This is a genomic window from Streptomyces sp. NPDC094147, assembly GCF_044764265.1.
Classification (GTDB): domain Bacteria; phylum Actinomycetota; class Actinomycetes; order Streptomycetales; family Streptomycetaceae; genus Streptomyces.
The window spans coordinates 1-56,260 of record NZ_JBIWHT010000014.1 but is presented as its reverse complement, the minus strand read 5'-3'; the positions used below and the strand labels follow the sequence as shown (position 1 = coordinate 56,260).

Here is a 56,260-nt window from a genome sequence, read left to right as displayed (position 1 = left end):
GGGCCGCGCGGCGCTCGTGCCGCGCGGCCCGCACGGACCTTCAGCCCGCGGTCGCGAGCGAGAGCGCGAACCGCCCGGCCGCATCCGTCCACCAGCGCGACGGCACGAACCCGGCGGCCGTCAGCTCGGCCCGCACACCTTCCTCGCGGAACTTCGCCGACACCTCGGTGCGCAGCTCTTCGCCCGCCGCGAAGCTGACCACCAGATCCACTTCGGGAATCTTCACGGTCACCGCGCGGCGGGCCCGCAGCCGCATCTCGATCCACTCCTCCTCGCGGTTCCACAGCGCCACATGCGCGAAGTCGTCCGGGTCGAAGTCGGCGCCGAGTTCGCGGTCGATGACGCTGAGCACGTTCTTGTTGAAGGCGGCCGTCACCCCCGACGCGTCGTCGTACGCCCGCACCAGGACCGACTCCTCCTTCACCAGGTCGGTCCCGATCAGCAGCGAGTCACCGGGATCCATCAACTTCCGTACGGAGGTGAGGAATTCGGCTCGCTCGGCGGGCAGCAGATTGCCGATCGTGCCGCCGAGGAACGCCACGAGCCGGGGGCCGGGCACCTCGGGCAGTTCGAGGCCGTGCGTGAAGTCCGCGATCAGCGCGTGCACGGAGAGCCCGGGGTGGTCGGCGAGCAGTCCCTCGGCCGCCCCGGTCAGCGCGCTCTCGCTCACGTCCACCGGGATGTACGTCAGCGGCGCGGGCAGCGCGTCCAGGAGCAGCCGGGTCTTCTCCGAGGAGCCGGAGCCCAGCTCGACCAGGGTGTGCGCGCCGGTCGCGGCGGCTATCTCGGCGGATCGGTCGGTGAGGATCTCGCGCTCGGCCCGGGTCGGGTAGTACTCGGGCAGCCGGGTGATCTCCTCGAACAGTTCACTGCCGCGGGCGTCGTAGAACCACTTGGGCGGCAGCGACTTCACGGCGCCGCTCAGTCCGCGCAGCACATCGGCGCGCAGCGCGGCCCCGGTGGCGTCCTCGGGCAGGGTGCGGGTCAGCTGGAACGGGCGCACTACTGGGGCTCCTTGAGGGGGGTGAGCTGGACTTCGGTGGGGGTGGCGGTGAGCAGGGTGCGGTCGGGCACCTCGCGCCAGTGCGGATCGTCGTCGTACGGTTCGGAGGCGACGACGGCCGAGCGGCCGGGCGTGTGCAGATACCAGAGGCTGTCGCCCCAGGCGGTCGCGGTGATCGTCTCGCCGTCGGTGAGCAGCAGGTTCAGGCGCGAGCCGGGCGCCGCCGCGGCCAGCTCGGTGACCGTGTCGGCCATCGCCTGGCTTGCCGGGTCGCCGCTGGTCAGCCGGTGCAGCACCAGCGCCCAGACGAACGCGGCGTCGCAGCGGGCCACCAGGCGGAGCAGGGCCTCGGCGGGCAGCCCGGCGGCGAGCCGCGCCACGCTGCCCGGCCAGCCCCGCACCGCGCCGTTATGGCTGAACAGCCAGCGCCCGGTGGCGAACGGCGCGGCCGCCGCCTCACCGTCCGCGCTCGCTTCGGTGGCGTCCCTCACTGCGGCGAGCAGCGCGCGGCTGCGCACCACCCGGGCCAGGTCGGCGAGGTTCGGATCGCTCCAGATGGGCCCCGCGCGCCGGTAGCGGGCCGGCACCGGATCGCCGTCCGCGTACCAGCCGACGCCGAAACCGTCGGCGTTGACCGTGCCGTTGCGCTGCCGGCGCGGCTCCCAGGACTGCCGGTACAGAGCGTGCGGCGGCCGAATGACGAGGTCGGACAGCGGCGACACCGGCCCGGTGTAAGCAATATGACGGCACATCAGTCCGCGTCCCGGGCCGTGCGGAAGCCCGCGAAGATCTGCCGCCGGACCGGCAGGTCCCAGTTGCGGAAGGTCCCCCGGCAGGCCACCTCGTCCACGGAGAACGCACCACCGCGCAGCACCTTGTGCGCGGGGCCGAAGAAGACCTCCGAGTATTCGCGGTAGGGGAAGGCGACGAAGCCGGGATGGGGCAGGAAGTCGCTCGACGTCCACTCCCACACGTCACCGATCAACTGCCGTATACCCAGGGGGGATTGACCTTCCGGGTACGCTCCGGCGGGCGCGGGGCGCAGATGCCGCTGGCCGAGGTTGGCGTGGGCCGGGGTGGGGTCGGCGTCGCCCCAGGGGTAGCGGCGTGAGCGGCCCGAGGCCGGGTCGTGGCGCGCCGCCTTCTCCCATTCGGCCTCGGACGGCAGCCGCCGCCCCGCCCAGCGGGCGTACGCGTCGGCCTCGTACCAGCTGACGTGCAGAACGGGCTCGTCGGACGGCACCGGCTCGGTCACCCCGAACCGCCTGCGCAGCCACTGACCGCCCTCGCGGCGCCAGAACAGCGGTGCGGTCAGCCCGTGTTCGCGGACCATGGCCCAGCCCACGGGCTCCCACCAGCGGGTATTTCGGTAGCCGCCGTCCTCGATGAAGCGCAGATACGCCCCGCACGTCACCGGGGTCGTATCGAGGTGGAAGGCGGGCACGATGCGGTGGTGCGCGGGGCGCTCGTTGTCCAGCGCCCACGGCTCGGTGGAGGTGCCCATCGTGAACGGCCCGCCGGGGACGAGGACTTCGGCGGGCAGGCCCTCGGTGCTGCCGGTCGGCGGCTCGGGCGCGGTGAGCGCGGCCGGACCGCTGCGCAGCTGGTGGGTGATCAGCATCGTCTCGTCGTGCTGCTGCTCATGCTGGGCGATCATCCCGAAGGCGAACCCGGCATCGGTGAGCGGCCCACCGCGCAACGGCGTGCGCTCCAGGACGTCCAGCGCCCGGCCCCGCACATCGGCGGCGTACCGGCGGGCCTCGGCGGGGGCGAGCAGCGGCAGGCTGGGGCGTGCCGCGCGCGGGTGTTCGAAGGCGTCGTACAGCGAGTCGATCTCGGGCCGGATCGCGTCCTGCCCGGCGACGGCACGCAGCAGCCACTGCTCTTCCTGGTTGCCGATGTGTGCCAGGTCCCACACGAGCGGCGACATCAACGGCGAGTGCTGTTCGGTCAGTTCGTGGTCGTCGACGCTGGAGGTGAGCACGCCGGTGCGGGCGCGCGCGGCGGTGAGCGCTGCCAGGGCGCGTTCCCTGAGCAGCTCCGGGTCGGTCATATGAGGCTGTCCTTCGATGGTGCGGGCGGGGGTGTGTCGTCGGCCGGACATCGGCCCCGTACGACATAGCGGTCGGTGAAGGCGGCGACCCGGTCCTGGAGCTCCGGGCCGGCGCCGAGCCGGGGGAGCGCGTCGAGCGCCGCCGCGAAGCACACGGCGGCGGCCTCGCGCAGCTCCGGGTCGGCGAGCCCGTCGTGGGCCGCCGCCCGCCAGAGCGGATTGCGTGGCGCGGGCAGCGAACCGGCGCGCTCGGCAAGGGGTTTGACGGTCCGGTAGGCGGTCTCGGCCGCCTCTGGATCGTCGAAGAGCGCGCTGGTCACGGCGAGCGGCACGGTCCACCCGTCGTCGCCGGGCTGGGCGTCGATCATCCGCAGTTCCAGATGGCCGCGCGGCCGCACGGGCGGGAACAGGGTGGTCAGGTGGTAGTCGAGATCGGCGCGGGTGGGCGGCCGCGGTGCCCCGGTGCGCAGCCACTGCCGGAAGGTGAGACCCGGCGGCGCCGACCAGGGTCCGTCGTCGGTCCGTACGCACATGACCGGGGCGTCCAGGACGTGTGCCGCCCAGGCGTCGCGCGGCGGTGCGTCGAGCGGCGGGGCGAGCGCGCACACCGGGTCGAGCTCACTCCAGTTGGCCTGCCGCGTCGAACGCCAGCCGGTCAACGTGTCTTTGCTGACCGGAGAGTTGGCGAACGCCGCGACCAGGACGGCACCCAGCAGGTGTGCCATCAGCCAGCGCCGCCCGTAGCCGAGCGGTCCGGGTTCCTCGTACCCGGCGTCGATGCAGACCTGGACGGAGGCCGTGGAGCACATCATGGCGCGGCCGGCCGGTCCCGTCCGGTCGAGATGGGCTTCCATGGCGTCGTAGCGGGCCTCGTGCAGCATGCGGCGAGGGGGATGCCAGGGGTCCTGGCCGAGGCCGACGAGGGTGAGACCGCGCTGTTTCAGGGCGGCGCGGACGGCCGCCAGATCGGCGGAGACGGTGGAGACGCACTCCGTGAGCGATGCGGCGGGCAGCGAGCTGAGCTCAAGCTGGCCGCCGGGTTCGACGGTGAGTGCCGACCGCAGGGGCAGGGTGAGTAATGCGGCGTAGGCGGCTTCCAGGCGGTCGTGCCGGACGGGGAGCCGGGGGTCGTCGAGATCGTGGACGAGCCATTCCAGCTCCACGCCGACGGCGCGTGGCGGACCCGTCTTGAAACAGATACATCGAAGCAGGTCATCGGCCTCTGCTTCGGTCAACTCACGTGCGGTCATGGACAGATGATCGCCTTCCTGCGGGTCGGTGGCACATGCCGTACCACCTAAGTCGTTCTCGTCGCATCGCACAAGAGCGCCCGCCCGGACGGCGGCCGTCTGCGGCTGCCGCCGCCCGCGGGCTTCCAGGCGGCGTTCTCGCTCCAGCATCGCTCAGCACCGGCCGGACCGCTCGCGCAGGCGGCTCGCCGCCAGGGTGAGGCGGCGGGGCGTCGAGATGTGCGGCCATCCGGACGCCGGAGGACCTGTACGGCGCAACCCACGGAGCGGGCACGCCGAGCGGGCGCCAGGCTCGGGCACATGGCCCGTTCCCCCGGCGCACGACTGCGCCTCTTCGCCCTGTGCGCCACCACCGCCCTGCTCATCGCCCTCGCCCAGCCCCAGGCGTCCGCCGCGGAGCCGCTCCCGCGCACCGTCTCCGGCTGGCTCCCTTACTGGGACCAGGAAGGCGCGTACGCGGACGCGCTGCGGCACGCCTCCCAGCTCCACACCGTCAGCCCGTTCTGGTACCAGGCGATGGCGGCCGACCGGATCGACGGCCACCCGGGAGCGGGCGAGACCCGCATCATCGACGGATTGCACCAGGCCGGGATCAAGGTCGTGCCGACCGTCATGGAGACCATGGAGCCCGGCGAGCTCGCCGAGATCCTGACCGACGCCCGGCGCCGCACCACCCACGTCGAGACGCTGCTCTCCGTCGTGCGCGGCCGGGCCTACGACGGCATCGACATCGACTACGAGTCGATCGCCCCGACCGGCGAGGACGAGTATCTCGGCGTGCGCTCCGCCTACGCGGCCTTCGCCGCGGAACTGTGCGGGCGGCTGCACGCCATCGGCAAGCAGTGCGTGCTCACCGTGTCCCCGCAGACCGCGGACACCGGCCGGATCTGGGACTATCCGGCACTCGGCCGGGTCGCCGACCGGGTCCGCGTCATGGCGTACGACCTCCATTGGTCGGGCGGCACCCCGGGCCCGCTGGCCAGCCCGCAGTGGTACGACGACATCCTGCGCCGGGCCACCGCGCTGATCCCCGCGGACCGGCTGGAAATGGGGCTGCCCGCCTACGGCTGGGACTGGGTGCCCGGCGGCAGGACGCGGCACGTCACCTGGCGGGAGGCCGAGGCCCTGCGCCTGAAGATGGGCATCCCCTATCGGCTCGACCCGGCGTCGCAGACCCCCCACTTCACGTACGAGGAGGACGACAGCGTCCGCGACGTCTGGTACCAGGACTCGCTCGGCGTCGCCGCGGACCTGCCGGTGCTCCGCCGCTACGGCAACCGCAACACAACGATCTGGGCACTCGGCTTTGAGGACCCGGGGCTCTGGCCGGTCCTCGGCCGGGTCTGAACAGGGCTGAAACGCAAGGGTGTTGGGCCTGCTTCCTCCGAGGAGGCGACGACGCGTCGCGCGCCGCCTCGCTCAGTGGGTCAGGGGGCGCGAGTGTCTGCCCGCGACCTCGTCGATCTCGACGTGTGCCTTCTGCAACAGCTGGGACGCGAGACCCATGAGTGCCCGCGCACCGGCGATCTCTTCTCCGACCCTCAGCTGCTCGGGGTCGGAGGGGTGGCGCATGGCGTAGCCGCGCCCTTTGATCTCGGAGCCGTCAGCGAGTCTGATCAAGGCAGCCGCACTGGTGCGGTGCCCCTGCTCGGAGAACTCCAGCTCCACATGCCATCCGACGAGTGTGGACATGGCACACCACCTCCAGGGGGCACCCCCCCTCTGTTCCAGGGTGCCCCCCTTGTGCGTGGGACGCGAATCGTGGCCTGCGGGTCAGTTCGCCGGGACCGTCGCCGTCGGGGTGTTCCAGCCGGAGACGCGCAGCCGGGGTGCCGAGCCGTGCAGATCGGCGGTGCGGTAGGTCGCCGTGAGGGTCGCCGACTCGCCGGGCCACAGGCTCACCTGGTTGTCCGACCACCGCACCGGCAGGACCGGGGCGTCATGGGCGTCCACCACATGGATGTCGGTCAGCAGCGACGGTGCCGTGCCCGAGCCCGTGTTCCGTACCGTGACCGTCGTCGTGGACATGCCGTCCGTGCCCGTCGTGGTCGTTGCGGTCGCGGACACCGTCGCCCTCGGCATCGAGGCGAGGCCCTTGAGGTCGGCGTAGGCCGTGGTCGGGGTGTGGTACCAGTCCGTGTTGGCGTAGTCCAGGACATCGGGCTTGGTGGAGAGCCAGTACACATTGCGGCTCACCTCCTTGCCGGTGCCGTCGCTGAGCACCAGCTTCGCCAGATATGTGGGGGACAGACCGCTCACCGACGCCGGGACGGTCAGCGCGGTGGCGCTCGCTCCGTTCCCGCCGACGTCCACACCACTCACCGTCCGGTCGTACTTCTGGGTGCCGTCCGTATTGAAGAGGCTCACCCGGGCGGTGAGCCCGGAGGCGGCGGCGGGCCGGGAGTTGACGACGGTCACCGCGCGGTTGTCGTAGGAGTACTGGATGTGCAGCGGCTCGTTCGCCTTCTTCGCGCCGAAGTAGGCGCCGCCCTGATCGAGATACCGGTCCGTCAACTGCCAGTGCAGGGACGTCCATCCGCTGTTGAACATCCAGTAGACGACCCCCGTCGACGGCTTCGAGGCGTCCTTGGCGTTGCGGGCGTACGCCTCGTACTGGGCCCGCACGTTCTCGTACTGGGCGAGCTGCGCCTTGCGCACGTAGTCGGCGAGGCCGGTCGGGGCGCCGTAGCGGCCGGCCAGCGCGTCGTCGTACAGCTGGAGCGTGGCGAACGTGGACGAGGGGGAGCGGTGGTACTGCTTCGCCGAGGGGTTCTTCCACAGGGTGTCGAGCTCCGCCGGTGACAGCATGCGGCGCAGGGTGTCCAGGGCCGGGATGTCGGGCCCCGCGCTGGTCTCGGAGTTGAAGCCGGTGGCTCCGCCCTCCTGCTTGTTGTACCAGTACCCCGGCGGCACCCAGTCGTAGGGCCCGGTCATCTTCATGCCCGAACTGCCCGTGATCGGGGACGAGTTGTCGGAGGCGGCGGCGACCACCGGCGTCGGCCAGTCGGCCGCCTTCAGCGCGTCCACATAGTTCTTCTCGATCGTCTGGTCGGGGGCGAAGTCGCTGCCGATCAGGAACGAGATCACGCTGGGGTGGTCGCGCAGCCGGGCCGCCTCGGCGGCCATGGAGGCCTTCGCCACCGGGTAGTCGGCGGGGGTCCATGCGTCGCCCGACTCGCTGCCGTTGACCTGGCCCTCCCACTTGTCGCAGCACTCCCAGCCGGGCAGGGTCAGGATGCCGTGGCGGTCGGCCAGGTCGAAGAACTCGTCCGGCTCGATGTGGCCTTCCAGGCGGATGGTGTTGAGACCGAGGTCGAGTGCGTAGGTGAGCCGGTCCTCGACGTAGGTGCGGTCCCAGCGCAGATACTCGTCGGGGGACCAGCCACCGCCCTTGATCAGCAGCGGGCGCCCGTTGACCGAGTACTGGCGGGCGCCGTCGGCATTGAGCGGGGCCTTCACATCGCGGATGCCGAACGACTCGTGCACGGTGTCGGAGGCGTTGCCGGACACCGACGCGGTGAGATCCAGGTCGTACAGAGGCTGCGCGCCCATCCCGGCCGGCCACCACACGCGCGGTGCGGTCAGGCGGAGTTGGGGGTGGGCGGCCGGGGCGAAGGTGACCGCCTTCGTCTCGTGCGCCGCGAGCGTCACGTCCTGGCTGAACGCGAGCTGTCCGACGGTGCCGGAGACGGTCGCGGTGACCGGGGCCGCCGAATCGTTGCGGGCCTGCGCCTTCACGGTCAGGTCGGCGGACGACAGCGACGGCACCGCGAGGGCCGTCACCACGTGCGCGTCGCGCAGCGCGACCGGGCCGCCGCGTCTGACCGTCACATCGCGGACGATGCCCATGTTCTGGTCGGGAGGCGGCTGGAGCCAGTCGATCCAGCCCATCGTGAGGTTCTTGTTCGGATCGTTGGGCTGGATCCGGAACGCGACGGTGTTGGTTCCGGCCTTCACCAGGCCGGTGACGTCGAGTTCATGACGCGTGTAGGCGCCGGTGACCGCCGTCTTGCCGGCGACCTGCTTGCCGTTCACGTACACGTCGGCGGCCGAGATCACTCCGCTGAAGTCCAGGTAGGTGCGCGAGCCGGTGTCGGCGACGGTGAAGTCCGAGCGGTACCACCAGGGGACCGCGAAGTCCGCCGTCGGGATCTTCTGCTGGTCGGTCGAGTAGAAGGGGTCCGGGTACTTTCCGGCCGCGAGCAGCGCGGCGAGGACCGTGGAACGGGGGCCGGCCGGGTACCAGCCGGCCGCGGGATAGCCGGGGCTCGACACGGCGGCCGCGGAGTCGGAGACCTTGGCCGTCGACTGGATCGCGTATCCGGCGAGGGCGGTCGCGCTGCCCGGCGCCGAGGCGACGGCGGTCACCGTGCCAGAGGCGGGACGGGTGCGGGGCGTGGCCGGCGAGGTGCCGGCGGCGAGGGCCAGGACCAGGCCGAGGACCGCGACGACGGCGGTCCTTCGGCGCACGGAGGAAGGGCGGTGGAACACGGTGGTCTCCCAGGGGGGCTGGTCGGAACATCCGCGCTTCGCTGGGCAACTCGGCCGAGAGGAGCCCAAGTTAAGAAACCTTACTAAGGTTCCAAGGAAGCTAGAGGGGGTGAGTGGTCATGTCAATCGCAGGCCTGGGGAGTGACGGGCCGTCGTCCGTGCGCCGTGCGCCGCTCGAAGGCCACGTCCCGGGCCGTGCCGAGTGCGGTGGCCACCGCGCCGAGCAGCACCGCGTCCTCACCGAGCGAGCTCGGCGCCACCTTCGGGCGCAGCGGGGTGAGCGCCCGAAGCGTCTCCCGTACGGTGCGGAGCAGCAGATCGGCGCTGTGGCCGACGCCGCCGCCCAGGACCACGAGATCGGGATCGAGGACGGCCGCGACCACCGCGACGGTGTGCGCGAGACGCTCGCCCTCCAGCTGAACCGCCTTGACCGCGGGGCGAGTTCCGGCCCGCGCCGCATCGAAGACGTCCTTCGCGGTGAGCGGGCCCGCCATACCGAGCGAGCGGGCGGCCTCGACCACCGCGTCGCCGGAGACCGCGTCCTCCAGGGTGTCCGGCTTCTGGAGGCCGGGCCACGGCAGGAAGCCGATCTCGCCGGCGCCGCCGTGCGCCCCGGTGAAGAGCTGGCCCTCGCTGACCACGCCCATGCCGAGGCCGGTGCCGACCATGACGTACACGAAGAGCCTGCTGCCCGCGCCGACGCCGAAGGTGTACTCGCCGAGCGCGGCGAGGTTCGCGTCGTTGTGCACCGCGAGCGGGATGCCGAGCCGCTCCCGCATCTGGTCAAACAGGCCCGGCCTGCCCCAGCCCGGAAGGTGCTGCGCATAGCGCACGCGCCGCTTCTCGGCGTCGTACACACCGGGGGTGCCGACCACCGCCTGAGCTATCTTGTCCGCGCCCACGCCCGAGCCCTCGACGAGCCGGTGCGCGCTGCTGACCACCAGCTCGGCCATCGTGGCCGAGGTGCGGGCGTGGTTGCGGACCTCGGAGCGGGCCACGACCGTGCCGTCGAGGTCGGCGAGGGCGACCCGCAGCCAGGCCCGGCCGATGTCGACGCCGAGGGCGTAACCCGCGGTCGGGTCGGGGGCGTAGAGCACGGCGGCGCGGCCCCGCTCGGGGGTCACGGTGCCCGCCTCGCGGACCAGACCGGCGAGTTCCAGCGAGGCCAGCGCGCTCGACACGGTCGGTTTGGACAGACCCGTGTCCCGTGCCAGCTGGGCTCGGGACGCGGGACCCCCGGTGCGCAGCCGGTCGAGCAGCAGACGCTCGTTGGAGCTGCGCTGCCGCTGCGGGTTCCAGGGCAGGTCTCCGCCCTCGTCGCTGCTGGTCATCGCGTCATTCTCACGCATCGGTCCGAGCTGTTCACTGACGACCCCTTGACGGTGAAAGTAAGGGTCCTTAACTTAAGCACACCCGCCGCCGAGACGAATCCCCGCACTGGCGAATCGGCAGAAGCTCCCTTTTCTCTCATCAGCCCAGGGAGGACCCCAGTGTCCGGAACCCTTCCGCCGGCCGGCGGCTTCGTCCGCCGGATCGGACTCTTCCAGGCCACCGCCATCAACATGAGCCAGATGTGCGGGATCGGCCCCTTCGTGACCATCCCGCTGATGGTCGCCGCCTTCGGCGGCCCGCAGGCCGTCATCGGCTTCGTCGCGGGCGCGATACTCGCGCTGGCCGACGGGCTGATCTGGGCCGAACTCGGCGCCTCGCTGCCCGGTTCCGGCGGCAGCTACGTCTATCTGCGCCAGGCCTTCCAGTACCGCACCGGCCGGCTGATGCCGTTCCTGTTCGTGTGGACGGCGATGCTCTTCATCCCGCTTGCCATGTCCACCGGCGTCGTCGGGTTCGTGCAGTACCTCGGCTACCTCGCCCCGGACCTCGGCGAGACCGCCGGCGACCTGATCGGGCTCGGCATCATCGCCCTCGTGGTCCTGCTGCTCTGGCGGGGGATCGAGAACATCGCCAGGATCACCGCCGTGATGTGGGTCGTGATGATCGCCTCGGTGGCCCTGGTGATCATCGCCGCCGCCACCGACTTCAGCCCGCACCTCGCCTTCGACTACCCCTCCGGCGCCTTCGAGTTGACGGGCAGTCACTTCTGGATCGGCTTCGCGGCGGGCCTCACCATCGGCATCTACGACTACCTCGGCTACAACACCACCGCCTACATGGGCGCCGAGATCAAGGACCCCGGACGCACCCTGCCGCGCTCCATCATCTACTCCATCTTCGGCATCATGGCGATCTATCTGCTGCTCCAGATCGGCACCCTCGGCGTCATCGACTGGCAGCGGATGCTCGACCCGAACGACATCGCCTCGACGTCCGTCGCCTCCGCGGTCCTGGAGAAGGCCTGGGGCAAGGGCGCCGCCGACGTGGTCACCGTGCTCATCCTGGTGACCGCGTTCGCCTCCGTCTTCACGGGACTGCTCGGCGGCTCCCGGGTCCCGTACGACGCCGCCCGCGACAAGGTGTTCTTCCGCCCCTACGCCAAGCTGCACCCCCGGCACCGCTTCCCGATGCTGGGCCTGGCCACCATGGGCGTCATCACCGCCATCGGCTTCATGATCGGCCGCAGCACCGATCTGACCACCCTCATCCAGCTGCTCACCACGGTGATGGTCATCGTGCAGGCGTTCGCCCAGATCCTCGCCGTCACCGTGCTGCGCAAGCGGCAGCCCGGACTGCGCCGCCCGTACAAGATGTGGCTCTACCCGCTGCCGAGCCTGGTCGCCCTCGCCGGCTGGCTCGTCATCTACGGGTACGCCGACAAGAACTCGCCCGGCCGCCACCCCATCGAATGGTCGCTGGCCTGGCTGGCACTCGGCTGCGCCGCCTTCTTCCTGTGGGCGCGCTTGGAGAAGGTCTGGCCGTTCGGGCCGCGCGAGGTCCGCGAGGAGTACCTCGATGAGTCGGCCGCCCTCCCCGCTTGAGGCGCGGACACGCCGTTGGCCCCGCCCGGCAGCCGGGCGGGGCCAACTCGCGTGCTACAGAGCCTACTTGCTGCCCAGCCCGCCGTCCTCCGTGACCGGGATCGGCTTCGACAGGGGGGAAGGAACGGCCGGGGACTGCCCGTTGGGAGCCTGGCCGTTCTGGTTCATCGAGGCGAGCAGCTGGCGGGCCAGGCCCAGACCCGTACCGCCCATCGTCAGCGCCTTCGCGAACATCTCCGACATGCCCTCGGCGCCGTTGAGCAGCACCATGTGCTCCACATTGCCGAAGGCGGCGGCACCCGCCTCCACGATCTGCGGCCAGTTCTCGGCGAGCTGCTGGGCGACCACGGCCTCCTGGTTCTCGGCGAGCGCCGCGGCACGCGCCTTGATCGCCTCGGCCTCGGCCAGGCCCCGGGCCTTCGCCGACTCGGCCTGGGCGAGCCCCTTGGCCTGCGTCGCCGCCGCCTCGGCCTCACCGGTCGCCCGGGTCGCCGTCGCGGCCGCGAGACCGCGTGCCTCGGTGGCCTGGGCCTCGGCGGCCGCGGCCGTCTTCACCCGGGTCGCCTCGGCCGCCGCCGCGAGCTCGGTCTCCTTCGCCTTGGCCTGGGCGGCCGAGATGCGGGCGTCGCGCTCGGCCTCGGCCAGCGTCCGCTTCTCGTAGGCCTGCGCGTCGGCGGGCTTGCGCACATCCGCCTGGAGCTGCTGCTCGCGGCGCTGTGCCTCCAGTTCGGCGACCCGCGTCTCCTGGACCACGACCTCCTGCCGGGCGGCCGCGTCCGCGAGCGGACCGGCCTGCTTGGAACTGGCGGCGGCCTTGTCCCGCTCGGCCTGGTAACCGGCCTGGAGGATCTCGCTGTCCCGGGTGGCCTCCGACATCCGCGCGAACGCGGCCTGTTCGGCCTCGGTCGCCCGCAGGTTCGCCTCCGCCTGCGCGATGCGGGCATCGCGCTGCACCGCGGCGGCGTGCGGCATGGCGAGGTTCTTGATGTACCCGGTCGGGTCCTCGATCTCGTGGATCTGCAGCGAGTCGACGATCAGACCGAGCTTCTCCATCTCCGTACCGCAGGCGGCCCGGGTCTGCCCGGTGAGCTTCTCCCGGTCGCGGATCATGTCCTCGACCGTCAACCCGCCCACGATGGAACGGAGATGACCGGCGAATACGTTGTGCACCCGCTCCGACATCATCCTCTGCTGGTCCAGGAAGCGCCGCGCGGCATTGGCGATCGACACGAAGTCGTCGCCCACCTTGAAGATCACGACTCCCCGCACCCGCAGCGGGATGCCCTGCTGGGTCACGCAGTCCACCGACAGCTCGGTCTCGTTGAGATCGAGCGACAGCTTCCGTACCGCCTGCACTCCCGGCAGTACCAGGGTTCCCCGTCCGGTGACGATGCGGAACCCCATGCCCTCACCAAGGCCTTCGGTCCGGTGCTTGGAGCCGGAGATGATGAGTGCCTCGTTCGGCTCGGCCACCCGCCACATCAGTTTGAACAGGCCGACCAGAACGATGATGGTGGCGAGAACCAGTCCCGCCACGACGCCGACGACCATCGGCATACGCCCCCTTCATGCGGTGCCGCTCGGCACCGATGAGGGGAGTGTGCGCCCGGCCCCCGGTGGCGTGAAGACGCTGACGGATCCTTGTCGCCATCTTGATACGCACCGATGAAAGGCCTGGTCAACTTGAGCGTGGGCGTGCTCAGTTGTCGTATGCGGCCATGACGTACACGGTGCGCGGAGGCAGGTATTCCACCACCGTCACGACCGTCCCGGACTCCAGTCGTCCCGTCCCCGGCGCCGGGTGGGCGAGGAAGTGCTCGGCCCCGCCGCGGATCCTGACGATGACCTCCCCGACCAGCCCGGGGCCGATTGTCCCGGTCACCCGCCCGACCAGACCCACCATGTCCTCGCTCATCCGGGGAGCGTAACCGACCGGCCCGCCGGGGCGGTCCGGTCGGAACCCGGCCCCGTCCCGCGGGCTCTCGCTCAGATCCAGCCGTCGAGCGAGGCCATGAACCCCTCGAAGTCGTCGCGGTGGATGGTGTGCCCGGCGCCCTCGACCGTACGGACCTCGAAGCCGCGGGCTTCGAGGCGGGCGGCTTCGGCCGCGTCGTACAGGAAGCTCGCGTCGGCGAACTGGACGAGCGAGGGCACGACGGCCCGCTCGGGAACCAGGTCCGTGCCGAACATCGCGGTGAGGCCCAGCGCGGTGTTCTCGTCCCAGACCTTCAGCGTCGCCAGTTCGATGTCGACGTCCTCGGCCTCCCAGCGCGGATTGAGTGCCGCGACCATCTCCCGCGTCGCCGACTTGAACAGCGCGAAGATCTCCGGACTGGCCTGATTCTGCGGGGAGTTGAGGTGCCAGGCGGGGTCCGAGTAGACCGCGCGCTGCGGTCGCAGCCGCTCGGCGGCCAGTGCCAGGGAGAGCCCGCCGAGCGAGTGCCCGATCGCCAACTCGGCGTCGGCCGGGAGGGTTTCGACGAGATCGTCCGCGAAGAGTCCGGCGCTGTACTCGCCGCGCCCGCTCGCGCCGTGGCCGCGCAGGTCGATCGCGATGACACGGTAGCCCCGCTCGGCGAGCGCGGGGCCGACCTTGCGCCAGGTGCGGTGGTCGGACATGATCCCGTGAATCAGGAGCGCGACGCGGTCGCCCGCTCCCCAGGTGCGGGTGGTGAGCTGCACGGTGATGCCTTTCGGGGCTGGTTTTCCACGGGACCCGTACGTCTGTCGGCGCACGCTCACCCGGTAGCTGGGTCGCACGGACCAGGTTACACGTGTCAATTTCTCGTGTAAGCGCTGTGTGGCATCGAATTCAGGCCATCCGCTGGACCCTGGCCGGGACGGGTCTGGAAAGATGCCGATCGCGATGAGCCAGACACCCAAGCAGCCTGCCGACCGCCCCGTACCGACCAGCGCCGATGTGGCCCGCCTGGCCGGGGTCTCCCGGGCGACCGTGAGTTACGTGCTCAACAACACCTCGGCCGTGCGGATCAGCGAACCGACCCGGGTCCGGGTCCGCGCCGCCGCCGAGGAACTGGGCTATGTGCCGCACGCCGCGGCCCGCAGCCTGCGCGCCGGGCGCACCCGGATCGTGCTGCTGCCCACGGCGCACATTCCGGTGGGTCCGCTCTACAGCCGCTTCTTCAACGAGCTCCAGTGGGAGCTGCGCCGGCTCGACTACACCGTCGTCCAGTACGGCAGCCTCGGGCTCGGCGCGGACGAGGCGGCCCGCGCCTGGGCCGAGCTGCGGCCGGTCGCCGTGGTCTCGCTCGGCGAGATCGAACTGACCCCGCAGGGCGTCCAGCTCCTCAAGCGCTCCGGGGCCCGCGCGGTGATAACGCTCGGCCCGCAGCGCGTCGAGGGCGCCCACGCGCTCGTGATGGACCAGCGCGAGATCGGCGAGAGCGCGGTCGCCCACCTGCGCGAGCGGGGCCGCCGGCGCATCGGCGTGCTGATCCCCGCCGAGGACGGGCTCGAACTCTTCTCCACGCCGCGCCTGGCCGGTGCCCGCAGGGCCGTGCACGGCACCGACACCGTGATCGAGCCCGTGACGATGGCGTACGAGGAGGAGTCGGCTGCCGAACTGGCGGGCCGCTGGCGGGAGTTGGGGCTCGACGCGGTGTTCGCCTACAACGACGAGTACGCGATGCTGCTGATGCGCGCCCTCCAGGACGCTGACATCGATGTCCCCGGTGAGGTCGCGGTGATCGGCGCCGACGACCTCCTGCTCGGCAGGCTCCTGCGCCCCCGCCTCAGCACGGTCCACGTGGAGATGGTGACCGGCCGCCACCTCGCCGAACTGGTCGACCGCGTGGTCCGCGACCCGGACGGCGCTGCGGAGCGCCACGATCTGATGGGCGCCCGTGCGGTGCCCCGCGAATCGAGCTGAGCCGGGGTCCGGGCCGGGACGGCGTGCGCGCGCGGCCGGAGGTGTCTAGCGTCGGGAGCATGAGCAATCAACCGCGGCGCGTGAGCCGCCACCCGCAGCGATTCGAGATCCTGCTGGTTCCCGAGCACGTCGAGGACCGGGGCGGTGCCTCGGTGGCGGACAGCGCCGTGCGGTCGGCCGTCGTGGAGGCGACCGGCGAGACGGGGTCCTCGGGCTATCCGCGCTACGCCGGACACGGCATCGTGGCCGACATCGATCCCGCAAGCCGCGCGATCGAGGCGCTGCTCGTCGACGGATCCGAGCTGGATTACGGGCTGACCGCGATGGTCGTGCCGCCGCGGACCGGGTTCTAGTCCGGGGGCCCGTTGACAGCGGAGGGCGCCGGGCAGAGACTCGGTCGCGGCCATTCATGAACATCACTTCACTGGGCGAACAGGCCGCCACGGTGGCCCGACGCGGTGGAGAGATCCGTGGGAGAGACCCGATGAGCATCCGCGACGTGTACATCGTCGACGCCGTCCGCACCCCGATCGGCAAGTTCGGGGGTGCGCTGGCCGCGGTACGGCCCGACGACCTCGCCGCGCACGTCGTACGGTCGCTGGTGGACCGCACCCCGGAGCTCGACCCGGCCCGCATCGACGACGTGTACTTCGGTGACGCGAACGGCGCGGGCGAGGACAACCGCGATGTGGCCCGCATGGCCGTGCTGCTGGCCGGACTCCCCGTCTCGGTACCCGGCGTCACCGTCAACCGGCTCTGCGGATCCGGGCTCGAAGCCGTCATCCAGGCCGCCCGCGCCATCGCCGTCGGCGATGCCTCGATCGCCGTCGCGGGCGGCGTCGAGTCGATGTCCCGCGCCCCCTGGGTGGTGCAGAAGCCCGAACGCGCCTTCCCCGCGGGCCACCAGCAGATGTACTCGACCACCCTCGGCTGGCGGATGACCAATCCGAAGCTGCCCGCCGAGTGGACGGTCGCACTGGGCGAGGGCGCCGAACTCATCGCCGACAAGCACGGCATCGGCCGCGAACAGCAGGACGCCTTCGCGCTCGACAGCCACCGCAAGGCCGCCGAGGCGTGGGCCAAGGGTCTGTACGACGGCGAGGTCGTCCCGTACGACGGTGTCGATCTGCTCCGCGACGAATGCATCCGCGAGTCCTCGACACCTGAGGCGCTCGCCCGCTTGAAGCCGGTCTTCCGCAAGGACGGTTCGGTGACCGCGGGCAATGCCTCGCCGCTCAACGACGGCGCCGCGGCCCTGCTCCTCGTGGACGAGGAAGGGCTGCGGGCCACCGGCCGCGAACCGCTCGCCCGGATCCGCAGCTCCGCGGTGACCGGCATCGAGCCGCAGCTCTTCGGGCTCGGCCCGGTCGAGGCGGTGCGCAGGGCGCTCGCCAAGGCGGGCAGGGGCTTCGGCGACCTCACCACCTTCGAGCTGAACGAGGCCTTCGCCGCCCAGTCCCTCGGCTGTCTCGCCGAATGGCCCGGACTCGACCCCGCCGTGGTCAACCCGCGCGGCGGCGCCATCGCCATCGGCCATCCGCTCGGCGCCTCCGGTGCCCGCCTCGCCGGAGCCGTCGCCCACCAGCTCGCGGCCGCCGGTTCCGGTACCGGCCTGGCCGCGCTCTGCATCGGGGTGGGCCAGGGCCTCGCCCTCATACTCGAACGCTAACAGGCGTAATCCCAGGGGGAGTTGGGGCGGAAGAGCGATAGCCGTTCCGAGTTTTCGTTGAGCGGTGAATCACCCTACGATGGCGCCCGCGCGGCGGCGGGTGTCCGACGGCCCTGCCCCGCACGGGACTTCCCCCGAGCGGCAGAGCGAACAGAGTGACTGGAGATCCTTCATGACCCTGCTCGATCCCAAGACGTGGCAGTCCAGAGCGCTCTCGGGGGGTGAGTACGAGGTCACCGAGCCCGCCACCGGGGAGTCGCTCGGCGCCGTCACCCTCGCCACCGCCGAGGACATCGAGGCGGCCGCCGAAGCCGCCGCCGCGGCGCAGACCGGCTGGGCGCGCACCCCGCACTTCGCCCGCGCAGCGGTCCTGCGCAGGGCGGGCGACCTCTTCGCGCACCACGCCGACGAGCTGAGGGAGTGGCTGATACGCGAGTCCGGCTCCGTCGCCGGAAAGGCGGACTTCGAGCTGCATGTCGCCGCGCAGGAGTGCTATGAGGCCGCGGCCCTGGCGTCGAGGCCGCTCGGCGAGGTGCTGCCGAGCGAGCAGCCCCGGCTCTCCTACACCCGCCGGGTCCCGGTCGGCGTGACGGGCGTGATCGCCCCCTTCAACGCCCCGCTCATCCTCTCCATCCGCTCCGTCGCGCCCGCCCTCGCGCTCGGCAACGCCGTCCTGCTCAAGCCCGACCCGCGCACCGCCGTCTGCGGCGGCCTCGCGCTCGGCGCCGTGTTCGCCGAGGCCGGACTGCCCGACGGGCTGCTGCACATCCTTCCGGGCGGCGCCGAGACCGGGCAGGCGCTCGTCGCCGACCCCCGGATCCCCGTCATCTCGTTCACCGGATCGACCGCCGCCGGACGCCGGGTCGGCGAGGCGGCGGGTCGCCGACTCAAGCGGGTCCACCTGGAGTTGGGCGGCAACTCCGCGCTCGTCGTCCTCGAAGACGCGGACATCGAAGGCGCCGTCGCCCAGGCCACCTGGGGATCCTTCTTCCACCAGGGCCAGATCTGCATGACCAGCGGCCGGCACCTCGTACACGCCTCGCTGTACGAGGAGTACGTCGAGCGGCTCGCCGCCCAGGCCGACGCGCTGGCCGTGGGCGACCCCTACCGCGAACAGGTCCACCTCGGCCCGGTCATCGACCGGCCCCAACTCGCCAAGATCCAGGGCCTGGTGGCGGCCAGCACCGCCCGCGGCGCCCGGCTCGCGGCGGGCGGCACCCACCGGGACCTCTTCCACCGCCCCACCGTGCTCGCCGACGTCGACGACCACACCCCCGCCTACGCCGAAGAGGTCTTCGGGCCGGTCGCGCCGGTCCGCCCCTTCGCCACCCTGGACGAGGCCGTCGCGCTCGCCGCCGCGGGCCCGTACGGACTCTCGCTCGGCATCGTCACCCGGGACACGGCACTCGGCCTGGAACTCGCGGACCGCATCCCGACCGGGATCGTCCACATCAACGACCAGACGGTCAACGACGAGGCGGTCGCGCCCTTCGGCGGCATCGCGGCCTCCGGCACCGGCGCCCGGTTCGGCGGCTCGGCCAACCTGGACGCCTTCACCGAACTGCGCTGGACCACCGTGCGCCGCGAACCGGCCGGCCACCCGTTCTGACCCCGGCGGCACGTGGCCAAAACCCGTTGGGCATCCTTGGCCGGTGCACTCGGTTGTCTCCGGCTTCCTGCCCATCTGGACCATCACCGCGTTCGGCTGGGCCGCCGGACGGTTCGATCTGCTCGGCGGCCAGGCCCAACAGGTGCTCGGCCGCTTCGCGTTCACCTTCGCGATGCCGTCCCTGCTGTTCCTCACGATGGCCGGGTCACGGCCCGGCGAACTCGCCAAGCCCGGGGTGGCGGTCTTCGCCCTCAGCCTGCTCGCCGTGTTCGCCACCGGGCTCCTGGCGAGCGGGCGGCTGTTCCGGCGCAAGAAGGCCGAGCAGGCGATCGGTGCGATGGCCGCGTCCTATGTGAACTCGGCGAACCTCGGCATCCCGGTCGCCGTGCACGTCCTGCACGACACGTCCTTCGTCGTGGCCGCCGCGCTCTTCCAGATGCTGTTCATCACGCCGCTGATCCTGGTGCTCATAGAGCTCGACGTACGCCGTGATACGGGCAGGCGCTGGCTTCGGATGCTCCAACTGCCCGTCCGCAACCCGGTGGTGGGGGCATCGGCGGCCGGGGTGGCCGTGGCCGCGCTCGGCCTGCACCTGCCCGCCGAGGTGACCTCGCCGCTCCAGATCCTCGGCGGCGGCGCCGTCCCCGCGGCGCTCTTCGCCCTCGGCATGTCGCTCACCGGCCGGGCCGCATCCGACCCGGAAGGGAGCGCCGAGCGCGCCCTGATCGTCACCCTGAAGACCGCCGTACAGCCGCTCCTCGCCTACGTCCTGGGGAGGTGGGTCTTCGGTCTGGGCGGACACGAACTGTTCGCGGTGGTGCTCTGCGCCGGACTGCCCACGGCGCAGAACGCCTTCATCTTCGCCTCCGAATACCGCCTCGACACGGCGTTGCCCAGGGACACCGTGCTGCTCTCGACCCTGCTGTCGATGGCGTCCCTCTCCCTGATCGCGGTCCTCCTCGGCTGATCCGGCACCGCTCAGCAGGGCTGGCGCCAGGTGTCCAGCTTGAGGTTCTTGCGCATCGAGGACAGCCCGAGCTTGTCGGACTCCGCGCAGAAGTCGCTGGTGGGCAGCGAGTACTCGACGTGGAAGACGGCCTTGCCCGCCTTCACGAACGGCGTGAGCTGGTTGCACTCGTCGAACTGCGCGCACTGCTCGTTGACGGCGAAGTCGAAGGCGGGCAGCAGCTCGGGGATCTGCTGGAGATCGTTCTTCAGCCCCACCGCGAGGCCCCGGGCGTGCGCGATCTCGGAGATCACGCGGTTGTACGCCAGTTGGTCACCGGCGTTCAGCGGGAACCCCGTCTTGTTGAGGTAGCCGTCCATGAGATCCGGCTCGACCGCGTCGAAGCCCTTCTCGCGGCACATGTCGAAGCGCCGCTCCATCAGGGGCCGCAGCACGTCGACGCGGCGGATGTCGAGCCAGCGCTCGCCCTCCCAGCCGTTGTTCTCGCCCTGCACCTGCTTGGGGAAGGCGTCCTTGTCGGGCCGGAAGTTCTCCCAGGCGCCCGCGTTGATGTAGCAGATCGCCTTGCGGCCCTGGCTGTGCAGCTTGGCGACATCTGCCGCGGTGTTCTCGAAGCCGTCGATGTCGTACACCGGGACGTCGGGGCCGCTGTCCACCCGGCCGTTGAGCTGCCACTGCCAGGCGGTGCCCGGCTTGGGCTGCCACGGCTTGGCCTTGGCCGACCCGCCCGGCGAGGGGGCGGCCGAACGGCTCGGCGCGGGTGCGGTGGGGGAGGAGGGGGAGGAAGGGGCGGAGGTGGTCGGCTGCGGCTCGTCCGGGCCGTCCGCGTCGTCCGAGGAGCCCGACGAACAGGCGGTGGCGAGAAGGAGCAGGGCGACGGCCGTGCACATCAGGGGCAGGGTGCGGTTCATGGTGTCTTTCCGGGAAGTACGGGCGGCAGTGCCGCCCAGGGATTGGGAAGGCCGCGCTCGACGACGCAGCACACGCCCGCGCCGCGTTCGCGCGCGGTCCGCAGAGCGAGCGCGGTGAGCGCCTGAGGCACCCCGTACACGAGGTGGCACAGGCGCTCCGGTGGCTGGCGGTCGGTCCAGCCGGGCCGGGTGAAGGATGACACGTACGTCGTCCAGGGCCCTTCGAAGGTGACGACGAGATCGGCGGTCCGCAGATACCCGGGCGCCGGATGGACGCCCGGGTTGAGCACCACGGTGGCCGCGCCGCACCGCCGCGCGGCCCGAGCGACCCGCCGCACCAGCGGCAGGCCGGTCCGGTCGGCGGGCGCCCGGTCCAGGAAGCATCCGTCGGCGCGGTACCAGTCGCGGTGCCGCCGCACGTCCCGCAGTACGCAGGCGAGGGGCCGGGCGCCGTAGTCCAGGTCGACATAGCCGAGCACCCGGACCCCGGCCGCGCGCAGCGCCCCGACCGGCCCGGTGAACGCCGGGTCCGGGGCGTCTCCCGGGCCGTCCGCCGTGTTCAGCACCACCGCGTAGAGCCCGGCCGCCGCCTCGGCGAGCAGGCGCCACGCGGCCGGGTCCTCGGCGGGGTGGACGTAGAGCGGAACGAGCAGCATCAGTGCACCGGTTCCCGGTCCGGCTCGGCGCGCACATCCGCCCACAGGGCGGACACCGAATCGGCCAGCGAATAACGGGGCGACCAGTCCAGGGTGGTGCGGGCGGCGCCGGGGTCGGAGCACTGCCAGGGGACGTCCGCGGAGCGCGCGGAGCCCTCGGCGCTCTCTTCGATTCGCCCCTCGAAACCGGCGGCGCGGGCGATCTCGTGCACCAACTCCCGTACCGGGACGGCCTGTCCGCTGCTGATGTTGAGCAGCGGGGGCAGCGGGCCCGCGGCGGTGGCCGCGAGGACCGCTGCGTGGGCGACGTCCCGCGCGTCGATGAAGTCGCGGTGCGCGGAGAGATCGCCGAGCCGCACCTCGGACCGGGGCCCGAGATCGCGCAACTGCCGGGCCAGGCGTCCCGGCAGCCCGGCGGCGGGCGCCCCCGGACCGACCGGATTGGTGACCCGCAGGACCACCGCGTCGAGCCCGGACGAGGTGACGGCCAGCGTGCCGGCCAGCTTGGTCGCCCCGTACAGGGTGCTCGGCCGGGCCGCGGCCTCCTCGGTGACGCGTTCGCCGATCCCGGTCGGCCCGTACTCGGCCGCCGAGCCGAGCTGGACGAGCCGGGCCGCGGGGGCGGCCTCGCGCAGCGCCGCGCACAGCACGGAGGGTCCGCGGACGTTGACCTCGGCGAGGGGCACGGACTGCGGACCGACCACGCCGGCGCAGTTGATGACGGCGTCCGGCGCGAACGAGTAGAGCCGCTCGGCCAGTTGGCCGGATCCGACGGTGGCGAGATCGACGGCGAGGTCCGCGGACGGTCCGCGTCCCGCGCCGAAGAACCGAACGCCGGGCAGGGCACGCAGCTCCCGGGCGACATGTCCGCCCAGATAGCCGCTGAAGCCCAGGACAAGGATGCGCATGGGGAGTTCAGGCCCCCTTGAGTAGCAGGGAGCGGTGGGTGGTGAACTCGGCGTTCGCCCGGTCGTAGTCGTCCGGGCGGCCGATGTCCAGCCAGTAGCCGTCGAACGCGTAGGCGTGCGGCGGGGTTTCGGACTTCAGCAGGTCGAGCACCAGCTCGTCGAAGCCCAGCGGAAGGCCCGGGGTGTAGCCGGCCAGGGTGTCGAGGGACAGGCCGTACACGCCCATCGACACCCGGTAGTCCATGCTGGGCTTCTCGGTGAAGGCCACCACCTTGGTGTCGTCGGTGGTGAGCACCCCGAAGTCGATGTGCACCTTGCGAGCGTAGGTGGCGATCGTCAGCGGGGCGCCGCTGGTGCGATGGTGGCTCAGCACATCGGCGTAGTCGAGGTCCGTGAGGATGTCCCCGTTCATGACGAGGAAGGACTCGGGTAACCGCTCCCGCATGGTCAGCAGCGGGCCGATGGTGCCCAAAGGGCTCTCCTCGGTGCTGTAGTCGATGTCCATGCCCCAGCGTTCACCGTCGCCCACGTAGGCGCGGATGATCTGGCCCAAGTGGCCGATGGCGATGGTGCATCCGGTGAACCCGGCGGCCGAGAGCTGGCGCAGTACGATCTCCAGGATCGCGTGCTGGTCGCCGATCGGGACGAGCGGCTTGGGCAGCGCCGTGGTGTAGGGCCGCAACCGGACGCCCTTGCCTCCGGCGAGTATCACTGCGTGCATGGGAGCCTCCCTGAGAGTGGGACTGGCGGGGTCAGATGTTGTAGATGCCGGTCTTGTAGCGCGCCAGGTTGCCGGGGTCGCGGAAGAACTCCGCGGTCCGCGCCAGGCCCGACTCCAGGTCGTGTCCGGGCTGCCAGCCGGTGGCCCCGGTGAGCCGGCTCGCGTCCGCGACCAGGCGCATCACCTCGGAGTTGGCCGGTCTGATGCGCTGAGTGTCCTCCTGGACGTCGAGTTCGGCGCCCATCACCTTGCCGATCAGCCGCACCAGGTCACCGACCGATATCTCGGTGCCGGTCCCCGCGTTGAAGGTCCGCCCCACCACCCGCTCGGCGGGGGCGGTGCCCACGGCGAGGAAGGCCCGCGCGGTGTCGGCGGCGAAGGTGAAGTCCCGGGTCGGCCGCAGATCGCCCAGGGTGATCGTGCGCGAGCCCGCCGCGACCTGGCCGATGACCGTGGGGATCACGGCCCGCATCGACTGGCGCGGTCCATAGGTGTTGAACGGGCGCAGCGTCACCACCGGGGTGGCGAAACTCGCGTAGTAGCTGTCCGCGAGCCGGTCCCCGCCGGCCTTCGAAGCGGCGTACGGGGACTGGGTGTTGATGGGGTGGTCCTCGGTGATGGGCACGGTCTGCGCGGTGCCGTACGTCTCGCTGGTCGAGGTGTGCACCAGGCGCGGCGTCCGCAGCGCGCGGACCGCCTCCAGGACGTTCAGGGTGCCCGTGACGTTGGTGTCCACATAGCTGTGCGGGGCCTGGTAGGAGTACGGGATCGCGATGAGGGCCGCCAAGTGGTAGACGGCTTCGGCGCCTTCGGCCAGACCCCGCACGGAGCCCGGGTCGCGGACGTCGCCGAGGACGATCTCCACCTGGTCCAGGACGTCGGCCGGGAGCGTCTCCAGCCAGCCGTAGGAGGAGAACGAGTTGTACTGGGCCATGGCGCGGACCCGGTGCCCGGAGGCGACCAGGGCCTCGGTGAGGTGGGAGCCGATGAAGCCCTCGGCTCCGGTGACGGCGACAAGCGGTGCGGATGTCAACTGCCGCTCCTTTCAAGGCTGTTCACAGCATTCGGTGATCATTCGGGTGCGGTGCGTGAGGCTGGTGTCCCGGCCTGGGCCGGGTGGTGTGCGGTGCGGTGGTCAGGCGTGCGCGGTCGGCCGCCCGAGCAGGTGGAGCGTGCAGCCCACCAGGGCGGTGGCGGCCGCCGTACAGCAGAGCAACTGCATGAGGGGTCCGAGCGGGGGCGCGAGCAGCGCGTCCGAGGCGACCCCGGTCGCGGCCGCCAGGGTGATGGCGGCCGGCAGCCAGGCGACGCCGAACGCCTGGAGCAGCAGCGCCGTCCACAGCAGGGCGGCGAGCGCGAGCAGCGGCGCGGGCTCCGCCCCGGTCAGCAGCGCCGCGGGGAACAGGGGGAGCAGATAGACAGAGAGGCAGCCCGCGAGGACCGCGGCCGAACGCCGGCGGAACGCCGCCGGGGTGGCCGTCGACCGCAGCGCCGCGACCGACAGGCCCCGGTAGCGGTAGAGCAGCCATTCGGCGGGGCCCATGCTGAGCGTCAGCGCGATCACCGCGAACGGATGCCGCTCCCCGGCGAACACCACGAGCACACCGGCGGCGAGCCCGAAGAGGCCGTACGGCAGCGAGGTCACGAACCGCGGCGCCGCGGAACCCGCCGTGGCCGGCTCCTTCAGCGTCCGGTGGAGGCAGTGACCGACGGCCGCGCCCACCAGAAGCAGGGTGAGTACGCTCAGCCCGACGCGTACCAGCGCATCCGGCTCCTGGAACAGCAGCAGCGCGCCGCCCGCGATCAGTGGGGTGAGGGCGGCGAGCAGGAGCCGCTCGTGCGCGAGGACCAGCAGGACCCCGGCCGCGGCGAGATAGCAGGACTGGCCCACCGCGAACACCGCGGCGCGGCCGGGGCCGACGATGGCGAGGCCGGTGAGGGAGGCGAGCAGGGCGCCGATCGGGGCTCCGGCCAGCAGGGTGCGGGCCGCCGCCGCCCGGCCCGACGCCATTCGCAGATAGGCGCGGTGACCGAGCCCCTGCCCCCAGGCCCAGGAGACCAGACCCGCCAACACCAGCGCGAGCACCGCCTCCTCGCTCTGCCACAGCTGGGCGGTCAGCGGATAGGCGAGTCCGGGCAGCGCGAACAGGGCGCCGCGCAGCGCGCAGCGCACCGGGTCGGGTGCCCAGGGATCGGCGGCCGCGGGCGGCTCGGGGAAGCTGCGCGGCACCCGGGTGTAGAGGTCCTCGGCGAGCGCGAAGAGATTGCCGTGGCCGTACTCGTCCGCGATCTGCTGCGCCGTCAGGCCCTCGGACTCCAGGACGGCCGCGACTTCGTAGGCGTGCACGGCTGGCCCGATCTGCTCGGCGAGCTGGGCCGCGAGCCGGTCGACCGCGGCGTCCTCGCCCGCCCGCCCGGCTCCGGCGCCCGGCAGGCGCAGCGTCGACGTGGACTCGGCGGCGAGCCGGAGCGTCAGCGTGTCGTCCCGGCCGTCGGGCGGCTCCAGACGCATCGGGCCGCTCATCCGGCCACCCGGCTCAGATCGTCGGCCGCGAGAGGGGACGCGACCAGGCGCACCGCCGTCGTGGTGTCCTCGCCGGCGCCCCGAAGGCGGACCGGCACGGCCCCGCCGCGTACCGAGAGTTCGAGGTAGATGGCCCGGAAGGTGTCGACGGTCTGCCGCAGCGTGAACTGCTCGACCACCCGCAGCCGGGCCGCTTCCCCCATGGCGGCCCGGCGTTCGGGATCGCCGAGGAGTTCCAGGGCGGCCGCCGCCATCGCGGCCGGATCGCGCGGCGGCACCACGAGCCCGGCCGGACCGACCGCCTCGCGCACCCCGCCGACGTCCGTGGAGACGGTGGCCCGGCCGCACGACATCGCCTCGATGAGGGTGAAAGGGAAGCCTTCGCTGATGCTGGAGAGCATGACGACGTTGCCCGCCGCGTAGGCGTCCCTGATGTCGTCCACGCGGCCCTCGAAGGTGACCGCGCCGCCCTGGCCGAGCGAGTCCGCCAGCGCCTCGCACCGCTCCCGGTACGCCTCGCCGCCCCTGGGTGTGCCGCCGAACAGGCGCAGGGTGGCTTCCGGGACCTCCGTACGCACCCGGGCGAAGGCGCGGATCAGTGTCTCCAGGTCCTTGATCGGGTCAACTCGCCCGGCCCAGCTGAGAGTTGGGGCGGTCGGCTCGGGTCCGGCGGGCGGGAAGGCGGCCGGGTCGACCCCGTTGTACACGGTACGGATCAGCCGGGGGTCGGCCCCGCCCTGCTCCTCCCACAGCCGGTTGTACTGATTGCCCGGCGTGATCAGCGCCGCCCGCCGGTACGTCTCCTCGGCGAGCAGTCGGAAGAAGCCGAGCAGCACCGCCTTGACCGGCCAGCGGTAGGGAGCGGTCCGGTAGCCCAGATAGCGCTCCCGCAGATACACCCCGTGCTCGGTCAACAGCAGGGGTACGCCGTGGAGTTCGGCGCCGACCAGGCCCGGAAGGACGGCCACGCCGCCGCTGACCGCGTGCGAGACGCCCTGGCTCGGCGGCTGCGCGGCGAGCGGCCGCAGCGCGTGCTCCAGGAGCCCGGTCGCGGTGACCGCGTCGTGCAGGGTGGGCCGCGCCTCGCGCACGGCGAGCCCCGGCCGGTTCCACACCTCGGTCATGACCCGTATCGCCTGGTCGCCGCGGAGTGCCGGGCTGAGCAGACCGTCCCTGGCCGCCTCGGCCAGCTCGTACAGCGCCGGTGGGAAACCGCTCTCGGCGCGGGGGTCGAGCAGGGCGGTCAGAAAGCGTTCGTACGCCGTCATCAGGCGTCGCGCCCGGCGGCCGCGCGGGGCCGAACCGCCGGGTGCGGGGCCCCACATGGGGAGCGAGACGGGCTCGGAGACGTGCGGCGGAAGCTCCCACGCGGTGGGCTCGCGGCCCGTGCCGGTCACCGCGATGATGTCGAAGTCGATGTCGGGCATTGCGGTGACGAGCTGGTCGCACCAGACGCTCACGCCGCCGTGGCTGTGCGGATAGGTGCCCTCGGTGAGCAGGGTGACCCGCGCCGCGCCGGAGCGCGGCGCGCGGTGTCGTACGTGCATGCGTGCGCTCCGCGGCTGAAGAGAGCGGTGGGTGGTGAAGGCGGCCCGGCGGCCTGCCGCCGCTGCGGCGGCAGGCCTTCCGGAGCCTGGGCGCGGACCGGGGTCAGCGCCGCTCGGCGCCGTACGGCACCGACTTGGCGACACCGGCGGGGACCGGCGTACGGGGCGCGCTCTGCGGTGCCGGGCCACCGGCGGAGTGGGCGGGGCGGCTCTGCGGTGCCAGGGCTCTCGTGGGGGCCGGGGCCAGCGCCAGTACCACGCCGCTCTGCCCGGACTGAGGTGACACCCAGCCCGAGACACTGCCGGCGTAGGCCTGGCCGAACCCGGTGGTGCCGCTCTGCAGGACCTGGTTGGTGCCGTTCGGCATCGTCGCGGTGACCCGCACGCCCGCCGGGGCCTGCACGGTCACGCTGCCGCCGATCCGGTAGCCGGTGACCTGGCCCGCCTTCACCGCGGCGTTCCAGGCACTCCGGTTCTGCAACTCCGCGCCGATGTCCCTCATCCGCGGGCTGACCAGCGGGGCACTGGCCGCGTACAGCGCCTTGTACTGGTCGAGCACCCCGTTCAGTACGGCGTAGCCGATCCGGTCCTCGGCGAGGTTGGACTGGTGCATGAAGTGCGGGCGGGGGTCGTTGCCCAGCACATGGCCGAGGGCCACCTGGGTTTCGAGGGGCACGATGTGACCGGTGTATCCGGTGGCCGGGTCGAGCGGCGCGGGCAGGCAGGTGGTGTTCGGCAGGCTCTCGCACAGGCCGCTGCCGCCCTGGGCCCGGCTGGTGTAGATCCAGTTGTACTCGTCGACCTGCTCGGAGACGTGGCCCGCGTTGTAGAAGATGTTGATCGGGTAGCGGGCGACGGTGAGCGCGGAGCCGACCGCGCGCTGCTCGGGGTCGCGCGACATGTCGGCGCCGAGCCAGCCCACGCCGTTGGCGGCCAGCGCCGGGGCGAGGTAGGGATTGTCGTTGGGCTGCTGCGGGAGCAGCCTCATCCCGGAGTGCTCACCGGTGATCAACTCATCGGGCTCGATCGGCAGTCCGGCGGTCTTCGCCCACTGCACGTTGTCGGAGATCTCCTTGGATATCTCGGCCTGGCTCACATAGCGGGTGGAGCCGTCCGGGTTGGTCGCGCACTTCCACGGCACGACCGTGACGTCCTGCTCGCAGCCGAGGAAGGCGTGGTCGTAGGTGTGGTTGATCCAGCGGAACTGGCCTTTGTCCAGGGCGAGTTCGTCGGCGAGCGGATCGGTGCCGTTGTGCTCCGCCCGGTATTCGACGCTGCCGCCGCCGTTGTAGGCGAGGTCGAGCGTGAAGGCGCGGGACTTCTCCCAGGCGACGGCGTTGCGCACATCGTCCGGGGTCATCCGGATCGTGCTCTGGACGCCCTGGCCGGGCGGGCAGTCCACGTCGCCCGGCGTGCAGTGGAGCGTGGTGTTCCAGCGGTCGTCACCGGCGTACATGTCGTCCACGTGGACCGCGAAGTAGTTCCGTGCGGCGCCGAGCCGCACGTTCTGGGTCATCCAGTCGACGATGCCCCGGGCGAGCAGCTTGAACTGCTCCTGGTACTGGTTGTACGCGAAGGTGACGACCAGCTCCCGGCGCCCGTCGTGGCGGTACTCGCCGACCAGGCTGCCGTTGCCGGTCTTGCCGGGGACCGGTGCCTCGACGTAGCTGGTGAAGTCGGCGCCCGCGGCCGGCTGCGCGAGGAAGGCGTAACTCTCGCTGACCGAGGGCGAGTTGTCCTCGAACGGCACGGTCCCGTTGAGGTATCCGAACGGCCCGCCGCGGCCCGCGGCGGTCACCTGGGCCTTGATGCCGTCCACCGATCCGCTGTACCCGCCGTTGGCGGGGGTCTGCAGCCCCACCTGGGGGCGCGCGTAGGTGTAGGCGTCGACCTGCGGGATCGCGTACTGCGTCTCGTACGCGGCGAGCGCGGCCATTTCGGCGGAGCCCGCCGGGAACGGGTTGTCGTTCGGCAGCACCACGGCCTGGAACTTGGCCCGGGGCCCGCCGTTCACGGTGTCGGCAAGGAACGCGGAGTCGATGACGGGGCGGCCGGTCCGCCCCAGGTCCAGCACGGTGTACGGGGTGCCCTCGCCGTCCAGCTCCGCGGTGATCGCGGTGGTGGCGGGACCGCCGTCCGAGACGACGAGGACCCGCAGGTCGATGCGCGGCGCGGGCGTCGCGGAGAACGCCGGCGCCGCCGGTAATCCGAGTGCGAGCAGGAGTGCGCCGGCGGTCAGGCCGGTGAGGTGTCTGCTGTGGTACGTGTTCCGCTTCACGCGGTGAAGTTCCCTCCCCTGGAGGTCCGTTCGGCTCCCCTGCCGGTACGGACCGCCCCCGGCGCAACGGTGGCCCTCGCGAGGAGGGCCGTGCCGTTCCGCTCTGACGCGTCACATAGTGCGGCTCTTCTGGGAGATTGCGAGTGGCTACTGTGAAACATGACGAAAAAGCGCGGCCGGTGTTCGAGAGCGCGGAGCGGTGCGCGCGGCGGTGGGAGCGCTTCCCGGTTGGCTGGGCCCGGATCCGCCGGGGCGGCAAACCCGGAGCCGCTCGGGGGAGCAACCGCTTTCGGCCGGGGGGCGCACGAGGGCGCGCCCCGTCAATGGTCCAGACATCATCGGCACTCCAGGTCGCGTCCCGTTTTCGGCCACACGATCGAAGCCCGCAGCCGGAATGAGGCTCCTGGGAATACGGTCCCGGACACACCGAACCGGCCGACCCGGGGGGATGGGCCGACCGGCGTCTTCGGGCCGCGGCGGAGCGCGGCCGGTCCGGAGCTAGGGCGTGTCCGGCGGATCTGGTCGCCCACAGCGGGCGGTGCTCTTTGGGTGCTGGTGAGCGGGGGCCTGGTGCGTGCAGCTGCAAGGCGGAGGAAGGCGACGACGCGATGGGGGTCCCCCCTGCTCGTCAAGAGCTTGGGGGAGTCGGCATCTGACGACAACGCGGCAGATGGGCGTGCCAGACCCCCGCGTCCCAGACATGATCCGCCGGATACGCCCTAGGCGTGTCCGGTGGGTCATGGCCGGGGTCCCTGACCCACCGGACACCCCCTAGTGGGCGCCGGCCTGGGCGTGCGGGGCGCAGTTGACGTGCGTCGTCGGGGAGTTGAAGACGCCGTCCTTGTGGCTCTGGCTGTTGTTGAACTCGTAGTAGACGTACGAGTAGAACGCGATGTCGCCGTTGCAGCCGGAGGTCGCGGCCAGTTGCACGGGGATGGTGACGGTGCGGCTGGTGCCCGGCGCGACCGGGACCGTGTAGCTCACGCCGAGCGTCGTGGTGCCGGTCCCGGTGCAGGTGACGCCCGTGCCGGAACACGAGGCGAGCGTGTACTTGAGGTCGGTGCGCTGAGTGGTCTGCCAGGTCGGCTGCACCGACTGGTAGACGAACCACACATCGGTCGTCTGGTTGTTCGTGAAGGTCATCCTCAGGTTGACCGTGGCGCCGGGGGTGACCGCCGGCTGGTCCACGCTGAAGCTGATGTCGGGGGTGGCGGCGCTCGCGGACTGGCTCAGGCCGAAGAGGGCGAGGGCGAAAGCGAGGACCGCGGTGAGACCGAAACGCCTCAGGTGTGTGATTCGCATGAGGACGGAGAGTAGAAGCAGGAACACGCGACGTCCGCCGGATCTCCACACCGTGGAGCTCTCCCTGGCTCGAACCCGCGGACCCGAACAGGCCGCCGATTGGCGCCAGTTGGCGTCTTGACCAGGCCCCCGCTCCAGCGCGGAGAAGCGCTCGCGCGGCCCGGCGGCGGGCGGCTGACCGGGAACCGACGCTCCCCGCCGGGCCCAGCAATGGCGCATTCCGCCCGGACCGGCACAACGGCCCTCTCCCCGGGCGGGGAGAGGGCAGTGGAGAGCGCAGGAACGCGGGCTACTTCTGCTGCGCGGCCTCGACCGACTTGCGCACCTCGTCCATGTCCAGGGCGCGCGCCTGGCCGATGACGTCCTCCAGCGCGGCCGCGGGCAGCGCGCCGGGCTGCGCGAAGACCGCGACATTGTCGCGGACGATCATCAGCGTCGGGATCGACCGGATGTCGAAGGCCGCGGCCAGCTCCTGCTGCGCCTCCGTGTCCACCTTCGCGAAGACCAGGTCGTCGTGGCGCTCGGAAGCGGCCTCGTACACCGGGGCGAACTGCCGGCACGGGCCGCACCAGGCGGCCCAGAAGTCGATCAGCACGAATTCGTTGTCGGACACGACCGAGTCGAAGTTCTCTTTGGTCAGCTCGACAGTCGCCATCACACGCTCCCTCTTCCCGGCCCCGGGCTGGGGCCGCCTGGCACAACGGCATGCGCCGTCGCGGTATTCCGTCCTCGGCGCGTGCCCCTGTGGCCACGGAGTACACCGCGCACCAGACTGTGCCTATGACGGAAGCCGAGGAATACGACGTGGTAGTGCTGGGCGCCGGGCCGGTCGGCGAGAACGTCGCCGACCGGGCGAGGGCGGCGGGCCTGAGCACCGCGGTGGTGGAGAGCGAACTGGTCGGGGGCGAGTGCTCGTACTGGGCCTGCATGCCCAGCAAGGCGCTGCTGCGCCCGGTCGTCGCCCGCGCCGACGCCCGCAAGGTCCCCGGACTGCGCCAGTCGGTGCAGGGCCCCCTCGACGCCGGTGCGGTCCTCGCCCACCGCGACGACTACGCCTCGCACTGGAAGGACGACGGGCAGGTCGAATGGCTCGATGGCATCGGCGCCCACCTCTACCGCGGGCACGGGCGCCTCTACGGCACCCGCAAGGTCAGCGTCAGCAGCCCCGAGGGCGAGCACCACGTCCTCACCGCCCGCCACGCCGTCGCCGTGTGCACCGGCAGCCGCGCCGTGCTGCCCGACCTCCCGGGTCTCGCCGACGTGCGGCCCTGGACCAGCCGCGAGGCCACCAGTGCCCAGCAGGTGCCGGGCCGTCTGGTGGTGGTCGGCGGGGGAGTGGTGGCCGCCGAGATGGCCACCGCCTGGCAGGCCCTCGGCGCCCGGGTCACCCTGCTGATCCGGGGCGCCGCACTGCTGCCCAGGATGGAGCCCTTCGCGGGCGAACTCGTCGCCGAATCGCTCCGGGAAGCGGGCGCGGTGATCCGCACGCACACCTCGGTCACGGATGTCGTACGCAATGTCGCGACCGGAGTGGTGACGGTCGCGGTGCGCGGACCCGAGGGCGACGAGCGCCTGGAAGCCGACGAAATCCTCTTCGCCACCGGCCGCGCGCCCCGCACCGACGACATCGGCCTGGAGACCATCGGCCTCGACCCCGGCTCCTGGCTGCCGGTCGACGACTCCTGCCGCGTCCAGGGCAGCGACTGGCTGTACGGCGTCGGCGACGTGAACCATCGGGCGCTCCTCACCCACCAGGGCAAGTACCAGGCCCGCATCGCGGGGGCCGCGATCGCGGCGCGCGCCGCCGGGATCCCGGTTCTGGAGAGCGACCGCTGGGGCGCCCACAACGCGACCGCCGACCACGTGGCCGTCCCCCAGGTCGTCTTCACCGAGCCCGAGGCGGCCTCGGCCGGTCTCACCCTCGCCGAGGCGGAGGCCGCGGGCCACCGGGTGCGCGCCGTCGACTACGACATGAGCGGCGTGGCGGGCGCCGGGCTCTACGCGGACGGCTACCGGGGCCGCGCCCGCATGATCGTGGACGAGGGCCGCGGCGTCCTGCTCGGTGTCACTTTCGTCGGCCCCGGCGTCGGCGAGCTGATCCACTCGGCGACGGTCGCCATCGCGGGCGAGGTACCGCTGGAGCGGCTGTGGCACGCGGTCCCGTCGTACCCGACGATCAGCGAGGTGTGGCTGCGGCTCCTGGAGACCTATCGCGGTTGACGGCCGGGCCGGATCCGGGCAGATCACCGCCGCGAACCGTGATGCCGGTGATGCCGCGAGTCGGAGTGCTCTCCACAGTCAACTCCCGCCATCTGTACGCTCCGTGGCCGTCAGCGGCCGTCCAAGTCGCTCTCCGGCTCCGCGGGTTCGTCCGCCGGTTCGGGCGTGCCCGCCTCCGCCGCCGGGTCGGCCGCGACCGGCCGCCACCGGCGTGGCCGGCGGCGCTGGACCACGGCCGCGACCAGGCCCACGGCGATGCCGGTGATCATGGGCTCGCCGTGGCCGTCGCCGAGCAGCAGCAGGACCGCGCCGTCGGCCACGATCGCGGCGGCGAGCAGCCAGTGGCGCCTGCTGGGGCGGATGAGCAGGGCGAGCCCGGCGATGCTGGTGGCGAGCCGGAAGGTCAGGCCCGAGTTCCCGCCGCCGGGCGGCCCGTGGACCAGGAACGTGTCGACGCTGAACACGAGCAGGATGGCCGCGGCGATGGCCGGCATCATGCGGGTGCCCCACACGCGTTCGGCGGCGAGGCCGATCACGGCCAGGACGAAGAGGTTGAACGCGGTTCCCCCGACCCCGCCGTCCTGCACCATGAACGAGGTGAACGGCCGCCACCACTGGTGCCGGTCGATGATCAGGCCGGAGTCGCGGTGCAGGGCGTCGTACAACTGCGGGAACGCGAACTGGAGCAGCGAGGGGACCGCGACGAGCAGCCACAGCCCGATCGCCGCCCTCGGCGGGTTGCGCGGGCTGAACGTCAGCCGTGGCAGCCCCTCGACGACCTTCATGACCAGCACGATCATCAAGATGTACAGAGCGGGCGACAGCAGATGCTCGGTCATGACCCTTGTCTACCCCGCGACCCTCCCGTCCTCCCGGCACCACGCGGTATCGGCCATGCTTCCCTCACGCCCCGGACACCTGCTGTGGTGCGCTGCGCCGCTCCCAACAGGGCGGCGGGGCCCGCGAATTCGGCCTGATCCCGCCGCGAGCGCGAGCGTGACCGCGATCGACGCCGCCGCCGTCAGCGCCATGGCCGTGCCGGGCGACGTGCGCTGGGCGAGCGTGCCCGCGACGGCGGCGCCGATGCCCTGGAAGGTGAGCATGCCGCTGGAGTGCAGACCGAGGGCCTGGCCGGTCATGGCATCCGGGGTGAGGGCCATGAGCCGCTCCTGCTGGAGCAGGCTCGCCGCGTATCCGACGGAGGCGAGCGCGACGGCCGCGACGGCGAGCGGCAGCGCCGGGTGCAGGGCCGGCAGCAGATAGGGACCGGCGAGCAGCAGCAGGAGCGGCACCGGCAGCCGCCCTCGCCAACTCGCGGGCAGGAACCGGCCGGTGACGGTGTCTCCGGCGAGCATGCCGACGGCCGCCGCGGCGAAGAGCAGACCCGCGTGCTCGGGTGCGTACGGCACGAAAAGGGATTCGCAGCCGACGATCAGACCGTTCGGCACCCACAGCCCGAGGTAGAGGCGGCGACGTGAACTGCACGCCCAGAGACGGGAGTTGACGTGCCAGGTCTCGGACACCGAGGGGCGGCCTTGGGCCCGCGGCGGACGGCGGGCGAGCCGGAGGCGGGCCACGGCCGCCGCGGCCGCGTACAGTGCGGCGCCCGCGAGCAGGGTGCCGCGTGGCGAGAGTGCGGTCACCAGGACGCCGCCGACGGCGAAACCGCAGATCTGCATCGTGCCCGTGCTCATGTTGAGCACGGAACGGCCCAGGAGATAGCGGTCCTTGGGGAGGATCTCGTTGAGCAGCCCGTAGCGCACCCCGCCGCCGACCGAGGCGATCAGGCCCTGGCTGAGCAGGACGGCGAAGGCCGCCCCGACGGGCAGACCGGGCGTCGCGAGCAGGGCGGTGCCGGCCGCGAAGGCCGCCGCGATCGCGGTCGTCGCGGCGCGCGGCGGCAGCCGGTCGGCCGCCGACATCAGCAGGCTCGCCCCGATCACCTGGGTGAAGGAGGCGCCGAACATGCTGAGCGCGGAGAGCAGCGGCGAGCCGGTCGCGGCATAGACGAGGGTGGCGAGCGCCAGGCCGCTCACCGTCGCCGCGGCGACCTGGACGGAGCAGACGAGGAAGAAGGGTGTGAACTCCGGCGTGCGCAGGAGCTCCCGGTAGGTGGGCATGGCGGCGAGTCTCGATGGCCGCGCCGCGCGGGCGTTACTGTTGCGCGGGGAGGCGAAACCATGGGGTGGTGGCAGGTCAGCGCGGACACCCTCGCGGGCGGCCGGTTCGTCGTCTCGCCGCTCGCCGAGACCACCGCGAGCCTCTTCGCCCTGCTGGCCCCGGCCGCCCGCCACCCGGGAGAGCGGGCCTGGCTCGATGCTCATCTGCCCGCGTTCCGGGCGAAGTTGGCGACCGACCCCGTCACCGCCCGGCTAGTACGCGCCGTACGCAGCGCCCGCTGGACCGCCGACTTCCTCGTGCCCACGCCGACCGGCGACGGCGAGCCCGCCTTCCGCGAGGAACTGGCGGAGATCCGCGCCACTCCGGCCGCGACCGTCCACGCGGACCTCGTCGAGACGATCGGCGGTCCGCTCCCCGCCGCCCTGCGGCGCGACGATCTGCAGGACCGCACGGCGGACCTCCTCGACTGGCTGTGGAACCGGGCGGTGCTCCCGGAGTGGCCGCGCCGCCGCCGGGTCATCGAGGCCGACATCATCGCGCGCACCGGGCAGTTGAGCCGGGGCGGCTGGGCCGCGGTGCTCGACGACATGCGGCCCGGGATGCGCTGGCTGGGCGAGAGCCGCATGCAGATCAATGTGCACGACTACCCGCCCCGGGACATTTCCGGTGCGCGACTGCTCTTCCTCCCCGTCACGCCGCGCCAGGGCTGGGTCAGCTGGGACGACCGCGGCCACTACGCCGTCGTGTACTCGTGCACGGGCGCGTTCGCCGAAGCGGGCCGGGCGGCGGTGCCCGAAGCCCTGGGCCGGCTGCTCGGGCCGGCCCGCGCGGGCGTGCTCGTCCTGCTCGACACCCCGAAGAGCACGAGCCACCTGGTGGCGCTGACCGGCCAGGGGCTGGGTTCGGTGGGCCGTCACCTCAAGATCCTGCTCGACGCCGGACTGGTGGGACGGCGCCGGTCGGGGCGCTCGGTCCTCTACTACCGGACCGCCGCGGGCGACGTCCTGACGGCGGCCCCGGCCGGTGTCGGCCGAGCCGCGGAAGCGGCCGAGGGCGATACCTCGCGCCCATGAGTAATACTCTCCATATGTCTTCACGTGTTACGAGTTCGAAGGGTGGGGCGCGTGGCGGGGTGACCGTCCGGCGGGCGGTCGCGCGCGACGCCAAGCGGCTGACCCGGCTCGTCCGCGGCTCCCGCGCCTACGAGGGCCCGTACGCGCCGATGGTCGCCGGGTACCGGGTGGGCCCGGACTACATCGAGACCCACGAGGTCTTCGTCGCCGTCGCACCGGACGGGCGGGTGCTCGGCTTCTACGCGCTGATCCTGTCGCCGCCCGAGCTGGACCTGATGTTCGTCGCGGACGACGCCCAGGGCCTCGGCATCGGCCGCCTGCTCATGGACGACCTGCGGAGCCGGGCGCGCGCCGCCGGGCTGGACCGCGTACGGATCGTCTCGCACCCGCCCGCCGAGGGCTTCTACCTCAGCGTCGGCGCCGAGCGCGTCGGCACGGTGGCGGCCAACCCGCCCGCGGTGATGTGGGACCGCCCGGAACTCGAACTTCCCACGGACTGAGCCCAGTTGGGGTCCTGGGCGGAGACCGGGACCCTGCTGGACGGCTGATCGCGTACGAGCGCGACGCGACTGCTTGCCGCCGCCGCCCGAGAGCGGCCCGGGGCCCCGCCTCGGCGCCCCCTCCGCATACCCGGACCGGCCGGGCGGGTCATCCGGTCGCCTGACACCGGTCGAGATGTTCGAAAAGCCCGCTTAAGTTGTGAAATGGCGTGCCGGGTCGTCCGCGGCCATCGGCCACCGCGAAGCGCGACCTCGTGCTGATGGGGCCGTGAAGGTCACGAGGAGTCCGGGAGAGCGACATGGCGCAGCGGACGGGACGGCCGGTCGGCGGCGGGCAGGGCGAGGGGAGCGGACCGGATGGGGCGGCCGGTACGGCAGCGGGCGGGGCGGGCCCGGCGAAGGCCGCGCGACGGCGGCTGGTGCCGTGGAAACCCCGCAGCGCGCTGACACCGGCGCAGCTCGGCCGTCGCAAACTGGCCACCCGCAGCGCCTTCGCGGTGTGCGCGGTGTGCGTCGGCGCGCTCGGCTACTCGGTGGGGGAGGCGCTGACCTACCCCGGTGACGACAGCACGGAGGCCCGGCTGGCGGGCTGGGCCCGCGAGCACAATCTGGGGGCCGTCGTCGACAAGCTGGAGAACCTCCAGTACGAACTGGACCCGCCGAAGGTGGGCGGCACCCTGCCGAGCGAAGCGCTCGCCCGCATGAGCGCGACGACCCCGCCCATGCTGGTCCACCACCAGGATGTGCCCCTGCGCTCCCCGATGCGGCCGCTGGTCACTCCCGGTCTGCCGGGCGAGGGGGTGTGGCGGGTGCTGAGCACCGCACACGGTGAGCCCGTGGTGCAGGGCACCTACGTACGCCCCGACGGCGACCACACCTCCTACCAGGCGGCCGTCGCCTGGGTCAGCGCCAAGAAGGCACGCTTCGAACTGCATCCGGGGCTGCGCGAACCCGGCGGTGACTTCTCCGTGCCGCCCACCATTCCGCGGGGAAGGCGCACCGGTCTCATCGCCACCTGGAACGGCGGTTTCAAGGTCACCGACGGCGGCTCGCACGGCGGTTTCTACCTCGACGGCGAGACGGCGGGCCGACTGCGCGACGGTGCGGCCGCGGAGGTCTTCTACAAGGACGGCTCGATCAGGATCGGCCAATGGGGCCGCGACGCGTGGATGACCCCCGATGTGGCCGGGGTGCGCCAGTGCCTGGAGCTCATGGTCGACAACGGCCGGGTCGTGCCGGACATCGGTGTCGACTCCAAGTGGGGTGCCACGGACCAGAGTCGGATGTTCGTGGAGCGCTCGGGGGTCGGGGTGACCGCGGAGGGCGACGTCGTCATGGTCGTCGGGCAGGCCCTCACCGCCCGCACCCTCGCCGAACTGATGCAGCAGGCCGGTGCGGTGCGCGCCATGCCGCTGGACATGAACCGGGCCTGGCCCTCCTTCATGAGCTACGACTCCACCAGAGACCCGGCCAACCCGAAGCCCACCAACCTCCTCGACTTCCAGAATCCGCCCGAGCGCTACTACAACCAGGCGACCCGGGACTTCGTCGCCGTCTACGCGAGGTGAGGGCGGCGCGGACACACGCCCCGCGTCCTCTCCGGCATCGGATTCCCCGGCGGAGGCCGACCGGCCGCGCGCCCCGGCACGACCCCGACATCGGGGACGTGCGGGGCGAGGGGCGCGCGGCCGACCCGTGCGACCGGCCGGCCGCTAAGTTGCCGGCACGCCGACCTGGGACCAGGCCTTGAGCACCGCCTGGATCTCGTCGCCGTCCCCGTAGAGACTGCGCGCGCTCGCCGCGGTCAGCCGCGCGAAGTCGGCGAACTGGGCGTCGGTGGCGAGCTCCCCGCCGGTGAGCGTGGCGTACCAGATCTTGCCGGCCCGCTCCCAGGCGTTGCCGCCGAGCGCCGAAGCCGTCAGGTAGAAGGCGTGGTTGGGGATGCCGGAGTTGATGTGCACCCCGCCGTTGTCGCGGCTGGTCCGGACGTAGTCGTCCATGGTCGCGGGCTGCGGGTCCTTGCCGAGCTTCGGATCGTCGTACGCCGTGCCGGGGGCCTTCATCGAGCGCAGCGCCTCGCCGTGGACGCCGGGGGCGAGCAGTCCGGTGCCGATGAGCCAGTCGGCCTGATCGGCGCTCTGACCCAGCGCGTACTGCTTGATGAGCGAGCCGAACACGTCGGAGACGGACTCGTTGAGCGCGCCGGACTGCCCGAAGTAGTCCAGGTTCGCGGTGTGTTGGGTGACGCCGTGGGTCAGTTCGTGGCCGATGACGTCGATCGGCAGGGTGAAGTCGAGGAAGAGCTCGCCGTCTCCGTCGCCGAACACCATCTGGTCGCCGTTCCAGAAGGCGTTGTCGTAGTTCTCGCCGTAGTGGACGGTCGCGATCAGCGGCAGTCCCGAGTCGTCGATGGAGTGCCGTCCGTACGCCTTCAGATACAACTCGAAGGTGGCACCCAGGCCCGCGTGCGCCCGGTTGACGGTGGCGTCGCCGGAGGGCTGGTCGCCCTCCGCGTGCACCTTCGTGCCGGGCAGTGTCTCCTGGTGACCCGCGTCGTAGATGGTGCGGTCGGGCTTGTCGGACGGGGTGCCGGTGGGGGCGGCGACGCCGCGGACGGTGGTGATCCGGCGCTGGGTGCGCAGCAGGGCGTCGCGCTCCAGGGTGCGGCGCGCGGGCCCGTACACGGCGGGGTCCTCGTGCTGGGAGAGCCTGTCGAGGATGTGGGGCGGCACCACGGTGCAGAAAACGGCTGAGTTCATGTGCATCAATGTGGCACAGCGTCACTTAACTGTCACCGGACGCAGTTGAGTTGGCTGGAATATGCCGCCCGACGGGCGCCCCTTGCCAAGGAGGGGCGCCCGTGGTGCAGAGGAGTGGCCGTGGTGCTGAGGGTGTCCGGCGGATCAGGCCCCGACGGGGAAGTCGCCCGCCAGGGCGGCGGCCACCCGCAGATACGGTGCCGCGTCCGCCGGGCGGCCCTGGCGCTCCAGGGTGCGGCCCAGCATGAGCACGGCGTACTGCTCGACGGGGTCGCGTTCGAGCACGGCACGCAACTGCGTCTCGGCCTTCTTCAGCCGGGCCGAGTGGTAGTAGGCGCGCGCGAGCAGCAGGCGCGGGGCCACCTGCTCGGGCGTCTCGGCGACGAGGCCGGTCAGGATGCCCGCCGCCGTGACGTACTCCTTCGCCTCGAAGAACTGCCGGGCGCGCTCCCAGCGTTCGGAGGGCGTCCCGAACTCGTAGTAGCTGTCGGTCACTTCACTGCGTACGGCGGTCATGGGTGCTTCCTGTCCGGGGGCCCCGCTCGGGGGCCGTGCACCCCGCTCAACGCAATGATGTGGTTGAACATTCCACTAGTGCGTCGGGCCGTCCCGGCTACTGGCCGACCGGCTGCTCCGCCGGTGTGTCCTTGTGGCCGGCCGCCAGGTAGCCGACCAGCGCGACGATCGGCACGATGAGCGCCAGGGTGACAGGTCCGGTGCCCCAGCCGAGGCCGGACCGGCTCGTGGGCACGCCCATCCAGTCGGCGAAGGAGGCGCCCAGCGGTCGGGTCAGGATGTACGCCCACCAGAAGGCGGCCACCGCGTTCAGTCCGAGGAAGCGGCCGGACAGGGCGGGCACCGCGATGAAGGCGGCGAAGAGGAAGCCCGACGAGAGGTATCCCAGCTTCAGCGTGCCCGCAGTGAGGTCGCCGACCGCGGTGCCCAGGGCGAAGGTGGCCAGGACGGTGGCCCAGTAGAAGGTCTCGCGGCGGCGGGTGCGGATGCTGTGGATCGACAGCGTGCCCTCGCTGACGTACCAGGCGATCAGGATGGCGGTCAGTGCCACCGTGAAGGCCACCGTCGAGACCATGTAGGGGATGCCCGCGACGACGTGCACGACATCGGCGGCCATGGTGCCGAACACGCTGACCATGACGATCGCCGACCAGTAGGTCCAGGGCCGGTACCGGTCGCTGCGGAACTGCAGCACCAGCGCGACCACCAGGCCCACGAGCCCGAGGCCTCCCGCGGGGATCGGGCCGAGCGTGCGGGCCAGGTAGTCCGACGCGGTCTCGCCCATGCCGGTGGTCAGCACCTTGACGATCCAGAACAGGGCCGTGACCTGGGGCACCTTGCTCCAACCGGAGCCGCTCCGATGCGCGGCCGCCCGGTGGCGCCGCTCCGGTTCCGGCCTGGTCATGGCCTCGCTGATCGGCTGACCCATGGTCGCTCCTGCCCTCCCGGCGCGCCGCGCCAGAGCCTCAACTGCCCCTGATCCGGGCATGGTTGGGCTGATTGGTCCGATTCGGTGGTGATCCCCACCCAGTCAATGTCTACGTGACTGTAGACGATCGCGCTGTGGGGGGCGGGAGAGGGGCGGCGGACCGCTCGGGAGCTCCCGGGCGCCGAAGCGGAATCATGCGGTCCGCGCGGGCGGCCCCATCTGTGATCGACTGGGAACTTGCCCTGGTGGGGCCCCACTTGGAGGATGTGCGAGCATCCTGTTCCTGGTCTCGGGAACCTTCCTGGGCAGGAGCATGTCATGGGAGGGGGAAGGTGTTGTTCTCGCGGGGGAGGCGGCTGTGACGTCAGAGGCGGGCCAGGAGGGAAGCGTGCCGGAGGGCGAGGGGAAGGGCTTCGACCTGACGGGCAGCGGGGCCGTGCCGCTGGCGGCGGACGACCCCCGGCAGATCGGTTCGTTCCCGCTCGTCGGCAGGCTCGGTTCCGGCGGGATGGGCCGGGTCTACCTCGGCGTCGCGTCGGGGCGTTTCACCGCGGTCAAGCAGGTCCTGCCGATGCTGGCCGAAGACCAGGACTTCCTGCGTCATTTCGGGCACGAACTCGACAACCTCGCCCGACTGCCCACCGGCGTGAGCGCCGCCCTGCTTGCCACCGACCGCACCGCCAAGCCGCCGTGGTTCGCCACCGAGTACATCCCCGGACTCACCCTGGACGCGGCAGTGGACCTGCACGGCGGCTCACTGCCGCCCGAGGCGCTCTGGCTGCTGCTGCGGGACATGGCCTCCTGCCTGGGCGCGGTGAACGCGCGCGAGATCGTGCACCGGGACCTCAAGCCCTCCAACGTGATGCTCACCCTCGACGGCCTCACCGTGATCGACTTCGGGATCGCGCGGGCCGCGGACCAGAGCCGACTGACCCAGACCGGCATGGTCATCGGCACGCTCGCGTACATGGCGCCCGAACAGGCCGCGGGCACCCTGCGCCTGACCGGCGCCTCTGACGTCTTCTCGCTCGGCTGCCTGCTCGTCTACGCGGCGACCGGACGCCCGCCCTTCGGCGAGGGCGCCGGGCACGCCCAGCTCTACCGCATCGTGCACGAGGAACCCGACCTCGGCCCGGTGCGCGAGGTCGACGCGGAGCTGGCCGCCGTCGTCGAGTCCTGCCTCGCCAAGGACCCGGCGGCCCGGCCGTCGGCGGCCGAACTGCTCGACCTCGCCCGCGACCACGTGGCGCCCGGGGCCGTGGCGTGGCCGCAGTCCGTCAGGGACCGGCTGTCCGAACGGGCCGCCTTCGCCGCGAAGGTTCCCGAGGCCGGCGAGGTCAGCGAGTCGACCCTGAGGCTGCGGCCGCGTACCGAGCCGGAAGCAGAGCTTCCGCTGGTCGCGCCCGTCGCCAAGAAGCCCCGCGAACGCCGCACCCGCGTGCTGGTCACCGTCATCCCCGCCGCCGTGCTGGTCACCGGGACGGTCATCGGCGTCAACCTCCTGCCGTACGACTCTTCCCCGCGCGGCGCGGCGCCGCCCGCCGCCGCTTCGTCGGCCGGGTCGCCGTCCGCGGGACACCCGGGTCCCAGTGCTTCGGCGCAGCCGCAGCAGTCGGGCGCACCGAGTCCCGGCCAGAGCGCCCCGCCGGCTTCCCCGGGCGCCTCGGGTCCGGCCGCGCCGCCCCCGGGGGCCGATCCGCACCAGGGCGGCCCGGCCGCCACCGGCGGCGCCACCGGCGCGGGCGGAGCCTCCGGCGGCTCGTCCGGCGGGTCCTCGGGCGGAAAGCCGGGAGGCGGGACCCAGGGCAACCAGCCGCCCCCGGCCGACCCACCCCCGCAGTCCGGGTCCACGATCGGCTCGCCGGGCACCTACCGTGTGAAGAACGTCTCCAACAGCCAGTGCCTGAGCAGCGGTGGCACCGGCGCGTCGTACGGGCCCTGCTCCTCCAGCGCGTCCTACGCGTGGACCTTCTCCCCGGCGTCCGACGGCAGCTTCGAGCTGATCAGCAAGGCCACCGGTTACTGCCTCGTCGGCGGCAGCGACTTCGGCGGAGCCGGCGGCGGCTTCACCGGCTACGCAACTGCCTTCCCCTGTGGGCAGTCCGGCGGCCAGCACTGGCGCATCGGCTCCCGTGCCTCGTCCGGCAGCACCATCAGGAACACGTCCAGTGGGGAGTGTCTCGAAGTCGGCAGCAACGGGGCGATGGTGACACCTTGTGACGCCAGTCAGCACGCCCAGCTGTGGAACAACGACTAGACAGGGGAGCGGCGTCCGCAGCCCGCCCGGCACGGGCGCCGGAGGTACCTGACTACACCTGTGTAGACGCCTTAGTCCTCATTGATTAAGGTATGCCTTCGCTAACTGAGGCGAGGCACGCCTTTGCAGGGCTGGGGAGAACGGCATGTTGGACGACGCGTTTCCGAGCTTTTTGATCGGTTTGAGGGAGGGGCTTGAGGCAGGGCTGATCGTCTCGATCCTGGTCGCGACACTCGTACGGGCCGGGGCCAAGTCCCGCCTGCCGCAGGTATGGACCGGGGTGCTCGCGGCGGTCGCGCTCGCCATGAGTTTCGGGGCGGTGCTCACCTTCACCGCCGCGAGCATGTCCGCGACCGCCCAGGAGGCGTTCGGCGGCACGCTCAGCGTGATCGCCGTGGCGTTCGTCACGGCGATGGTGTTCTGGATGCGCCGCTCCGCGCGCAGCCTCTCCGGCGAGATCAAGGAGAAGGTCACCGGGGCGCTCGCCATGGGCGCGGGCATGCTGGTGGTCACCTCGTTCCTCGCGGTGGGCCGAGAGGGCCTGGAGACCGCCCTGTTCCTGTGGACCACGGCGCGGGCGGCCGGCGAATCCGCGGGCCCGATGATCGGCGCCGGAATCGGCATCGTCATCGCCTCGGGCCTGTGCTGGGGCCTCTACCGCCGCGTCCTGAAGATCAACCTGACGAAGTTCTTCACCGCCACCGGCGCCGTCCTCATCGTCATCGCGGCCGGCGTGCTCGGCTACGGACTGCGGGACCTCCAGGAAGGCGGGGTGCTGCCCGGCAAGTCCGCGTACGCCGTCGACCTGAGCCAGAGCATCGACCCCGGCGCCTGGTACAGCACCCTCGTCCAGGGCGTGTTCAACCTGACGCCGACGATGACCTGGCTCCAGGTCATCGCGTACATCGGCTATCTCGCCGTGGTCATGACGCTGTTCGTGCGGGGCGTGCGCTCCTCCGCCGACGCCAAGCCCGCCCCGGAGGCGAAGCCCGCCGAGGAGGCGCCGGTCCGTACCCGCAAGCGGCCCGCCTGGGTGGTCCCGGTGGCCGTCGTCGCGGTCCCGGCCGCCGTCGCCGGAGGCGTCGTGGCCTTCGGCAAGTCCAAGCCCGCCGACGCCCAGACCATCGCCGTCTCCGAGAAGGAGTGCGGCAAGGGATTCGCCGCGCCCAAGCCCGGCCGGCAGACCTTCCAGATGCACAACACGGGCGACAAGGCCTCCGAGGTCTACCTCATCGACCCGGCGAGCAACGCGGTGTACGGCGAGATCGAGGGCCTGGCCCCCGGCACCACCCGCGACCTGGTCGCCACCGTCGCGGGCGGCTCCTACGCCTGGCGCTGCGTGCCCACCGGCGGCAAGGCCGTCACCTCCGTACCCGTACGCGTCAGCGGCGGCGGCGCCGCCAAGGCCGTCGTGCCCGTCTCCGAGGCCGACCTCGCCGCACCGCTCACCTCGTACAAGCAGTACGTCGGCCAGGGCCTGACCACCCTCGTCGCGCAGACCAAGCAGCTGAGCGACGACATCGCGGGCGGCAACCTCGACGCCGCGCGCACCGACTGGCTCACCGCGCACCGCACCTACTCCTCGCTCGGCGCCGCCTACGGCACCTTCCAGGACTTCGACAAGAAGATCAACGGGCGCCCCGCCGGGCTGCCGGACGGCGTGAACGACAAGGACTTCAGCGGCTTCCACCGGATCGAGTACGGCCTGTGGCACGGCCAGTCGGCGAGCGATCTCACCGCGCCCGCCGCCCACCTCGCCGAGGACACCGCCGGTCTCCAGAAGGCGTTCCCCACCCAGGACTTCGACCCGGCCGACCTGCCGCTGCGTACCCACGAGATCCTGGAGAACACCCTCCAGTTCGAGCTGACCGGCGACGCCGACCAGGGCAGCGGGACCAGCCTCGCCACCGCGGACGCCAACCTCGCCGGAACCCGTGAACTCCTCGGCGTGCTGCGGCCGTTGCTCGCCACCCGCGACGCCCAGCTGCTCCCCAGGGTCGACGGCGACATCGACCGGGTGCAGAAGCTGCTCGACGCCGCGCACCACGACCAGAGCTGGACGCCGGTCGACAAGCTGGACCCGGCCGCCCGCACCCGGCTGAACGGCGCGACCGGGCAGCTGCTCGAAGACCTGTCCCCGGTGCCGGACCTCCTGGAGATCCGGAAGTCCGCCTGATGAACGACGCACGATCTGCCGCACGCCCCGAAGGGAACCCCGACATGCCCGCCGAAACCCCTGCCCCGCAAGGCGGCTGCCCCGCCGGACGGCGCTCGTTCGTCAAGTCGGCCCTGGGCGCGGGAGCGGCCGGGGCGGTCCTGGCCGGCGGGGGATTCGCGCTGAGCCAGGCCCGTCCCACCGAGGCGCACGCGGCGGGTACCGCCGACTCGGGGAAGGTGCCCTTCCACGGCGCCCACCAGGCCGGCATCCTCACCCCGCAGCCCGCGGCCGCCGCCTTCGTCTCCCTCGACGTCATCGCTCAGGGCCGCAAGGACCTCGCCGACCTGCTGCGGACCATCACCGAACGGGCCCGCTTCCTGACCGCGGGCGGCGCCCCCGACGACCTCGGAGTCGGCGCCCCGCCGTCCGACAACGGCATCCTGGGTCCGGTGGTCCCCGCCGACGAGCTGACCATCACGGTCGGCGTCGGCGCCTCGCTCTTCGACGACCGGTACGGACTCGCCAAGGCCAAGCCGCTGCGCCTCACGCCCATGCGGACCTTCCCCAACGACAATCTGAAGGCCGCCGAATGCCACGGCGACCTCTCGCTGCAGATCTGCGGCGCACGCCAGGACGTGGTGCTGCACGCGCTGCGCGACATAGCCCGGCACACCCGCGGTGCCATGCAGATCAAGTGGCGCATCGACGGCTTCCAGAACGCGCCCCGCCCCTCCGGCGCCCAGCGCAACCTGCTCGGCTTCAAGGACGGCATCGTCAACCCGGACGTGAAGTCCGCGCGCGAGACCGACCGGCTGATCTGGGTCGGCGACTCGCTCGGCGAGCCGTCCTGGGCGGTCGGCGGCAGTTACCAGGTCATCCGGATCATCCGGATGCTGGTCGAGTTCTGGGACCGGGTCTCGCTCACCGAGCAGGAGAAGATGTTCGGCCGCCGCAAGGACACCGGCGCCCCGCTGGACGGCGCGGCCGAGACCGACAGCCCGAACTACGCCAAGGACCCGCACGGCAACGCGATCCCGATGACCGCGCACATCCGCCTCGCCAACCCCAGGACCGCGGAGACCGACAACTCCCGCATCCTGCGCCGCGGTTACAACTACGACCGGGGCATCGACAACGTCGGCAACCTCGACATGGGCCTGGCCTTCTGCAGCTACCAGCAGGACGTCAAGCGGCAGTTCGAGGCGACCCAGGAGCGGCTCATCGACGAACCGCTCGTCGACTACATCTCCCCGACCGGCGGCGGCTACTTCTTCGCGCTGCCGGGCGTCAAGGACTCCTCCGACTGGCTGGGCCGGGGCCTGCTCGCGACCTGAGCGGCCCCCGCCGACAGGGCGGGTCCGACGAGTCCGGCCGGGACCCGTCGGACCCGCCCTAGTGTTCGTGGTGGTGATGGGCCCGGTCGGCCGCCGTGTGCAGGTGTCCGGGCGAGGCCGTGTCGAGGAGCTGGTCCATGTCGTTGGCGGACAGCGCCAGACTGACGCAGCAGATCACCATCAGGAGCGCGTGCGCCGCGACCAGATCGCGGCGGAACGGCGGCGGCGGAGCGAGCAGCGCCCGTACGCGCTGCGGCACCGGGCCGCCGGTCGCCGCGAGCGAGTGCCGCGGGGCCCGCTTGGCCGCCAGCGCCGCACGGGCGACCGCCCGCGCCACCAGGGGCCGGTCGCCCACCAGGGTGCCGGCCTCTTCGTCGGCCCAGCGCTCCACCGCGAAACTCCCCGCCCGCGCGACGGGCCGCAGCAGCGGGTCGAGCGCCGACGCAAGGCGCAGCACCAGCAGGAACACATGGTGGCGGTGGCGCAGATGGGCCCGCTCGTGGGCGAGCAGCGCGGTGCGCTCGTCGGCGGACAGCGCCCGCAGCATCCCGGACGAGACGACGACGCGGCCGGGCGACCCGGGCAGCGCGAACGCCTGCGGCACCGGATCGTCAACCACCGCCAGATCACTGCCAGTTGGCAGGGCGCGGCTCTCGCGGCGGGCCGCCAGCCAGATCGCCGTCTGCCGCCAGGCGCTGACCGCGAGCGCGCCCACGCCCCCGGCGAGGGCGAGCGCGCAGACGGCGGCGACCAAGGAGTTGACCGGGGCCTGCGCGGCCAGCACGCCCGGCGACCACTCGCCTTCCGCGGCCACGACCGGGATCTGCCCGATGAGGGTGAAGGCCGTCATGCCCAGCGCGGTCGCCGTGCCGAGGGCCGCGACGAGCGAGGCGACCGTCAAGAGCCAGGCCGCCATGCGCGGCGGCAGCCGACCGCCGGCCCAGGGCGCCGCCAGGGCGAGCACCACGCTGACCGCGAGCGGAGTGAAGAGGGCGACGAGCACCGCTCAGCCCTCCTTGTGCCCGCGCAGCAGCTGCTCAAGGATCTCTTCGTCCTCGGTGCCGAGTTCGGAGACGAACCGCGCGAGCACCGCGGCCCGGTCGCCGCCCCTCTCCAGCAGGGCCCGCATCCCCGCCGCGGCATGCCCCGCCTCGTCCCGTACGGGGGAGTAGAGGTAGCCGCGTCCGGCGCGCTGCCGGGTGACCAGGCCCTTGTCGTGCAGCCGGGACAGAATGGTCAGGACCGTCGTGTACGCGGGGGCGCCGGCCACCTGCTCGCGGACGCTGCCGGCCGCGGCGGGCGCTCCGGCCGCCCAGAGCGCGGCGAGCACCTCGTTCTCCAGCTCGCCGGGCGCCCGCCGCCCGGCCGTCCCGGCGCCGTCGTCCGTCACGCTCGTACTCCTTCGTCAACCTGTCCGCCCGATGACCACCGGGCGGACCCCAAGCTACTACGCGGCGTAGAGCCGGTCGCAGCCGTGGTCGCGCAGCGGTCCGGTCCGCCAGCCGTTGTCGCGCCAGGTGTCCAGGAGGGTGGGCAGCGCGGCCAGTGTGGTGCGCCACGAGCCGGTGGCGGAGGTGCAGTCGGAGTCGTGCAGCAGCACCGTGCCGCCGCCGCGCAGCGAGCCCATCACCGTGTCGTGCACCGAGCGGGGCGTGGCCCGGCCGCGCCAGTCCTCGCCCCAGGCCGTCCAGAGCACGGGCGTCAGCCCGAGGTCCCGGCAGGCCAGATGGGCACCCGTGCTCATCACCCCGTACGGCGGCCGGAAGAGGCGCGGCCGCTCACCGGTGACGTCGCCGATCAGGTCGCGGGCCCGCGCGAGGTCGTCACGGGTGGTGCGCGGGCCGCGCAGGACCAGCGGGCGGTGCGCCCAGCCGTGCACGCCGATCTCGTGCCCGGCGGCGGCCATCTCCTTGGCGAGCCCCGGCGAGCGGACGAGCATCGAGCCGAGCAGGAAGAACGTCGCCCGCACCCCTTCGCGGTCCAGCAGGCGCAGGAAGTGCGGGGTGGAGAGGTGGTCGGGCCCGTCGTCGAAGGTCAGCGCGATGTGGTCGGGGTCGCCCTGCCCCGAGAGCCGGGGCATCGTGCGGTTGCGCAGCGGGCCGAAGGTGGACACGGCCGGAGCCGCGTACGCGGCGGCGAGGGCGGGCAGCGCCCCGGTGGCGGCGAGCAGAGCGGCCCTGGTGGTACGGGAGCTCACAGTTCGTACCTCTCGAAGAGATTGTGGGCGAGCGTGGAGAGCCGCCCGGGGTCGGACCCGTAGGCATGGGCGAGCGGCGCGCCGATCCCGAACGAGACGGTGGCGGCCAGCGCGACCGCCGCCAACGCCGGCCTGGGCCGGGCCCGGCGGGGGCGTTTCGCCGCAACCGGAGGCGGGACGGTCGCTCCGGTGATGGCGGCGACGGGACCGGTACCCGAGGAGAACAGGGCGAGACCGGCGGACCGCTGGCGCTCCCCGAGCGGTCCCTTGACGAGATCGGAGAGCACGGAGGTGAGGTCCTCCGGTTCCTGTATCCAGGCGGCGAGTCCCGCCTCGTCCAGGGCGGCCGCGTTGGTCTGCCCGTGGCCCGGTATGCACCGGTAGCTGGCGACGGGCAGACCGCTGGCGAAGGCCTCGATCGAGGTGAGCCCGCCGGCGTTCTGGACGAGGACGTCGCAGGCGCGCATCAGCAGCGGCATGTCCCGCACCCACTCGTGCACGTACCGGAACCCGTCGGCGCGCAACTGCTCGGCCAGCGCCGCGTTGCGTCCGCACACGATGACCGGTTCGGCGGCCGCGCTGTCCCGTATCTCCGCGGCGGACTCCCGCACCGGGCCGACCCCCCAGGACCCGGCGACCAGCAGCGCGAGCGCGGCATCGTGGGGGAGGCCGAACTCGTCGCGGGCGGACCGGCGTTCGGCCTCACCGGCCGCGGTGAACCGGGTTCCCGTCACCGGGCCGGTCACCATCACGCGGGCCGCGCCGAGGGCGGCCGCCTGCGCCGCCGGAATGGCATGGGCCGCGAGGTGCGCGTCGATGCCCTGGGCCACCCAGAGCGGGTGTACGGAGAAGTCGGTGAGGTAGGTGAGCGCGGGGATGCCCAGTCGCCCGCTGCGCCGCAGCGCGCCGAGCACCTGGCTCGCGCCCGGATAGGTGGACACGACCGCTTGCGCGTGCGGCCCGATCGCCCGGAGCGTGCGGCGCTCGGCGCTGCGGAACAGGGCGCGGATCACGGGACCGGGGGCGCCGGAGCGTTCGGTGGCGGCGTAGATCCGCTGATAGCCGGAGGGCGCGGTGGTCAGGAGCCGGTGATACGTACCGGACAGGACCCGGCCGAGCCGGGCTGGCAGCAGATCGAGGAAGTCGTGCCGGTCCACCACGAACCCGGCCGCTTCCAACTGCACTGCGAGGGCGTCGGCGGCACCGTCGTGCCCAGCCCCCACACTGGCGGACACAATGGTGATGCGTCCGGTGCGGGGCGGGTCGGTGGGCCGGACGTGATCCGGGATGTTGCGACGGGGCACAGCCGATCAGCCTCCTGAAGAGCACGTGAAGCAGCGCCACCCTGAGCAGCCGTAACGACCGGCCCGGCGGGGGCTGCCACGGGAATCTACTACATGATGTAGAACGTCGGGGGGTGGGGTGCCGAAGGGGCGGCGGCGGGTTGCTCGGGCGAAGGCGCCGACAACCGACGCACCCGGGGCGCGGGCCGCTGGGCCCACCGGAAACACAGCCCAACCGGCCCCCGGCGCCGCCCATCTGACCTGCCGAAAGCCGAGCGCCGACCGGACCTCGCGGGCTTGTGCGTGGATCCTGGGGCTCGGTGCCCCGAGAGGGATAGGTTGACCGCATGAGCAATCTCGATCGCCAGCCCGCGCTCTCCGTCTGCGGCGGACGTGGTTTGTAGACCTCGCGTGCCGGTGCTCTGACCAGGTGATACATGAGGATTGGCCTCTCGGACAGGTGTCCGGGAGGCAATTTTCGTGAGCCGGGGGACAAGCGGGGGACAGTAGGGATTGAGGAGTTCATGGCCCTGGGTGTAGGGCGAGCTGGCCTGCCGATTGGTGGGCGGTTCGAGGACAGGTGTGACTTCCTGTGCCTCACCCTTGGTGCCAGATCGCTTGAGCATCTCGCTCCTTGATGGGCAGTGAGGACTCATTTGTCCTGCTCAAGTGAGGGGCGCCTCTGTCATTGAGATCGACAGAGGCGGAAACGTGACCACCGCTTCCTGTTCGCGAGCCGGAAGAATCACCGAATCACGGGGGAGTCCGGACTCCCCTGTGGGGCGGACGCCCGAGTGAGTAGCTGAGTCGCGTCGGACGGGTTGTGTGGTTGTTTTCGTAGAGCAGAGTCTCGGAAGGTCGTTTAGGTCGACGGAGCCCCGCTGATGGTCCCTTGGCACGTTCTTAGGCGAGGAGCGTCATGCGTTGGGTGGCAGTGTCCCAGGTGGATTCGCAGTGGAGGCGGTTTTAGCCGTGGTTGCCAAGCCGAGTGCGAGGAATCCATTTTCTACCCCCCGCGAACCGACACTATGGATCTGACCTGCAAGAGTGTGCAATAGCAGCACTGGAGCCCAGTCCTCGTAAGTGTTCTGCGATTTCTTCATCGGATGGGTCATGGGTGGCCGGTTCGGTTACCTGACACTCTTGCAAGTCAAGATGTCGGCGGTTCGAAACCGTCCACGCCCACCGTGCCTGACCAGGTATGAAGCAGTTGAAAGGTCCCTCCGGTCCCGGTCCGGAGCGACCTTTTCATGCCGCAGGGGGCGGCGTGAAATCTCGGCATTCCAGGGGGACGCATGCCGGGGAAACAACCTCAAGGTGACCGGCATTTCAGGGCCGCCAGGGTCACCAAGCTCCTGGGGCAGGGGAGGGCGGCGGAGCTGGGCGATGTCCAAAGGTGCTAGTGAGTGTCCCCGCGCGCGAAGCGATGAGCACCACTCAGGGTTCGCGGATCGCCAAGAAAGCGATGCCGGTGACCGTCTCTACGGCAGGAGTCGAGGTCCGGCTTTCACTGAGAAGGGTGGCATGTCGCTGGCGCGGTCGCAGCGTGGAGATGGAAGTGGACAATGGGAACAGCGCCGACACGACGCTCTCGCGGCGTACTCGCTTCCAGCTGAAGTGTCCGAGGAGCAGACATGCGGCGGCAGAAGATCAAGTCAGCAGTTTTCATCGGCGCAGTTGCGGCCATGGTCGCAACTGTCGGGCCAGCCGCCGCCAAGGGGCAACTTGGGGGGTCCAATACCGTCGTAGTTGATTGTTCAGGGCACTCTCAGGTCCGGCCCGGCAGCTATTTGATCGCCTGTGGTGACGGCAACAACGGCCTTGTCTCCCTGCGCTGGACGCAGTGGGGACCGACATCGGCCGTAGCCCAGGGCTTGGACAGGGTGAACGATTGCGTCCCCTACTGTGCCGTCGGCCGCTTCCACTCGTACCCCGTGACAGTCCGTCTCGACACTGCCCGCCCCAGGCCAGGTCAGCAAGGCCAGTCGCACTACACCGTTCTGCACTTGCACTACACGGCCGATACCCCGCCCCACACGCCTCGCGACACGACGTACTCGATCTCGGGCGTCTGAGACCAGTTGATGCGGAGTCGGGCGGACACGGTGACTGGTAGATCGGTTTTCGTGGTCAATCCGGCGATTGGTGCAGCGTTGTTTTTGAGCCAATCTCTGGTCGCTTTGGAGTAGAGATTGATGAGCTCTTGCCTGGAGATGTCCGTGTTTGCGGCGCGGTCTTGGTGGAGGAGCAGGGCGCTGCCGGCGTGGGTGGCGCCGAGGGGGCTTCAGGGCTGAAGCAGAGGACGTTGGGGCGGCCGAGGATGATGAAGGTCTCGCCGCTGCTGAGCTGCTTGGCGGGGTTTTCGCGGACCGTTGTGGCCCGGTGCGCCAGTTGTCGGCCGGAGGTGGAGCTCGCGTGGGCTTGCCCGAGGTGTTCGCCCTGTCGGGGTGCGCGTTACTGATCTCGGCGCGTCAGGGTTCTGTTTGTTGAACGTCCTGATGGTGGTGGGGTGTTGACGGTAGACGGTGGTGTGTGAGATATGCGGACGGGGGCGGTTGACGGCGGTGGCTCGGCAGCGCCGGGAGGCGGTGCGGATGCAAGCGGCGGAGTTGTTCGCTCAGCAGGTTAAGCCGTCTGAGGTCGCCCGGCGGCTGCGGGTGAGTGTGAAGTCGGTTTACCAGTGGCAGGAGTTGTGGCGTCAGGGTGGATCCGCGGCGCTCGTTTCGCGGGGGCTGGTGCCGGTTGTCCGCGCGCTGCTCGCCGGCTGTCTCGCGCAGGGTCCGGGCGCGCACGCCTGGGTGGAGGACCAGGTGTGGACGGTGGCGCGGGTGGCGACGCTGATCGGGAGGAAGTTCCATGTCCCCTACAGCGTTTCGGTCGCCACCAGGCTGATGCGCTGGCTCGGTTTCAAGCCGCAGATGCCCGCCCGCAGGGTGGCCGAGCGCGACGGGCAGGCGGTGGCGGTGCGGAAGGGGGCGACCTGGGCGGAAGCAAAAGAGCCCGGGCGGCCTGCGGGGGATGGATCTGCTTCGAGGACGAGGCAGGCTTCACCCGCCGGCCGCCCAAAGGACGCACCTGAGGCCGGCGTGGTGTCCCTCCGGTCGTGACGGTCAGCGGCCGCCGGTCCGGGCGTCTGTCGGTGGCCGGGCCGATCGCCATGAGGCCCGGGTTCCGTACCCGCCTGTGTCACCGCCTGCTCGCCCGCCCTGGGGGAGAGGGCCGGTGCCGCAGCATGAGTGAGCGCGACTACATCGCGCTCCTGGACGGCGTCCACCAGCTGGTCTAGGCGCCCGTCGTGTTGGTGTGGGACCGGCTCAACACACCCATGTCTCCTACCAGATGCGCGAGTTGGTCGCCGAGCGCGACTGGCTGACGGTGTTCCTGCTGCCCGCTTACTCGCCCGACCTGAACCCAGTGGAGTGAGTGTGGGCGCGCGTCAAATGCGGTCTCGACACACCAATATCGCTCTAACGAGCCGAGATCAGTAACGCGGTGGAGTGCGGGCGTTGGGCGGCCGTTAGTAATACGTTGGTGGCGTGTGAAACCGTCCCCACGCAGGGGGTGTTGCTCGCCGGAGGCCCGTGCGGCCGGCGGACGGGCAACGGCATCCCGGACCCTGCCTCCACTCCCCTGAAGGGCGCGCATGCACGCCAACGAGCAAACCCCCACTGCCAACGGCAAGGGGCAGCAGCCCCGTCTCGCACCTGCCAGGACGCAGGCTCCGGGCCGCGGCGTGCCCGCTGGGCTTCTTACTCTCCAAGCCGTGGCGGGCAACGCGGCCGTCGTGCAGATGCTCCGTCAGGCGGGCCATCGTTGGACGCCGGAGCAGACGGGGGAACTCCGGTCGGAGTCCCCACGGATACGGCAGCTTCAGCGCATGCCGGATGCCGCTCTGCAACGGGTGCCCGACGAGGAGCCAGCCGAGCCCGTCGAAGCCCTGGCCCCTGCCGATCAGAGGGAAGCCGCGATGCCCCCCACGGCCAACGGGGCCCCGGTGCCGGGCGAGCCCCAGTACCTTCTTCAGATCCAGGTCAGTAAATCCAGCAGGACGCATCGAGCCGAATTCTCAGCGGGGAGTTTCGGACATGCCTGGGTCGCGCTGTACAAAAAGGAGCCGGGCCGCAAAGCACACTGCACTACGTACGGGTTCTTCCCGGCTGAGAGAATGAACGCGGCCGGCGCTCTCAGAACCGTACCGGGTGTCGTGAAAACGGACTACGACCAGCCGGTCAACGCGACCGCCAAGCTGGATCCCATCGGTCTCACCGAAGGGCAGGCTCAGAAGGTCAGGGCGTACGCGCGGGTCAACCGGGACTACAACTTGGCGACTTACAACTGCACCAGCTTTGCCCGCGGCCTGTACAAGGCCGCCACCGGGCTCGACGCCCCGGGCATGCGACTGCCGCTCCTGGAGAACCCGAACCTGCTCCAGGACTCCATCAAACAGTTCAACCAGGATCAGAAGGTCGCTAGGAAGGGGCCGCTCATCAAGGCGGCGGACGACAGTGACAGCGAGACGGAGTCGGAGCCGGACGAGATCTGGGAGAACCACCGAAAGGCCCCCGTGCCGGCTGCCGCCCCCGTAGCCGCCCCCGTACCTCAGGGCCCGCGTTTCGAGCTGGAGTGAGAGGGCCCGCCCCTGTGGGGGCCCTCGGGGGATATATGCCTGAACAGACCCTGGGCGGCCGTGCGCGCTGGTACGTCGACTTCACACTCACCCGCAGCCGCCGGGCGACCTCGGGCGGCTTGACCTGCTGAGCGAACAACTCCGCTGCTTGCATCCGTACCGACTCCCGAGAGCGTCGTCACTTGCGGTCTCCGCCGTTGAGGAGGTCGAGGAGGAAGGTGAGGTCGGCGGATGCGTGGGCGAAGAGCTCTGCCGAGGCTCGGGCGCCTGCGAGGGCTGCGTCGGGGTTATCGGTGTCGGTGGGGCCGTAGTTGCAGGTGACCTCGCCGACGCGGGCTCCGTCTGGCGCGCAGATCTCCAGGTCGGAGTGCTGGGCGTCGGGGTGCCCGTCGTGAACGAGGGCGCCGTCGTCGGTCCACACGGTGTGCCGGACGTGGAGGTGTGGAAGGGCGGCTGCTTCCAGGCGGGCGGTGATGGTGGCTATGCGGTCGGCGCGGTCGCGGTCTGCCTGGGTTCAGCGGGTGTGCTGGTCGCGGGTGGCGTACCAGTAGTGGCCGCGCTTGCCGTGGCCCGTGGTGGTGTCGAAGTCGGGGCCGAGAGCCTGCCGCCATTCGGTGGAGGGCAGGAGGATGATTTCGCCGTCTGCTCGGAGGGTGTCGATCAGGCGGGTGCACTGGGAGTGGTCGCCGCGCAGGTCGTAGACGGTGCGGTAGGTGGCGCGGTCGTATCCGGCGGTCCAGAAGATTTCCATGACGAGGTCGTATCGCTGGAGGGGACGGTCTGCGGTTTCTAGGGCTTTGAGGACGGTGGTTCGGTCGATGGTGATGGCCATGGGCTCGTTCCTGGTCGGGCGCTTCCGGCGATATAGTTATTCTACTAACCATGGAAGGAGTGTCAATCATGTTCATGCAGGTCAACATGGGTGTGGACTCGCGGGGGAGGCCCTTGTGGCGGGCCTCCCCAACAGGGCGCCGGGTTCAGGCTGCGTCCTGCTCCGCGTCGCCCACCGAAGCCTTGGCGGCTCGCTCCGCCTTCTGCGCATCGGCGGCCGCCAGGGTCTGTTCCTCGATCTCAGACAGCGCGTAGCCCTCGCCCTGGAGGAACCTCAGCCAGGCCGCGGTCATGGAGTCGATGCCGCCCCGCCAGGCCTGGTCGCCCATGGCCTGCTGCTCATAGGCGGCTGCCACCTGGGCGAGAAGGAGCTGCCAGCGCCGGGCTGCTGGGGTCTTGGCGATCAGCTCACCGAACGGGTTGCCGACCCGGTCCCACTTGCTGCGCCCCTCGTTCGGGTCGGGCACGCGGAGGAATGCCGCGATGAGATCGGTGCGGAAGGTGTCGACGAAGTGGCTGTACAGGTTTCTCTGAACTAGTCACGGGTGTTACCCAGGGCGCCTGCGCCAGAAGGGGTTCCGGAGGCTCGCTGGGACTGCGATCCTGGGTACGTGACAGATCCGAGCGATGTCTCACCGGGGCTCTGCAGTTACTGACCCTTTCGGGTTCATGTCGGGTGTGGCGTGAGGACCAGCCCGGTTTCGGTGAGGCAGCCGTCGATGAGTTCGGGGTGGTGCTGGATATG

At 71.6% G+C, this 56,260-nt stretch carries 50 protein-coding genes; 18 read left to right on the top strand and 32 right to left on the bottom strand.

The features are described 5' to 3' along the window. Positions 1-40 precede the first annotated feature (40 nt). From egtD to egtA, 4 genes are read right to left on the bottom strand one after another with little or no spacing between them, the layout of a single operon-like run. Positions 41-1,003, bottom strand: a complete 963-nt coding sequence (egtD, locus tag ACIQ8J_RS21255) for an L-histidine N(alpha)-methyltransferase (protein ID WP_403275325.1) — start codon at positions 1,001-1,003, stop codon at positions 41-43. Then, on the bottom strand, positions 1,003-1,755 hold the full coding sequence (gene egtC / locus ACIQ8J_RS21250; RefSeq protein ID WP_403275323.1) for an ergothioneine biosynthesis protein EgtC: 753 nt from the start codon (positions 1,753-1,755) through the stop codon (positions 1,003-1,005). Before egtC ends, egtD begins: the two co-directional genes overlap by 1 nt. After that, positions 1,755-3,056 (bottom strand): ergothioneine biosynthesis protein EgtB, encoded by a 1,302-nt coding sequence (gene egtB / locus ACIQ8J_RS21245; RefSeq protein ID WP_403275321.1) that lies wholly within the window; start codon positions 3,054-3,056, stop codon positions 1,755-1,757. Before egtB ends, egtC begins: the two co-directional genes overlap by 1 nt. Next, on the bottom strand, positions 3,053-4,306 hold the full coding sequence (gene egtA / locus ACIQ8J_RS21240) for an ergothioneine biosynthesis glutamate--cysteine ligase EgtA (protein ID WP_403275319.1): 1,254 nt from the start codon (positions 4,304-4,306) through the stop codon (positions 3,053-3,055). Before egtA ends, egtB begins: the two co-directional genes overlap by 4 nt. A gap of 300 nt (positions 4,307-4,606) precedes the next feature. Here egtA and ACIQ8J_RS21235 point away from each other — a divergent pair, with 300 nt between their 5' ends. Next, entirely contained in the window at positions 4,607-5,653 is a 1,047-nt protein-coding gene (locus ACIQ8J_RS21235; RefSeq protein ID WP_403275317.1) for a glycosyl hydrolase family 18 protein, read from the top strand. A 72-nt stretch (positions 5,654-5,725) separates the two neighbouring features. Here ACIQ8J_RS21235 and ACIQ8J_RS21230 read toward each other — a convergent pair whose 3' ends face one another. From ACIQ8J_RS21230 to ACIQ8J_RS21220, 3 genes are all read right to left on the bottom strand, one after another. Further along, on the bottom strand, positions 5,726-5,998 hold the full coding sequence (locus ACIQ8J_RS21230) for a DUF1876 domain-containing protein (protein ID WP_403275315.1): 273 nt from the start codon (positions 5,996-5,998) through the stop codon (positions 5,726-5,728). An 81-nt stretch (positions 5,999-6,079) separates the two neighbouring features. After that, a complete protein-coding gene (locus ACIQ8J_RS21225; RefSeq protein ID WP_403275313.1) occupies positions 6,080-8,797 on the bottom strand; it encodes a glycosyl hydrolase 2 galactose-binding domain-containing protein in 2,718 nt (905 codons plus the stop codon). Positions 8,798-8,919: 122 nt separating this feature from the next. Further along, entirely contained in the window at positions 8,920-10,128 is a 1,209-nt protein-coding gene (locus ACIQ8J_RS21220; protein ID WP_403275311.1) for an ROK family protein, read from the bottom strand. A gap of 159 nt (positions 10,129-10,287) precedes the next feature. Between ACIQ8J_RS21220 and ACIQ8J_RS21215 the strand changes: the two genes are divergently transcribed. Further along, positions 10,288-11,730, top strand: a complete 1,443-nt coding sequence (locus ACIQ8J_RS21215; RefSeq protein WP_403275309.1) for an APC family permease — start codon at positions 10,288-10,290, stop codon at positions 11,728-11,730. 63 nt (positions 11,731-11,793) lie between these two features. On the opposite strand, the gene ACIQ8J_RS21210 is transcribed toward ACIQ8J_RS21215, so the two are convergent. From ACIQ8J_RS21210 to ACIQ8J_RS21200, 3 genes are all read right to left on the bottom strand, one after another. Further along, a complete protein-coding gene (locus ACIQ8J_RS21210; RefSeq protein WP_403275307.1) occupies positions 11,794-13,287 on the bottom strand; it encodes a flotillin family protein in 1,494 nt (497 codons plus the stop codon). Positions 13,288-13,429: 142 nt separating this feature from the next. Then, a complete protein-coding gene (locus ACIQ8J_RS21205; RefSeq protein WP_382797956.1) occupies positions 13,430-13,633 on the bottom strand; it encodes a hypothetical protein in 204 nt (67 codons plus the stop codon). Between the two features lie 83 nt (positions 13,634-13,716). Next, positions 13,717-14,412 carry an alpha/beta fold hydrolase gene (locus ACIQ8J_RS21200; protein ID WP_403275305.1) on the bottom strand — a complete coding sequence of 232 codons (696 nt, stop codon included), beginning with the start codon at positions 14,410-14,412 and terminating at the stop codon, positions 13,717-13,719. 184 nt (positions 14,413-14,596) lie between these two features. Here ACIQ8J_RS21200 and ACIQ8J_RS21195 point away from each other — a divergent pair, with 184 nt between their 5' ends. The 5 genes from ACIQ8J_RS21195 (at position 14,597) to ACIQ8J_RS21175 (ending at position 19,864) form a co-directional block, all read left to right on the top strand. After that, complete coding sequence (locus ACIQ8J_RS21195; RefSeq protein WP_403275303.1) at positions 14,597-15,619, top strand: LacI family DNA-binding transcriptional regulator; 1,023 nt, start codon at positions 14,597-14,599, stop codon at positions 15,617-15,619. A gap of 80 nt (positions 15,620-15,699) precedes the next feature. After that, positions 15,700-15,972, top strand: coding sequence for a hypothetical protein (locus ACIQ8J_RS21190; protein WP_403275383.1), 273 nt, complete (start codon positions 15,700-15,702; stop codon positions 15,970-15,972). A 131-nt stretch (positions 15,973-16,103) separates the two neighbouring features. Beyond that, positions 16,104-17,288 (top strand): thiolase family protein, encoded by a 1,185-nt coding sequence (locus tag ACIQ8J_RS21185; RefSeq protein ID WP_403275301.1) that lies wholly within the window; start codon positions 16,104-16,106, stop codon positions 17,286-17,288. A gap of 172 nt (positions 17,289-17,460) precedes the next feature. Then, the gene (locus ACIQ8J_RS21180; protein WP_403275299.1) at positions 17,461-18,897 is read left to right on the top strand and encodes a benzaldehyde dehydrogenase; all 1,437 of its coding nucleotides are present in this window, start codon (positions 17,461-17,463) and stop codon (positions 18,895-18,897) included. 43 nt (positions 18,898-18,940) lie between these two features. Then, positions 18,941-19,864, top strand: coding sequence for an AEC family transporter (locus ACIQ8J_RS21175; RefSeq protein WP_403275296.1), 924 nt, complete (start codon positions 18,941-18,943; stop codon positions 19,862-19,864). Between the two features lie 11 nt (positions 19,865-19,875). Here ACIQ8J_RS21175 and ACIQ8J_RS21170 read toward each other — a convergent pair whose 3' ends face one another. From ACIQ8J_RS21170 to trxA, 10 genes are all read right to left on the bottom strand, one after another. Continuing rightward, positions 19,876-20,775 (bottom strand): endo alpha-1,4 polygalactosaminidase, encoded by a 900-nt coding sequence (locus ACIQ8J_RS21170; RefSeq protein ID WP_403275294.1) that lies wholly within the window; start codon positions 20,773-20,775, stop codon positions 19,876-19,878. Then, entirely contained in the window at positions 20,772-21,434 is a 663-nt protein-coding gene (locus ACIQ8J_RS21165) for a spherulation-specific family 4 protein (RefSeq protein WP_403275381.1), read from the bottom strand. Before ACIQ8J_RS21165 ends, ACIQ8J_RS21170 begins: the two co-directional genes overlap by 4 nt. Next, the gene (locus ACIQ8J_RS21160) at positions 21,431-22,339 is read right to left on the bottom strand and encodes an NAD-dependent epimerase/dehydratase family protein (RefSeq protein WP_403275292.1); all 909 of its coding nucleotides are present in this window, start codon (positions 22,337-22,339) and stop codon (positions 21,431-21,433) included. The genes ACIQ8J_RS21165 and ACIQ8J_RS21160 overlap by 4 nt, the downstream gene beginning before the upstream one ends. Before the next feature lie 7 nt (positions 22,340-22,346). After that, positions 22,347-23,060, bottom strand: a complete 714-nt coding sequence (locus ACIQ8J_RS21155; RefSeq protein ID WP_403275290.1) for a sugar phosphate nucleotidyltransferase — start codon at positions 23,058-23,060, stop codon at positions 22,347-22,349. Between the two features lie 31 nt (positions 23,061-23,091). Then, positions 23,092-24,093 carry an SDR family NAD(P)-dependent oxidoreductase gene (locus ACIQ8J_RS21150; protein ID WP_403275288.1) on the bottom strand — a complete coding sequence of 334 codons (1,002 nt, stop codon included), beginning with the start codon at positions 24,091-24,093 and terminating at the stop codon, positions 23,092-23,094. A 102-nt stretch (positions 24,094-24,195) separates the two neighbouring features. After that, positions 24,196-25,584: a hypothetical protein gene (locus tag ACIQ8J_RS21145; RefSeq protein ID WP_403275286.1), complete on the bottom strand. Its 1,389-nt coding sequence runs from the start codon at positions 25,582-25,584 to the stop codon at positions 24,196-24,198. Beyond that, positions 25,581-27,131, bottom strand: a complete 1,551-nt coding sequence (pelF, locus tag ACIQ8J_RS21140) for a GT4 family glycosyltransferase PelF (protein WP_403275284.1) — start codon at positions 27,129-27,131, stop codon at positions 25,581-25,583. The genes ACIQ8J_RS21145 and pelF overlap by 4 nt, the downstream gene beginning before the upstream one ends. Before the next feature lie 103 nt (positions 27,132-27,234). Further along, on the bottom strand, positions 27,235-29,409 hold the full coding sequence (locus ACIQ8J_RS21135; RefSeq protein WP_403275282.1) for a hypothetical protein: 2,175 nt from the start codon (positions 29,407-29,409) through the stop codon (positions 27,235-27,237). Between the two features lie 771 nt (positions 29,410-30,180). Continuing rightward, the gene (locus ACIQ8J_RS21130) at positions 30,181-30,711 is read right to left on the bottom strand and encodes a hypothetical protein (protein WP_403275280.1); all 531 of its coding nucleotides are present in this window, start codon (positions 30,709-30,711) and stop codon (positions 30,181-30,183) included. A 289-nt stretch (positions 30,712-31,000) separates the two neighbouring features. Next, positions 31,001-31,366, bottom strand: a complete 366-nt coding sequence (gene trxA / locus ACIQ8J_RS21125; RefSeq protein ID WP_403275278.1) for a thioredoxin — start codon at positions 31,364-31,366, stop codon at positions 31,001-31,003. Positions 31,367-31,491: 125 nt separating this feature from the next. On the opposite strand from trxA, the gene ACIQ8J_RS21120 reads away from it, so the two are divergent. Next, positions 31,492-32,931, top strand: a complete 1,440-nt coding sequence (locus ACIQ8J_RS21120) for a dihydrolipoyl dehydrogenase family protein (RefSeq protein WP_403275276.1) — start codon at positions 31,492-31,494, stop codon at positions 32,929-32,931. 110 nt (positions 32,932-33,041) lie between these two features. Here the strand turns inward: ACIQ8J_RS21120 and ACIQ8J_RS21115 are convergent, their stop codons facing one another. Continuing rightward, positions 33,042-33,770 carry a hypothetical protein gene (locus tag ACIQ8J_RS21115; protein ID WP_403275274.1) on the bottom strand — a complete coding sequence of 243 codons (729 nt, stop codon included), beginning with the start codon at positions 33,768-33,770 and terminating at the stop codon, positions 33,042-33,044. A gap of 9 nt (positions 33,771-33,779) precedes the next feature. Further along, positions 33,780-35,051, bottom strand: a complete 1,272-nt coding sequence (locus ACIQ8J_RS21110) for an MFS transporter (protein ID WP_403275272.1) — start codon at positions 35,049-35,051, stop codon at positions 33,780-33,782. A gap of 60 nt (positions 35,052-35,111) precedes the next feature. Between ACIQ8J_RS21110 and ACIQ8J_RS21105 the strand changes: the two genes are divergently transcribed. The 3 genes from ACIQ8J_RS21105 to ACIQ8J_RS21095 all read left to right on the top strand — a co-directional run bounded on the left by ACIQ8J_RS21105 (position 35,112) and on the right by ACIQ8J_RS21095 (position 38,193). Then, the gene (locus ACIQ8J_RS21105) at positions 35,112-36,125 is read left to right on the top strand and encodes an ArsR/SmtB family transcription factor (RefSeq protein WP_403275270.1); all 1,014 of its coding nucleotides are present in this window, start codon (positions 35,112-35,114) and stop codon (positions 36,123-36,125) included. Positions 36,126-36,139: 14 nt separating this feature from the next. Then, positions 36,140-36,625 carry a GNAT family N-acetyltransferase gene (locus ACIQ8J_RS21100; RefSeq protein ID WP_403275268.1) on the top strand — a complete coding sequence of 162 codons (486 nt, stop codon included), beginning with the start codon at positions 36,140-36,142 and terminating at the stop codon, positions 36,623-36,625. Positions 36,626-36,924: 299 nt separating this feature from the next. After that, positions 36,925-38,193 (top strand): phosphodiester glycosidase family protein, encoded by a 1,269-nt coding sequence (locus ACIQ8J_RS21095; RefSeq protein WP_403275265.1) that lies wholly within the window; start codon positions 36,925-36,927, stop codon positions 38,191-38,193. 144 nt (positions 38,194-38,337) lie between these two features. Here ACIQ8J_RS21095 and ACIQ8J_RS21090 read toward each other — a convergent pair whose 3' ends face one another. The 3 genes from ACIQ8J_RS21090 to ACIQ8J_RS21080 form a co-directional block, all read right to left on the bottom strand. Further along, on the bottom strand, positions 38,338-39,384 hold the full coding sequence (locus ACIQ8J_RS21090; protein ID WP_403275263.1) for a M4 family metallopeptidase: 1,047 nt from the start codon (positions 39,382-39,384) through the stop codon (positions 38,338-38,340). A 144-nt stretch (positions 39,385-39,528) separates the two neighbouring features. Further along, the gene (locus ACIQ8J_RS21085; protein WP_403275261.1) at positions 39,529-39,900 is read right to left on the bottom strand and encodes a tetratricopeptide repeat protein; all 372 of its coding nucleotides are present in this window, start codon (positions 39,898-39,900) and stop codon (positions 39,529-39,531) included. Positions 39,901-39,997: 97 nt separating this feature from the next. After that, a complete protein-coding gene (locus tag ACIQ8J_RS21080) occupies positions 39,998-40,828 on the bottom strand; it encodes a hypothetical protein (RefSeq protein WP_403275258.1) in 831 nt (276 codons plus the stop codon). Between the two features lie 358 nt (positions 40,829-41,186). Between ACIQ8J_RS21080 and ACIQ8J_RS21075 the strand changes: the two genes are divergently transcribed. The 3 genes from ACIQ8J_RS21075 (at position 41,187) to efeB (ending at position 46,577) form a co-directional block, all read left to right on the top strand. Beyond that, the gene (locus ACIQ8J_RS21075; protein WP_403275256.1) at positions 41,187-43,085 is read left to right on the top strand and encodes a protein kinase; all 1,899 of its coding nucleotides are present in this window, start codon (positions 41,187-41,189) and stop codon (positions 43,083-43,085) included. Positions 43,086-43,230: 145 nt separating this feature from the next. Next, a complete protein-coding gene (gene efeU / locus ACIQ8J_RS21070; RefSeq protein ID WP_403275254.1) occupies positions 43,231-45,261 on the top strand; it encodes an iron uptake transporter permease EfeU in 2,031 nt (676 codons plus the stop codon). Positions 45,262-45,305: 44 nt separating this feature from the next. Continuing rightward, positions 45,306-46,577, top strand: a complete 1,272-nt coding sequence (gene efeB, locus ACIQ8J_RS21065) for an iron uptake transporter deferrochelatase/peroxidase subunit (protein WP_403275252.1) — start codon at positions 45,306-45,308, stop codon at positions 46,575-46,577. A gap of 58 nt (positions 46,578-46,635) precedes the next feature. Here the strand turns inward: efeB and ACIQ8J_RS21060 are convergent, their stop codons facing one another. Genes ACIQ8J_RS21060 through ACIQ8J_RS21045 form a run of 4 tightly spaced genes read right to left on the bottom strand, consistent with a single transcriptional unit; the run spans position 46,636 to position 50,078 of the window. Then, positions 46,636-47,580: a M48 family metalloprotease gene (locus ACIQ8J_RS21060; protein WP_403275250.1), complete on the bottom strand. Its 945-nt coding sequence runs from the start codon at positions 47,578-47,580 to the stop codon at positions 46,636-46,638. A 3-nt stretch (positions 47,581-47,583) separates the two neighbouring features. After that, the gene (locus tag ACIQ8J_RS21055; RefSeq protein WP_403275248.1) at positions 47,584-47,967 is read right to left on the bottom strand and encodes a BlaI/MecI/CopY family transcriptional regulator; all 384 of its coding nucleotides are present in this window, start codon (positions 47,965-47,967) and stop codon (positions 47,584-47,586) included. A gap of 57 nt (positions 47,968-48,024) precedes the next feature. Then, positions 48,025-48,774, bottom strand: coding sequence for a polysaccharide deacetylase family protein (locus ACIQ8J_RS21050; RefSeq protein WP_403275246.1), 750 nt, complete (start codon positions 48,772-48,774; stop codon positions 48,025-48,027). Further along, positions 48,771-50,078 (bottom strand): UDP-N-acetylglucosamine--N-acetylglucosamine transferase, encoded by a 1,308-nt coding sequence (locus tag ACIQ8J_RS21045; RefSeq protein WP_403275244.1) that lies wholly within the window; start codon positions 50,076-50,078, stop codon positions 48,771-48,773. The genes ACIQ8J_RS21050 and ACIQ8J_RS21045 overlap by 4 nt, the downstream gene beginning before the upstream one ends. Positions 50,079-52,651: 2,573 nt before the next feature. Here ACIQ8J_RS21045 and ACIQ8J_RS21040 point away from each other — a divergent pair. The 4 genes from ACIQ8J_RS21040 (at position 52,652) to ACIQ8J_RS21025 (ending at position 54,684) form a co-directional block, all read left to right on the top strand. Next, positions 52,652-53,164, top strand: a complete 513-nt coding sequence (locus ACIQ8J_RS21040; RefSeq protein WP_403275242.1) for a winged helix-turn-helix domain-containing protein — start codon at positions 52,652-52,654, stop codon at positions 53,162-53,164. Next, positions 53,161-53,343, top strand: coding sequence for a hypothetical protein (locus ACIQ8J_RS21035; RefSeq protein ID WP_403275240.1), 183 nt, complete (start codon positions 53,161-53,163; stop codon positions 53,341-53,343). The genes ACIQ8J_RS21040 and ACIQ8J_RS21035 overlap by 4 nt, the downstream gene beginning before the upstream one ends. 17 nt (positions 53,344-53,360) lie before the next feature. After that, entirely contained in the window at positions 53,361-53,480 is a 120-nt protein-coding gene (locus ACIQ8J_RS21030) for a transposase (protein ID WP_403275238.1), read from the top strand. A 478-nt stretch (positions 53,481-53,958) separates the two neighbouring features. Next, positions 53,959-54,684, top strand: coding sequence for a hypothetical protein (locus ACIQ8J_RS21025; RefSeq protein WP_403275236.1), 726 nt, complete (start codon positions 53,959-53,961; stop codon positions 54,682-54,684). A gap of 178 nt (positions 54,685-54,862) precedes the next feature. Here ACIQ8J_RS21025 and ACIQ8J_RS21020 read toward each other — a convergent pair whose 3' ends face one another. From ACIQ8J_RS21020 to ACIQ8J_RS21010, 3 genes are all read right to left on the bottom strand, one after another. Next, complete coding sequence (locus tag ACIQ8J_RS21020) at positions 54,863-55,105, bottom strand: hypothetical protein (protein ID WP_403275234.1); 243 nt, start codon at positions 55,103-55,105, stop codon at positions 54,863-54,865. Between the two features lie 93 nt (positions 55,106-55,198). After that, a complete protein-coding gene (locus ACIQ8J_RS21015; protein WP_403275232.1) occupies positions 55,199-55,516 on the bottom strand; it encodes a hypothetical protein in 318 nt (105 codons plus the stop codon). Positions 55,517-55,661: 145 nt separating this feature from the next. Beyond that, positions 55,662-55,982, bottom strand: coding sequence for a hypothetical protein (locus ACIQ8J_RS21010; RefSeq protein WP_403275230.1), 321 nt, complete (start codon positions 55,980-55,982; stop codon positions 55,662-55,664). Positions 55,983-56,260: the final 278 nt, after the last annotated feature.

Excerpts from the sequence above, each read along its gene's own strand:
- egtC (WP_403275323.1), bottom strand. The coding sequence starts at position 1,755 with ATGTGCCGTCATATTGCTTACACCGGGCCGGTGTCGCCGCTGTCCGAC.
- egtB (WP_403275321.1), bottom strand. The coding sequence starts at position 3,056 with ATGACCGACCCGGAGCTGCTCAGGGAACGCGCCCTGGCAGCGCTCACC.
- egtA (WP_403275319.1), bottom strand. The coding sequence starts at position 4,306 with ATGACCGCACGTGAGTTGACCGAAGCAGAGGCCGATGACCTGCTTCGA.
- ACIQ8J_RS21235 (WP_403275317.1), top strand. The coding sequence starts at position 4,607 with ATGGCCCGTTCCCCCGGCGCACGACTGCGCCTCTTCGCCCTGTGCGCC.
- ACIQ8J_RS21230 (WP_403275315.1), bottom strand. The coding sequence starts at position 5,998 with ATGTCCACACTCGTCGGATGGCATGTGGAGCTGGAGTTCTCCGAGCAG.
- ACIQ8J_RS21220 (WP_403275311.1), bottom strand. The coding sequence starts at position 10,128 with ATGACCAGCAGCGACGAGGGCGGAGACCTGCCCTGGAACCCGCAGCGG.
- ACIQ8J_RS21210 (WP_403275307.1), bottom strand. The coding sequence starts at position 13,287 with ATGCCGATGGTCGTCGGCGTCGTGGCGGGACTGGTTCTCGCCACCATC.
- ACIQ8J_RS21205 (WP_382797956.1), bottom strand. The coding sequence starts at position 13,633 with ATGGTGGGTCTGGTCGGGCGGGTGACCGGGACAATCGGCCCCGGGCTG.
- ACIQ8J_RS21195 (WP_403275303.1), top strand. The coding sequence starts at position 14,597 with ATGAGCCAGACACCCAAGCAGCCTGCCGACCGCCCCGTACCGACCAGC.
- ACIQ8J_RS21185 (WP_403275301.1), top strand. The coding sequence starts at position 16,104 with ATGAGCATCCGCGACGTGTACATCGTCGACGCCGTCCGCACCCCGATC.
- ACIQ8J_RS21180 (WP_403275299.1), top strand. The coding sequence starts at position 17,461 with ATGACCCTGCTCGATCCCAAGACGTGGCAGTCCAGAGCGCTCTCGGGG.
- ACIQ8J_RS21170 (WP_403275294.1), bottom strand. The coding sequence starts at position 20,775 with ATGAACCGCACCCTGCCCCTGATGTGCACGGCCGTCGCCCTGCTCCTT.
- ACIQ8J_RS21160 (WP_403275292.1), bottom strand. The coding sequence starts at position 22,339 with ATGCGCATCCTTGTCCTGGGCTTCAGCGGCTATCTGGGCGGACATGTC.
- ACIQ8J_RS21155 (WP_403275290.1), bottom strand. The coding sequence starts at position 23,060 with ATGCACGCAGTGATACTCGCCGGAGGCAAGGGCGTCCGGTTGCGGCCC.
- ACIQ8J_RS21145 (WP_403275286.1), bottom strand. The coding sequence starts at position 25,584 with ATGAGCGGCCCGATGCGTCTGGAGCCGCCCGACGGCCGGGACGACACG.
- pelF (WP_403275284.1), bottom strand. The coding sequence starts at position 27,131 with ATGCACGTACGACACCGCGCGCCGCGCTCCGGCGCGGCGCGGGTCACC.
- ACIQ8J_RS21130 (WP_403275280.1), bottom strand. The coding sequence starts at position 30,711 with ATGCGAATCACACACCTGAGGCGTTTCGGTCTCACCGCGGTCCTCGCT.
- trxA (WP_403275278.1), bottom strand. The coding sequence starts at position 31,366 with ATGGCGACTGTCGAGCTGACCAAAGAGAACTTCGACTCGGTCGTGTCC.
- ACIQ8J_RS21120 (WP_403275276.1), top strand. The coding sequence starts at position 31,492 with ATGACGGAAGCCGAGGAATACGACGTGGTAGTGCTGGGCGCCGGGCCG.
- ACIQ8J_RS21115 (WP_403275274.1), bottom strand. The coding sequence starts at position 33,770 with ATGACCGAGCATCTGCTGTCGCCCGCTCTGTACATCTTGATGATCGTG.
- ACIQ8J_RS21110 (WP_403275272.1), bottom strand. The coding sequence starts at position 35,051 with ATGCCCACCTACCGGGAGCTCCTGCGCACGCCGGAGTTCACACCCTTC.
- ACIQ8J_RS21105 (WP_403275270.1), top strand. The coding sequence starts at position 35,112 with ATGGGGTGGTGGCAGGTCAGCGCGGACACCCTCGCGGGCGGCCGGTTC.
- ACIQ8J_RS21100 (WP_403275268.1), top strand. The coding sequence starts at position 36,140 with ATGTCTTCACGTGTTACGAGTTCGAAGGGTGGGGCGCGTGGCGGGGTG.
- ACIQ8J_RS21095 (WP_403275265.1), top strand. The coding sequence starts at position 36,925 with ATGGCGCAGCGGACGGGACGGCCGGTCGGCGGCGGGCAGGGCGAGGGG.
- ACIQ8J_RS21090 (WP_403275263.1), bottom strand. The coding sequence starts at position 39,384 with ATGAACTCAGCCGTTTTCTGCACCGTGGTGCCGCCCCACATCCTCGAC.
- ACIQ8J_RS21085 (WP_403275261.1), bottom strand. The coding sequence starts at position 39,900 with ATGACCGCCGTACGCAGTGAAGTGACCGACAGCTACTACGAGTTCGGG.
- ACIQ8J_RS21080 (WP_403275258.1), bottom strand. The coding sequence starts at position 40,828 with ATGGGTCAGCCGATCAGCGAGGCCATGACCAGGCCGGAACCGGAGCGG.
- efeU (WP_403275254.1), top strand. The coding sequence starts at position 43,231 with ATGTTGGACGACGCGTTTCCGAGCTTTTTGATCGGTTTGAGGGAGGGG.
- efeB (WP_403275252.1), top strand. The coding sequence starts at position 45,306 with ATGCCCGCCGAAACCCCTGCCCCGCAAGGCGGCTGCCCCGCCGGACGG.
- ACIQ8J_RS21040 (WP_403275242.1), top strand. The coding sequence starts at position 52,652 with ATGCAAGCGGCGGAGTTGTTCGCTCAGCAGGTTAAGCCGTCTGAGGTC.
- ACIQ8J_RS21015 (WP_403275232.1), bottom strand. The coding sequence starts at position 55,516 with ATGGCCATCACCATCGACCGAACCACCGTCCTCAAAGCCCTAGAAACC.